This window comes from Lentzea sp. (assembly GCF_036380075.1).
GTDB lineage: Bacteria > Actinomycetota > Actinomycetes > Mycobacteriales > Pseudonocardiaceae > Lentzea.
Genome location: NZ_DASVFL010000034.1, coordinates 1 through 56,460, shown reverse-complemented (window position 1 = coordinate 56,460; position 56,460 = coordinate 1). Strand labels below are relative to the sequence as shown.

The 56,460-nt window shown below is 70.2% G+C and carries 60 protein-coding genes and 1 pseudogene (1 of these 61 only partly in view); 51 read left to right on the top strand and 10 right to left on the bottom strand.

Annotation, left to right across the window (positions count from 1 at the left end; all coding sequences use genetic code 11):
* The 10 genes in view from hemB to VF330_RS04400 are tightly spaced (at most 11 nt apart) and all read left to right on the top strand, a layout consistent with a single transcriptional unit that may run on beyond the window.
* Positions 1-742, top strand: the 3' portion of a protein-coding gene (hemB, locus tag VF330_RS04445; RefSeq protein WP_330850183.1) for a porphobilinogen synthase. It extends 233 nt beyond the left edge of the window; only the last 742 of its 975 coding nucleotides appear in the window; its start codon lies off the left edge, out of view; the stop codon is at positions 740-742.
* Entirely contained in the window at positions 727-1,227 is a 501-nt protein-coding gene (locus VF330_RS04440; RefSeq protein WP_330850182.1) for a hypothetical protein, read from the top strand. Before hemB ends, VF330_RS04440 begins: the two co-directional genes overlap by 16 nt.
* A 9-nt stretch (positions 1,228-1,236) precedes the next feature.
* The gene (locus VF330_RS04435) at positions 1,237-1,680 is read left to right on the top strand and encodes a hypothetical protein (protein WP_330850181.1); all 444 of its coding nucleotides are present in this window, start codon (positions 1,237-1,239) and stop codon (positions 1,678-1,680) included.
* Positions 1,677-2,075, top strand: coding sequence for a hypothetical protein (locus VF330_RS04430; RefSeq protein WP_330850180.1), 399 nt, complete (start codon positions 1,677-1,679; stop codon positions 2,073-2,075). The genes VF330_RS04435 and VF330_RS04430 overlap by 4 nt, the downstream gene beginning before the upstream one ends.
* Entirely contained in the window at positions 2,072-2,674 is a 603-nt protein-coding gene (locus tag VF330_RS04425; RefSeq protein ID WP_330850179.1) for a hypothetical protein, read from the top strand. The genes VF330_RS04430 and VF330_RS04425 overlap by 4 nt, the downstream gene beginning before the upstream one ends.
* Positions 2,674-3,093: a hypothetical protein gene (locus VF330_RS04420; protein WP_330850178.1), complete on the top strand. Its 420-nt coding sequence runs from the start codon at positions 2,674-2,676 to the stop codon at positions 3,091-3,093. The genes VF330_RS04425 and VF330_RS04420 overlap by 1 nt, the downstream gene beginning before the upstream one ends.
* 5 nt (positions 3,094-3,098) lie before the next feature.
* Positions 3,099-3,446 carry a hypothetical protein gene (locus VF330_RS04415; RefSeq protein WP_330850177.1) on the top strand — a complete coding sequence of 116 codons (348 nt, stop codon included), beginning with the start codon at positions 3,099-3,101 and terminating at the stop codon, positions 3,444-3,446.
* An 11-nt stretch (positions 3,447-3,457) separates the two neighbouring features.
* On the top strand, positions 3,458-4,753 hold the full coding sequence (gene hemL, locus VF330_RS04410) for a glutamate-1-semialdehyde 2,1-aminomutase (protein WP_330850176.1): 1,296 nt from the start codon (positions 3,458-3,460) through the stop codon (positions 4,751-4,753).
* Positions 4,750-5,379: a histidine phosphatase family protein gene (locus VF330_RS04405; protein WP_330850175.1), complete on the top strand. Its 630-nt coding sequence runs from the start codon at positions 4,750-4,752 to the stop codon at positions 5,377-5,379. Before hemL ends, VF330_RS04405 begins: the two co-directional genes overlap by 4 nt.
* Entirely contained in the window at positions 5,376-5,933 is a 558-nt protein-coding gene (locus VF330_RS04400; RefSeq protein WP_330850174.1) for a TlpA disulfide reductase family protein, read from the top strand. Before VF330_RS04405 ends, VF330_RS04400 begins: the two co-directional genes overlap by 4 nt.
* A 24-nt stretch (positions 5,934-5,957) precedes the next feature.
* Here the strand turns inward: VF330_RS04400 and VF330_RS04395 are convergent, their stop codons facing one another.
* A complete protein-coding gene (locus VF330_RS04395; RefSeq protein WP_330850173.1) occupies positions 5,958-6,962 on the bottom strand; it encodes a M64 family metallopeptidase in 1,005 nt (334 codons plus the stop codon).
* A 132-nt stretch (positions 6,963-7,094) separates the two neighbouring features.
* Here VF330_RS04395 and VF330_RS04390 point away from each other — a divergent pair, with 132 nt between their 5' ends.
* The 4 genes from VF330_RS04390 (at position 7,095) to VF330_RS04375 (ending at position 11,802) form a co-directional block, all read left to right on the top strand.
* Complete coding sequence (locus VF330_RS04390) at positions 7,095-7,871, top strand: cytochrome c biogenesis CcdA family protein (RefSeq protein ID WP_330850172.1); 777 nt, start codon at positions 7,095-7,097, stop codon at positions 7,869-7,871.
* 41 nt (positions 7,872-7,912) lie between these two features.
* The gene (resB, locus tag VF330_RS04385; protein WP_330850198.1) at positions 7,913-9,400 is read left to right on the top strand and encodes a cytochrome c biogenesis protein ResB; all 1,488 of its coding nucleotides are present in this window, start codon (positions 7,913-7,915) and stop codon (positions 9,398-9,400) included.
* Positions 9,400-10,314, top strand: a complete 915-nt coding sequence (gene ccsB, locus VF330_RS04380; protein WP_330850171.1) for a c-type cytochrome biogenesis protein CcsB — start codon at positions 9,400-9,402, stop codon at positions 10,312-10,314. Before resB ends, ccsB begins: the two co-directional genes overlap by 1 nt.
* A gap of 102 nt (positions 10,315-10,416) precedes the next feature.
* Positions 10,417-11,802: an AAA family ATPase gene (locus VF330_RS04375; protein ID WP_330850170.1), complete on the top strand. Its 1,386-nt coding sequence runs from the start codon at positions 10,417-10,419 to the stop codon at positions 11,800-11,802.
* 49 nt (positions 11,803-11,851) lie between these two features.
* Here VF330_RS04375 and VF330_RS04370 read toward each other — a convergent pair whose 3' ends face one another.
* Together VF330_RS04370 and VF330_RS04365 are read right to left on the bottom strand one after the other, a co-directional pair.
* Complete coding sequence (locus VF330_RS04370; protein ID WP_086667950.1) at positions 11,852-12,019, bottom strand: hypothetical protein; 168 nt, start codon at positions 12,017-12,019, stop codon at positions 11,852-11,854.
* 57 nt (positions 12,020-12,076) lie between these two features.
* Complete coding sequence (locus VF330_RS04365; protein ID WP_030473853.1) at positions 12,077-12,283, bottom strand: BldC family transcriptional regulator; 207 nt, start codon at positions 12,281-12,283, stop codon at positions 12,077-12,079.
* 180 nt (positions 12,284-12,463) lie between these two features.
* Here VF330_RS04365 and VF330_RS04360 point away from each other — a divergent pair, with 180 nt between their 5' ends.
* The 9 genes from VF330_RS04360 to VF330_RS04320 are packed head-to-tail and all read left to right on the top strand — an operon-like array spanning position 12,464 to position 20,081.
* Entirely contained in the window at positions 12,464-12,928 is a 465-nt protein-coding gene (locus VF330_RS04360) for an Lrp/AsnC family transcriptional regulator (protein WP_330850169.1), read from the top strand.
* A 4-nt stretch (positions 12,929-12,932) separates the two neighbouring features.
* Complete coding sequence (locus VF330_RS04355) at positions 12,933-13,202, top strand: DUF4229 domain-containing protein (protein ID WP_330850168.1); 270 nt, start codon at positions 12,933-12,935, stop codon at positions 13,200-13,202.
* A gap of 26 nt (positions 13,203-13,228) precedes the next feature.
* Entirely contained in the window at positions 13,229-14,317 is a 1,089-nt protein-coding gene (locus VF330_RS04350; RefSeq protein WP_330850167.1) for a PLP-dependent cysteine synthase family protein, read from the top strand.
* A gap of 54 nt (positions 14,318-14,371) precedes the next feature.
* Positions 14,372-14,677 (top strand): hypothetical protein, encoded by a 306-nt coding sequence (locus VF330_RS04345; protein ID WP_330850166.1) that lies wholly within the window; start codon positions 14,372-14,374, stop codon positions 14,675-14,677.
* Positions 14,674-17,835, top strand: a complete 3,162-nt coding sequence (locus tag VF330_RS04340) for a hypothetical protein (RefSeq protein WP_330850165.1) — start codon at positions 14,674-14,676, stop codon at positions 17,833-17,835. Before VF330_RS04345 ends, VF330_RS04340 begins: the two co-directional genes overlap by 4 nt.
* A complete protein-coding gene (locus VF330_RS04335) occupies positions 17,835-18,254 on the top strand; it encodes a hypothetical protein (protein WP_330850164.1) in 420 nt (139 codons plus the stop codon). The genes VF330_RS04340 and VF330_RS04335 overlap by 1 nt, the downstream gene beginning before the upstream one ends.
* Positions 18,251-19,234, top strand: a complete 984-nt coding sequence (locus VF330_RS04330; protein ID WP_330850163.1) for a hypothetical protein — start codon at positions 18,251-18,253, stop codon at positions 19,232-19,234. Before VF330_RS04335 ends, VF330_RS04330 begins: the two co-directional genes overlap by 4 nt.
* Positions 19,234-19,680 (top strand): hypothetical protein, encoded by a 447-nt coding sequence (locus VF330_RS04325; protein WP_330850162.1) that lies wholly within the window; start codon positions 19,234-19,236, stop codon positions 19,678-19,680. Before VF330_RS04330 ends, VF330_RS04325 begins: the two co-directional genes overlap by 1 nt.
* Complete coding sequence (locus tag VF330_RS04320) at positions 19,680-20,081, top strand: hypothetical protein (protein ID WP_330850161.1); 402 nt, start codon at positions 19,680-19,682, stop codon at positions 20,079-20,081. Before VF330_RS04325 ends, VF330_RS04320 begins: the two co-directional genes overlap by 1 nt.
* A gap of 12 nt (positions 20,082-20,093) precedes the next feature.
* Here the strand turns inward: VF330_RS04320 and VF330_RS04315 are convergent, their stop codons facing one another.
* The 4 genes from VF330_RS04315 to VF330_RS04300 form a co-directional block, all read right to left on the bottom strand.
* The gene (locus VF330_RS04315) at positions 20,094-20,966 is read right to left on the bottom strand and encodes a 1,4-dihydroxy-2-naphthoate polyprenyltransferase (RefSeq protein WP_330850160.1); all 873 of its coding nucleotides are present in this window, start codon (positions 20,964-20,966) and stop codon (positions 20,094-20,096) included.
* 47 nt (positions 20,967-21,013) lie between these two features.
* On the bottom strand, positions 21,014-22,120 hold the full coding sequence (locus tag VF330_RS04310; protein WP_330850159.1) for a hypothetical protein: 1,107 nt from the start codon (positions 22,118-22,120) through the stop codon (positions 21,014-21,016).
* Between the two features lie 76 nt (positions 22,121-22,196).
* Entirely contained in the window at positions 22,197-23,228 is a 1,032-nt protein-coding gene (menE, locus tag VF330_RS04305) for an o-succinylbenzoate--CoA ligase (RefSeq protein ID WP_330850158.1), read from the bottom strand.
* Positions 23,229-23,238: 10 nt separating this feature from the next.
* Complete coding sequence (locus tag VF330_RS04300; protein ID WP_330850157.1) at positions 23,239-24,162, bottom strand: 1,4-dihydroxy-2-naphthoyl-CoA synthase; 924 nt, start codon at positions 24,160-24,162, stop codon at positions 23,239-23,241.
* On the opposite strand from VF330_RS04300, the gene menD reads away from it, so the two are divergent.
* Positions 24,161-25,732, top strand: coding sequence for a 2-succinyl-5-enolpyruvyl-6-hydroxy-3-cyclohexene-1-carboxylic-acid synthase (menD, locus tag VF330_RS04295; RefSeq protein WP_330850156.1), 1,572 nt, complete (start codon positions 24,161-24,163; stop codon positions 25,730-25,732). The genes VF330_RS04300 and menD overlap by 2 nt on opposite strands.
* Before the next feature lie 54 nt (positions 25,733-25,786).
* The gene (locus VF330_RS04290; protein ID WP_330850155.1) at positions 25,787-27,289 is read left to right on the top strand and encodes a M1 family metallopeptidase; all 1,503 of its coding nucleotides are present in this window, start codon (positions 25,787-25,789) and stop codon (positions 27,287-27,289) included.
* Between the two features lie 62 nt (positions 27,290-27,351).
* On the opposite strand, the gene VF330_RS04285 is transcribed toward VF330_RS04290, so the two are convergent.
* The gene (locus VF330_RS04285) at positions 27,352-28,584 is read right to left on the bottom strand and encodes an isochorismate synthase (protein ID WP_330850154.1); all 1,233 of its coding nucleotides are present in this window, start codon (positions 28,582-28,584) and stop codon (positions 27,352-27,354) included.
* 165 nt (positions 28,585-28,749) lie between these two features.
* Between VF330_RS04285 and VF330_RS04280 the strand changes: the two genes are divergently transcribed.
* The 7 genes from VF330_RS04280 (at position 28,750) to VF330_RS04250 (ending at position 33,765) form a co-directional block, all read left to right on the top strand.
* On the top strand, positions 28,750-29,094 hold the full coding sequence (locus VF330_RS04280; protein ID WP_422655568.1) for a hypothetical protein: 345 nt from the start codon (positions 28,750-28,752) through the stop codon (positions 29,092-29,094).
* Positions 29,095-29,104: 10 nt separating this feature from the next.
* Positions 29,105-30,046, top strand: a complete 942-nt coding sequence (gene paaA, locus VF330_RS04275; protein WP_330850153.1) for a 1,2-phenylacetyl-CoA epoxidase subunit PaaA — start codon at positions 29,105-29,107, stop codon at positions 30,044-30,046.
* Positions 30,043-30,327 carry a 1,2-phenylacetyl-CoA epoxidase subunit PaaB gene (gene paaB / locus VF330_RS04270; RefSeq protein WP_090065945.1) on the top strand — a complete coding sequence of 95 codons (285 nt, stop codon included), beginning with the start codon at positions 30,043-30,045 and terminating at the stop codon, positions 30,325-30,327. Before paaA ends, paaB begins: the two co-directional genes overlap by 4 nt.
* The gene (gene paaC / locus VF330_RS04265) at positions 30,324-31,208 is read left to right on the top strand and encodes a 1,2-phenylacetyl-CoA epoxidase subunit PaaC (protein WP_330850152.1); all 885 of its coding nucleotides are present in this window, start codon (positions 30,324-30,326) and stop codon (positions 31,206-31,208) included. The genes paaB and paaC overlap by 4 nt, the downstream gene beginning before the upstream one ends.
* On the top strand, positions 31,205-31,696 hold the full coding sequence (gene paaD, locus VF330_RS04260; protein ID WP_330850151.1) for a 1,2-phenylacetyl-CoA epoxidase subunit PaaD: 492 nt from the start codon (positions 31,205-31,207) through the stop codon (positions 31,694-31,696). Before paaC ends, paaD begins: the two co-directional genes overlap by 4 nt.
* Positions 31,697-32,737, top strand: coding sequence for a 1,2-phenylacetyl-CoA epoxidase subunit PaaE (paaE, locus tag VF330_RS04255; RefSeq protein ID WP_330850150.1), 1,041 nt, complete (start codon positions 31,697-31,699; stop codon positions 32,735-32,737).
* 407 nt (positions 32,738-33,144) lie between these two features.
* Positions 33,145-33,765 carry a hypothetical protein gene (locus VF330_RS04250; RefSeq protein ID WP_330850149.1) on the top strand — a complete coding sequence of 207 codons (621 nt, stop codon included), beginning with the start codon at positions 33,145-33,147 and terminating at the stop codon, positions 33,763-33,765.
* Here the strand turns inward: VF330_RS04250 and VF330_RS04245 are convergent.
* On the bottom strand, positions 33,750-34,583 hold the full coding sequence (locus tag VF330_RS04245; RefSeq protein WP_330850148.1) for an inositol monophosphatase: 834 nt from the start codon (positions 34,581-34,583) through the stop codon (positions 33,750-33,752). The two genes, VF330_RS04250 and VF330_RS04245, sit on opposite strands and share 16 nt — an antisense overlap.
* A 145-nt stretch (positions 34,584-34,728) precedes the next feature.
* Between VF330_RS04245 and VF330_RS04240 the strand changes: the two genes are divergently transcribed.
* The 19 genes from VF330_RS04240 to VF330_RS04150 all read left to right on the top strand — a co-directional run bounded on the left by VF330_RS04240 (position 34,729) and on the right by VF330_RS04150 (position 56,284).
* Positions 34,729-35,802: a glycosyltransferase family 1 protein gene (locus tag VF330_RS04240; protein WP_330850147.1), complete on the top strand. Its 1,074-nt coding sequence runs from the start codon at positions 34,729-34,731 to the stop codon at positions 35,800-35,802.
* The gene (locus VF330_RS04235) at positions 35,799-36,896 is read left to right on the top strand and encodes a glycosyltransferase (RefSeq protein WP_330850146.1); all 1,098 of its coding nucleotides are present in this window, start codon (positions 35,799-35,801) and stop codon (positions 36,894-36,896) included. The genes VF330_RS04240 and VF330_RS04235 overlap by 4 nt, the downstream gene beginning before the upstream one ends.
* A gap of 35 nt (positions 36,897-36,931) precedes the next feature.
* A complete protein-coding gene (locus VF330_RS04230; RefSeq protein ID WP_330850145.1) occupies positions 36,932-37,663 on the top strand; it encodes a demethylmenaquinone methyltransferase in 732 nt (243 codons plus the stop codon).
* A gap of 444 nt (positions 37,664-38,107) precedes the next feature.
* The gene (locus VF330_RS04225) at positions 38,108-39,373 is read left to right on the top strand and encodes a geranylgeranyl reductase family protein (RefSeq protein ID WP_330850144.1); all 1,266 of its coding nucleotides are present in this window, start codon (positions 38,108-38,110) and stop codon (positions 39,371-39,373) included.
* A gap of 265 nt (positions 39,374-39,638) precedes the next feature.
* Positions 39,639-40,004: an NADH-quinone oxidoreductase subunit A gene (locus tag VF330_RS04220; RefSeq protein ID WP_030478224.1), complete on the top strand. Its 366-nt coding sequence runs from the start codon at positions 39,639-39,641 to the stop codon at positions 40,002-40,004.
* Positions 40,005-40,011: 7 nt separating this feature from the next.
* On the top strand, positions 40,012-40,563 hold the full coding sequence (locus VF330_RS04215; RefSeq protein ID WP_330850143.1) for a NuoB/complex I 20 kDa subunit family protein: 552 nt from the start codon (positions 40,012-40,014) through the stop codon (positions 40,561-40,563).
* A complete protein-coding gene (locus tag VF330_RS04210) occupies positions 40,560-41,309 on the top strand; it encodes an NADH-quinone oxidoreductase subunit C (RefSeq protein WP_330850142.1) in 750 nt (249 codons plus the stop codon). The genes VF330_RS04215 and VF330_RS04210 overlap by 4 nt, the downstream gene beginning before the upstream one ends.
* A complete protein-coding gene (locus VF330_RS04205; protein WP_330850141.1) occupies positions 41,306-42,709 on the top strand; it encodes an NADH-quinone oxidoreductase subunit D in 1,404 nt (467 codons plus the stop codon). The genes VF330_RS04210 and VF330_RS04205 overlap by 4 nt, the downstream gene beginning before the upstream one ends.
* Positions 42,706-43,425, top strand: coding sequence for an NADH-quinone oxidoreductase subunit NuoE (nuoE, locus tag VF330_RS04200; protein ID WP_330850140.1), 720 nt, complete (start codon positions 42,706-42,708; stop codon positions 43,423-43,425). Before VF330_RS04205 ends, nuoE begins: the two co-directional genes overlap by 4 nt.
* A 10-nt stretch (positions 43,426-43,435) precedes the next feature.
* Positions 43,436-44,716 carry an NADH-quinone oxidoreductase subunit NuoF gene (gene nuoF / locus VF330_RS04195; RefSeq protein WP_330850139.1) on the top strand — a complete coding sequence of 427 codons (1,281 nt, stop codon included), beginning with the start codon at positions 43,436-43,438 and terminating at the stop codon, positions 44,714-44,716.
* On the top strand, positions 44,713-47,178 hold the full coding sequence (locus tag VF330_RS04190) for an NADH-quinone oxidoreductase subunit G (protein WP_330850138.1): 2,466 nt from the start codon (positions 44,713-44,715) through the stop codon (positions 47,176-47,178). The genes nuoF and VF330_RS04190 overlap by 4 nt, the downstream gene beginning before the upstream one ends.
* Positions 47,175-48,497, top strand: a complete 1,323-nt coding sequence (gene nuoH, locus VF330_RS04185) for an NADH-quinone oxidoreductase subunit NuoH (protein WP_330850137.1) — start codon at positions 47,175-47,177, stop codon at positions 48,495-48,497. Before VF330_RS04190 ends, nuoH begins: the two co-directional genes overlap by 4 nt.
* Before the next feature lie 2 nt (positions 48,498-48,499).
* Complete coding sequence (gene nuoI, locus VF330_RS04180) at positions 48,500-49,033, top strand: NADH-quinone oxidoreductase subunit NuoI (protein ID WP_330850136.1); 534 nt, start codon at positions 48,500-48,502, stop codon at positions 49,031-49,033.
* 17 nt (positions 49,034-49,050) lie between these two features.
* The gene (locus VF330_RS04175) at positions 49,051-49,878 is read left to right on the top strand and encodes an NADH-quinone oxidoreductase subunit J (RefSeq protein ID WP_330850196.1); all 828 of its coding nucleotides are present in this window, start codon (positions 49,051-49,053) and stop codon (positions 49,876-49,878) included.
* A complete protein-coding gene (gene nuoK, locus VF330_RS04170) occupies positions 49,875-50,174 on the top strand; it encodes an NADH-quinone oxidoreductase subunit NuoK (protein WP_030473209.1) in 300 nt (99 codons plus the stop codon). Before VF330_RS04175 ends, nuoK begins: the two co-directional genes overlap by 4 nt.
* Before the next feature lie 10 nt (positions 50,175-50,184).
* On the top strand, positions 50,185-52,122 hold the full coding sequence (gene nuoL, locus VF330_RS04165; RefSeq protein WP_330850135.1) for an NADH-quinone oxidoreductase subunit L: 1,938 nt from the start codon (positions 50,185-50,187) through the stop codon (positions 52,120-52,122).
* Positions 52,119-53,687: an NADH-quinone oxidoreductase subunit M gene (locus VF330_RS04160; RefSeq protein ID WP_330850134.1), complete on the top strand. Its 1,569-nt coding sequence runs from the start codon at positions 52,119-52,121 to the stop codon at positions 53,685-53,687. Before nuoL ends, VF330_RS04160 begins: the two co-directional genes overlap by 4 nt.
* Position 53,688: 1 nt before the next feature.
* Positions 53,689-55,263: an NADH-quinone oxidoreductase subunit NuoN gene (nuoN, locus tag VF330_RS04155; RefSeq protein ID WP_330850133.1), complete on the top strand. Its 1,575-nt coding sequence runs from the start codon at positions 53,689-53,691 to the stop codon at positions 55,261-55,263.
* Positions 55,264-55,300: 37 nt separating this feature from the next.
* A complete protein-coding gene (locus tag VF330_RS04150) occupies positions 55,301-56,284 on the top strand; it encodes a polyprenyl synthetase family protein (RefSeq protein ID WP_330850195.1) in 984 nt (327 codons plus the stop codon).
* Here VF330_RS04150 and VF330_RS04145 read toward each other — a convergent pair.
* Positions 56,281-56,460 (bottom strand): annotated as a pseudogene (locus VF330_RS04145) (EamA family transporter RarD); the annotation flags it as partial. The gene VF330_RS04150 and the pseudogene VF330_RS04145 overlap by 4 nt on opposite strands.

The following is a 56,460-nucleotide window of genomic DNA, read 5'->3' as shown; positions in this document are numbered from 1 at the left end:
CGGCGTCCCGGCCGAGCGCGACGCCGTCGGCTCCGGCGGCACCGACCCGGACGGCATCCTCAACGCCGCCCTGGGCGACCTGCGTGCCGAGCTCGGCGACAGCACCGTCCTGATGTCGGACTGCTGTCTCGACGAGTTCACCGACCACGGCCACTGCGGCGTGCTCGCCGCCGACGGCACCGTGGACAACGACGCGACGCTGGAGGTCTACGGCGAGATGGCCGTGGCCCAGGCGCGCGCCGGTGCCCACGTCGTCGGCCCGAGCGGCATGATGGACGGCCAGATCGCGTTCATCCGCAACGCCCTCGACGCCGCGGGCTTCCAGGACACCGGCGTGCTGGCCTACTCGGCCAAGTACGCGTCGGCGTTCTACGGCCCGTTCCGCGACGCCGTCGAGTCGCAGCTCGCGGGCGACCGCAAGACCTACCAGCAGGACCCGGCGAACGCCCGCGAGGCGATCCGCGAGGTGCAGCTGGACCTCGCCGAGGGCGCGGACATGGTCATGGTCAAGCCGGCCCTGCTGTACCTGGATGTGCTGCGCTCGGTCGCCGAGATCTCGGACGTCCCCGTCGCGGCGTACCAGATCTCCGGCGAGTACGCGATGATCGAGGCCGCCGCCCGCAACGGCTGGATCGACCGCGAGCGCTCGATCCTGGAGTCGCTCACGTCCATCCGCCGCGCCGGCGCGGACATCGTGCTGACCTACTGGGCAGTGGAAGCCGCCCGGTGGCTGGACCGGTAGTTCCCCGTCCCGTCGACGTCGCGCGCTGGTTGTGGATCGCCAGCGCGTGCGTCGGCATGGCGCGGTTCCTGTCCCAGCTCTTCGACCGCGAGCTGCTCGTGTCGGAGGCGCGCCGCCAGAACCCGGCGCTGGGCCAGGACCAGGTCGACGCGGGCGTGAACGGCGGAATCCTCTTCGGACTGCTGATCGCGCTCGCGATCCTGCTCGCCTACACCCGCCTGGCCAATGCGATGGCGCGCGGCCGCAACTGGGCGCGGATCGCGCTGACGGTGCTGGGTGCCGCGTCCGTCTCGTTCGGACTGTTCCGGCTGGTGGCCTGGGGCAGTGGCGTGGCCGCGTCGGCCGGGGTGCAGCTGCGGCCGGTCGACCTCGGGGTCACGCTCGTCACGACGGTGCTGGAGGCGTCGGCGATCGTGCTGATGTACCGGTCGTCGTCGCATTTCGCGAAGCACGTCACGGTGGACAGCGCTTCCCCGCGGACCTAGGTTTCGAGCGTGACGTCTCCGAAGGAATCGGGCACTCCCGGCACCATCACGATCGGCTACTGGCTGGTGGTCGCGGGCACCGCGCTCAGCGTGCTGGCCGCCCTGTACGTGCTGCTCAACAAGCAGGCGCTGGTCGACGCCGCCGTGCAGGGCAACAAGGACCCGAAGATCACCCGGGACATGATCGCCTCGACGGTCAGCGGGCTGCTGATCGTGTCGCTGGTCGTGACGGTCGTGCTCGCCGCGCTCGCCGTGTGGTTCGCCGGCAAGGTTCGCAACGGGCTGCGCAAGAGCAGGACCGGGTTGACGATCACGTTGCTGATCGGGCTGTTCTTCCAGATGATCACGAACACGCTCGGGGTCGTGGCGGCGCTGGTCGCCGTGGCCGGGCTGGTGCTGTTCTTCTTCCGGCAGTCCGGCGAGTACCTCGCCGCGCGCGAGCAGACGCCGTGAACCACGCTCCCCGGCCCGTTCGCGTCGCGGTCGGGCTCTGGCTCGCCATCGCCGTCTTCATCCTGTTCACCACGGCGGGGCTGTGGTTCCAGCGCGGTGACATCGAGCAGCTCAGCGGCAGGACGGCCGGTGACGTGACGAACTTCCTCATCGCGCTCACCGTCGTCGGCGTGGTCTTCGCGGCGCTCTACGGCTGGCTCACTCGGGGTTTCCTCCAGCGCCGGAACTGGGCTCGCGCGGCGCTGTCGATCGTGGCGATCGTGCACATGATGTGGTTGCTGCTCGTGGGGGTCAGCGCTGCGAACCTGGTCACGCTTCTGCTCATCTGCGTCGCAATCGTCTTCACGTGGCAGCGCGCTGCGGCACAGTGGGTGGCGGAGGTGCGTGAGCAGTGACCCAACCGCAGGACCCCTGGTCCAACCCGGACAACGCCCAGTGGCAGAACCCGGCGGCGTCCTACCCGCCGCAGCCGGGCCAGTACCAGGTGAGCCAGGTGGGGCAGGCGAGCTTCTCGATGGCGCCGCTCGCGCCCGTGCTGCCGCAGGAGCTGGGGCCGGCGCGCCCGCCGACGGTGACCGCCGCCATGTGGATCTGGATCGCGGCCGCGGTGCTGTCCGTGGCCGTGCTGCCGGTGATGCTGCTCACCAACACCGACTTCTTCCTCAGCGGCGACAGCATCACCAGCGAACGCGACCGCCAGGCCGGTGAGATCGGGCTGCGGGTCATGGCGACGCTGGCCGGGTTCGGCATGCTGATCGCCGCCGCGCCCTACGTCGCCTTCGCGATCGTCATGCGCGGCGGCAAGAGCTGGGCGCGGATCCTGCTCACGATCCTCGGCGCGCTCGGGCTCGCGACGATGGTCGCCATCACGTTCATCGCCATCGGCGGCCAGGTGTGGCAGCCGGCGGTGACCATGACCGTCGTCATCATTGGGCTCACGGTCGCCGCGCTGGTCCTGCAGTTCCTGCCGCCGTCCAACAGGTACATCCGGTAGTGCTGTACCGGGAGTCCGGCAGCAGCTGGTGGCCGCTGCTGTGGGGACCGGCGTTCGCGGTGGGCGGGTACCTGGTCGAGCTCGTCACCGGGCCCGCGTCGGTGGCCCTGTGGACGATCGTGGGGCTGGGACTGACGCTCGGCGCGGTGCTGTGGGTGTACGGCCGGGTGAAGACCGGCAGCGTCGCCCTCACGGCCGAGGAGGCCCAGTTCGGGCGCGAGAAGGTGCCGCTGGCCATGATCGACGGGTTCCGCGACGTCGGCGCGCCGACGGGTGCGCGCGTGCTCGGCGGCGGCTGGTCGGTGCCCAAGGGGACGTCGGCGGTGCCGTTGCGGCTCCTCGACGGCACGGTGGTGCTGGGCTGGGCGCGTGATCCGGAAGCCTTGGTCGCGGCGTTGCGGCGGGTCGTGAGAGGGTGAGCGACGTGACAGAGGCCGTGACCGAGCCGGAGACGTTCGTGGACGAGCCGGAACAGGCGCCCGCCGGTCCGGACCTGCACCAGCCCAAGCGGTGGTTCGTCGCCGCCGGCGAGGCCGTCGCGGTCGTCCTGCTCGTGGTCGCCGCGGTGTGGTGCTGGAACCGCGGTGTCGTGCGGCTCGAGTACCCGGTCGACGGCCGCGAGCCGTTGATCTCCACGCGCCTGCACGGCAACTGGCTGGGCACGGCGGCCGCCGCGCTGACGCTGGCCGTGGTCCTCGCCCTCGACGCGGTGCGGCAGGTCCTGCTGGCCGTGCGCACCCGGCCGCAGAAAGCCGCCGACCCCGACATGTGAGACTGGGGTACGTGACTGCGAGTCGATCCCAGGCCCTGTTCGAGCGCGCGTCGACGCTGACCCCCGGCGGGGTCAACTCTCCGGTGCGGGCGTTCCACTCCGTCGGCGGCACCCCGCGCTTCATGGTGCGCGGCGAGGGCCCGCACCTGTGGGACGCGGACGGCAACCGGTACGTCGACCTGGTGTCGTCGTGGGGCCCGATGATCCTCGGGCACGCCCACCCCGCCGTCGTCGAGGCCGTCCGGAAGGCGGCCGTGCACGGTCTGTCGTTCGGCACGCCGACCGAGGGCGAGATCGACCTCGCGGCCGAGATCGTCGACCGCGTCGAGCCCGTCCGCCAGGTCCGCCTGGTCAACTCGGGCACCGAGGCCACGATGAGCGCGATCCGCCTCGCGCGCGGCTTCACCGAGCGCCGCAAGATCATCAAGTTCGCCGGCTGCTACCACGGCCACGTCGACGCGCTGCTGGCCCAGGCGGGCTCCGGCGTCGCGACGCTGGGCCTGCCGACCTCGCCCGGCGTCACGGGCGCGCAGGCAGCGGACACGCTCGTCCTGCCGTACAACGACATCGACGCGGTGCGCGCGGCGTTCGCCGAGAACCCCGGCGAGATCGCCTGCGTCATCACCGAGGCCGCGGCGGGCAACATGGGCGCCGTCGCGCCGCTGCCCGACTTCAACCAGGGCCTGCGCGACCTCTGCGACGCCGAGGGCGCGTTGCTGGTCATGGACGAGGTCATGACCGGCTTCCGCGTCTCGCGCGCCGGCTGGTTCGGCCTGGAGCGCGTGAAGGGCGACCTCTACACGTTCGGCAAGGTCATGTCCGGTGGCCTGCCCGCGGCGGCGTTCGGCGGCCGCGCGGACGTGATGGCCAAGCTCGCGCCGTCCGGTCCCGTCTACCAGGCGGGCACGCTGTCCGGTAACCCCGTCGCCGTGGCCGCCGGTCTCGCGACGCTGCGCGCGGCCGACGAGGACGTCTACCAGGCGCTCGACCGCAACGCGACGCGCCTGGGCGCGCTGTTCACCGCGACGCTGACCGAGGCCGGTGTCGAGCACCGCGTGCAGTTCGCCGGGAACCTGGTGAGCGTCTTCTTCGGTTCTACCGAGGTGAAGGACTACGCGGGAGCGCAGGCGTGCGAGACGTGGCGCTTCCCGCCGTTCTTCCACGCTCTGCTCGAACGGGGTGTCTACGCACCGCCGTCGGCGTTCGAAGCGTGGTTCGTGAACGCCGCCATGGGTGACGAGGAGTTCGACGTGATCGCCGACGCACTGCCGCACGCGGCCCGTGCCGCCAAGGAGGCCAGCAAGTGAGCCGCACCACCGTCCACCTGCTCCGCCACGGCGAGGTGCACAACCCGACCGGCATCCTGTACGGCCGCATCCCCGGCTTCAAGCTGTCCGAACGCGGGCAGAAGCAGGCGCTGACCGTCGCCGAGCACCTCGCGGACCACGACATCGTGCACGTCGTCGCGTCGCCGCTGGAGCGGGCGCAGCAGACCGCCGCGCCGATCGCCGACTCCCACCGCCTGGAGCTCGCGACCGACGAGCGGCTGATCGAGGCCGACAACCAGTTCGAGGGCCTGAAGGTCGCGGTCGGCGACGGCGCCCTGCGCTCCCCGCAGCACTGGGCGAAGCTGACCAACCCGTTCAAGCCGTCGTGGGGCGAGCCGTACATCGAGATCGCCCACCGGATGCTCGGCGCCGTGCAGAAGGCCCGCTCGGAGGCCGAGGGCCACGAGGCCGTCTGCGTCTCGCACCAGCTGCCCATCTGGACGGTCCGCCGGTTCCTCGAGGGCAAGCGGATGTGGCACGACCCGCGCCGCCGCGAGTGCTCGCTGGCCTCGCTCACCTCGCTGATCTTCGAGGGCGAGCAGCTGGTCCGGATCTCCTACAGCGAGCCCGTGGGCGTGACGAACCCGAGAGTGACCGGCGCATGAGGCGGTTGCTCGTCCTGCTCCTGCTCGTCGCGGGGTGCTCCACCGGCAAGGACGCGGCCCAGATCGGGGCCGGCGACTTCTACCTCGTCGCGCCCGGCGGCCAGGTGAAGATCCGCTACGCCCCCGGCGAGCGCAAGGCGCTGACGGGGCTCGAGGGCGAGTCCCTGATGGAGGACGGCAAGACCGTCAAGCTCTCCGACTTCGCGGGCAAGCCGGTCGTCATCAACATCTGGGGCGCGTGGTGCGGCCCGTGCCGCACCGAGGCGCCGGAGATGCAGAAGGTCTTCGACGCCGGCACGCAGGTGCTCGGCGTCGACGTCAAGGAGACCTCGAAGGACCACCCGCGGGACTTCATGAAGGACCGGTCGCTGACGTACCCGTCGATCTACGACGCCTCGTCGCGCAGCTTCGTCAACGTCTTCCGGGGCGTCCCGGCCAACACCGTGCCGTCCACGTTCATCGTCGACAAGGACCACAAGGTCGCGGCGGCGTTCCTCGTGCCGGTGCTGGCGTCGGACCTGCAGCCGGTGCTGGACGACCTCGCGAAGGAGTGAGCCCGGCCCGGCCGCGTTGTCGCACTACCTGGCGCGCGGCCGGACCACCGGTCCCGGAGCGGGCTCGAAGGTGAGCGACGGGACCTTCGCCTTGATGGCGTTGGACATCGCGTCGCGCCCGATCGAGTTGAACTCCATGCCGAGCGTCCGCATGATCGAGTTCGCGGTCGGCCGGTACAGGCCGTACTTGTAGTACCGGGCACCCTCGACGGGCGCGACCACGCCGCCGTCCGGCGACGGCTGGCCCAGGTAGGCGCCCCACTTCGCGCCGGTCGGGTCCTTCGTCACGTTGATCTCGCGCGGCTCGGTGCCGGTGTAGGTCTCGTACGGGTAGTCGTACTCGTCGGCCAGGCCACCGATGGAGTGGCCGAGCTCGTGGATCGCGATCTGGCCGGACTGGGCGTTGGACCCGGCCGCGGTGGCCACCGACCCGCCGGCGCCGCCGTACTTCGTGGTGTTGCCGAGCGCGATCACCTGGTCGGCCTGGGGCGCGGCGGCCGCGTACTCCTTGGCCTTGGTCTCGTTCACACAGAGCAGCCGCTCGGTCTGGGCGTCGCGGCCCTGGCACCAGAAGCCCATGTCCAGCGCGGTGTCCTTGAGCAGGCCCTTGGCCGGGTCGTGGTCCACGCCGGACTCGTTCGAGACGACGTTGACCTGCCACACGTTGAAGTACTGCTTGTAGGAGGCGAACGGCTCGACGGCCGACAGCTCCTCCCACTTGCTCTGCACGTTGGTGCTGTAGGTGGCGAGGTCGGCGCCGGTGTAGCCGTCGCCGACGAACACGAGGTCGAACGCGTCGGCCGGGTCGCGGTCGCCGAAGACCCTGGTCACCTCGGCCGCCGCGGCGAGCCGGAAGTCCGTCGACTCCTCCTGCGGCGCCTTCGGGGTGAGGGTCTGGGTGATCGTGCCGTCCTCGTTGAAGACCTCGCGCCACTCCATCGCCGGGTCAGCACTGCCGGCGGGCACCTGGGTGAAGAGGGACAACGCGGTGAGGGTCAGCGCCGGGAAGATCACCCGCGAACGATGCATGTGTTGACGCTAAGCAACACCGTTGTCACCCACAAGCGGCAATTCGTTGGCACTTATGGCCCAGGTCTTGTACCGGGCCCGTAAGGGATGCCGGTGGTCGCGTGATCTGGGCAACTACCTACCCTGAGGTGTGTGAACCCCACCGATCTGGCGATCTCCGGGCCGCTGCTGCTGGCCACCGGGGTCGCCCTGCTGGCCGGGTTCATCTCGTTCGCGTCGCCGTGCGTCGTGCCGCTCGTGCCCGGCTACCTGGCCTACCTCGCCGGACTGGTCGGGGCCGAGGCGCCGCGGGTGGAGGCCGACGAGCCCGCGAAGGCCGGCCGGTTGCGGGTCGCCGGGGCGTCGCTGCTGTTCGTGGCCGGGTTCACGGTCGTGTTCGTGCTGGCGTCGATGACGATCCTCGGCGCCACGGACGCGTTGCTGCTCAACGCCGACCTGTTCCAGCGCATCGGCGGCGTCGTCACGATCCTGATGGGCCTGGTGTTCCTCGGGCTCGTCCCCGCGCTGCAGCGGGACGTCCGGTTCCACTCGAAGCCCAAGGCGGGACTGGTCGGGGCGCCACTGCTCGGGGCCGTGTTCGCGCTCGGGTGGACGCCGTGCCTCGGCCCGACGCTCGCCGGGGTGCTGGCCGTGGCCCGCAGCACCGAGATCGGGTCGTCGACGGTCCGCGGTGCCGTGCTGGTGCTCGCCTACTGCCTGGGGCTCGGGCTGCCGTTCGTGGTGCTCGCGCTCGGGGCGCGGTGGGCGCTGGGCGTCACCAAGTGGCTGCGCACGCACGCGCGGCAGGTGCAGGTCTTCGGCGGCGTGCTGCTGATCGTGGTCGGGATCGCGCTCGTCACCGGGCTGTGGGCCGAGTTCGTCGGGTGGCTGCGCTACTCGTTCGTCGACGTCGTGGAGTTGCCGCTCTAGTGATCGCCTTCCTGCGCAACACGTGGCGCGGCCTCACCTCGATGAGGACCGCGCTGACCCTGCTGTTCCTGCTCGCGCTCGCGGCCATGCCCGGCGCGTTGCTGCCGCAGCTGTCGTTGAACGCGGCGAAGGTCGACCAGTACGTCGCCGACCACGGCTGGTGGGGCGACCTGCTGCTCAAGCTCGGGTTCTTCGAGGTGTACGCCACGCCGTGGTTCGCCGCGATCTACCTGCTGCTGTTCGTCTCCCTCGTCGGGTGCCTGCTGCCCCGCACGTTCGAGTACTTCAAGCAGATGCGCGCGAAGCCCGTGCTGACGCCGCGCAACCTCTCGCGCATGCCGCACCACGCCCGGGCCGAGCTCGACGTGACGCCGGACGAGGCCGTCGAGCGCGCCAGGAAGGTGCTGCGCGGCTGGCGGGCGGACGCCGGCGAGGGCACGCTCAGCGCCGAGCGCGGGTTCCTGCGCGAGACCGGCAACCTGGTCTTCCACTTCGCGCTGCTGGGCCTGCTCGTGTCGTTCGCGCTGGGCAAGATGTTCAGCTACGAGGGCCAGGTCATCGTCCAGGCCAACGGCGGCCAGTTCTGCAACGGCGGCATCTTCAACTACGACTCGTTCCGCCCCGGCCTGCGCGTCGACGGCACGGACCTCACGCCGTTCTGCGTCGAGATCGGCGAGTTCTCCGCCGAGTACCTGGAGAACGGCCAGCCCGTCGGCTACCAGGCCGACATCCGCTACCAGTCGGGCGACGACATCGCCGCGAACAGCTGGAAGCCGTACACGCTGCAGGTCAACCACCCGCTGCGCACCGGCGGCGACCGCCTCTACCTGCTCGGCCACGGCTACACGCCCACGTTCACCGTGACGTTCCCCAACGGGGAGAAGCGCACGCAGGGCATCCAGTGGCTGCCGGCCGACCAGCTCACGCTGGCCTCCGAGGGCGCGACCAAGTTCGACCCGCCGGGCATCACCGACTCGGAGACGAGGCGCAAGAACCAGATCGCGGTGACCGGCCTGCTGGCGCCGACGCCGCTGCTGCACGGCGGCATCCTGAGCTCGAAGTACCCGGCCCTGAACAATCCGATGGTGGCCGTCGACGTCTACCGCGGCGACCTCGGTGTGGACGACGGACGCGGTCAGTCGATCTTCTCGATCGACCAGCGGATGGTCGACCAGGGCCGGTTGCAGAAGGTCGCGCGCAAGAACCTCGCCCTCGGCGAGGAGATCGCGCTCGACGACGGCACCAAGGTGCGCTTCGACTCCGTGAGCGACTGGGTGTCCTTGCAGGTCTCGCACGACCCGACGCAGGGGTACGTGCTGGTGTTCGCCATCCTGATCATCCTCGGCCTCGGGGTCTCGCTGACCGTGAAGCGCCGCAGGGTGTGGGTGCGCGCGACGCGACTCGACGACGGGCGTACGTTGGTCGAGGTCGGCGGTCTTGCCCGCACTGACCAGGCAGGATACGGCGAGGAGTTCACGCGGCTCGCCCGCGCGGTCCTGAGCAGTGGCGCTAGTGGGGAGAAGTCCTGATGCCGGTCAACGAGACCCTCGCGACCTACAGCGACTGGCTGTACCGCAGCGCGCTGGGCGTCTACCTCTTCGCGATCATGCTGTACGCGGTGGAGCAGGCGTTCACCCGCGCGCCGAGCAAGAAGGCGCTGGTCGGAGCCGGTGCGCCGAACGTGCTGGTCGACGAGCCGAAGCAGGAGCTGTCGCGGGCCGAGCGGCTCGGCCGCATGGGTGCCGCGCTGACCGTCCTCGGCGCGTTGCTGCACCTCGGGTCGTTGGTGATGCGCGGTCTGTCCGCCGGCCGTGCGCCCTGGGGCAACATGTACGAGTACATGTCGCTGCTGTGCCTCGCGGCCGTGGTGACGTGGATCGTGCTGATGTACAAGTTCCCGATCCGCCGCCTCGGCGCGTTCGTGCTCACGCCGATCCTGGTGCTGCTGTTCCTCGGCGGCACCGTCCTCTACGCCGAGTCCGCGCCCGTCCAGCCCGCGCTGCGGTCGTACTGGCTCGTCATCCACGTCTCGGTGATCTCGATCTCGTCCGGCGTGCTGCTGATCCCCGGCGTGACGTCGATCCTCTACCTGCTCAAGGACTCGAAGGCCGACCGCTTCCCGAAGCTGCCGTCGGCCGACGTGCTCGACCGCATGTCGTACCGGACCACCGTGCTGGCGTTCCCGCTGTTCACCGCGGGCATCATCTGCGGCGCGATCTGGGCGGAGGCGGCCTGGGGCCGGTTCTGGGGCTGGGACCCGAAGGAGACGGTCGCGTTCGTCTCGTGGGTGGTCTACGCGGCGTACCTGCACGCGCGGGCGACGGCCGGGTGGCGGGGCCGCGGAGCCGCGTGGATCAACGTCGTCGGCTTCGCGCTCAACGTCTTCAACCTGTTCTTCATCAACTTGGTCACCAGCGGGTTGCATTCCTACGCAGGTCTCTAACGACTTGGCCCCCGTGTCGATGGAACCGCAGGTAGTTGCGTACCGTCGCAACGTGGGGGTCGGGGAAGTCCTGGTCCGTCGTGCTCAGGGAGGGCCACAGCGGTGAACTGGCAGCAACCACCGGGTGAGGAACAGGGCTCCGGCCCGCAGTACGTCGACCCGCAGGCGGCGGCCCACCCAGACCCGCAGCAGTCCGGCCCGCAGCAGGTCGGCGGCGGCCAGTCCGGCGCCTACCCCGTGAGCGGCACGCAGTCGGGCTCGTACCAGGTGCCCGGCAACGCCTCAGGCCCGTACCAGGTTCCCGGCAACGCGTCCGGTCCCTACCAGGTGCCGGGCGGCGCCTCCGGCCCGTACGCCGTGCCCGGCAACGCCTCCGGTCCCTACCAGGTCCCCGGCAACGCCTCCGGCCCGTACGCGGTTCCGGGGTCGCAGTCCGGCGCGTACCCCGTGGACGGCTCCGGCAACTACCAGGTGGGCGGCGGCCAGTCCGGTCCGCACAACACCGGGCAGTACGGCCAGTTCGCCGGCGGCCAGTTCCCGAACAACTTCCCGCAGCAGCAGTACCGCTCGCAGGCGGAGCAGGTCTCGTCGCAGCAGCTGATCAAGAAGGAGAAGCGGCCGCCGACGTCCGGCTGGCGCAAGACCCTCCACTCGGTCACCGGTGGCGTGATCAACCTCGGCGAGAGCCCGGCCGACATCCGCCGCCGCGAGCTGATCGCGCGGATCAACCAGCCGCTGCGCGGGTGCTACAAGATCGCGATGCTGTCCCTCAAGGGCGGCGTCGGCAAGACCACGACGACCACCACGCTCGGTTCGACGTTCTCGTCGCTGCGCGGTGACCGGGTGATCGCCGTCGACGCGAACCCCGACCGCGGCACGCTGGCGCTGAAGATCCCGCGGGAGACCACGGCGACCGTGCGGCACCTGCTGCGCGACGCCCCGCGGATCAAGAAGTACAGCGACGTCCGCGCGTACACCTCGCAGTCGCCGGCGCGCCTCGAGGTGCTGGCGTCCGAGCAGGACCCGTCGGTGTCGGAGGCGTTCAGCGAGGACGACTACCGCCGCACGGTGGAGCTGCTGGAGCACTTCTACAACATCGTGCTCACCGACTGCGGCACCGGACTCATGCACTCGGCGATGAAGGGCGTGCTCGACGAGGCCGACTCGCTGGTGCTCGTGTCGTCCGGCTCGGTCGACGGCGCGCAGACGTCAGCGGCCACGCTCGACTGGCTGGAGGCGCACGGCTACCGCGACCTGGTCGCGAAATCCGTGTGCGTCATCAACTCGGTGCGCCCGAAGTCGGGCAAGGTCGACCTCGACAAGCTGTCCGACCACTTCCAGCAGCGCTGCCGCGCCGTGGTCCGCCTGCCGTTCGACGCGCACCTCGAAGAAGGCGCCGAGATAGCGCTGGACCAGCTCGCGCCGGAGACGCGTCTGGCGCTGCTCGAGCTCGCGGCCGTCGTCGCGGACGACTTCCCGCACTCCTGAGCAGCGGTTCTTACGGAAAGGGGTCCTGGGAACAGGGCCCCTTTCCCGTTCACTCGTCGCGCTTGCGCTGCTCGTCGAGCTTGCGCAGGAACTCCGGGTCGTCGTCGGGTGCGATCACCTTGCGGCCTGGGGTGTACTCCGAGTGCTGCGGGGCGAACGCTCGCCACACGAGCACAGCCACGGTGAGCGCACCGATCACCGCCAGCAGGTAGATCATCGTGTCGCCACCTCCCTTTGCCACGAGATTACCCGCGGCACAGGGTTTACTACGGCTTCAGTGCCGGACGGGTTCAGTGGCCTCGGTCGTGAGCTCCGAGAGCAGCGCCTTCACCTCGGTCTCACGGAACCTGCGATGTCCTCCAGGCGTGCGAATCGAACCGATCCGACCGGCGGTGGCCCAGCGGGTCACGGTCTTCGGGTCGACCCGGAACAGATTGGCGACTTCTCCAGGCGTCAACAGGCGCTCGGTGGCTGCAGTCACGCGTCCTCCTCAGATCAGACGTTCCGGTCCGATCGTGGCATCTGACCCATCGGGTACTCGAACGCTTGTTTTTTGGTAAAGAGGTAGTAAGGGACGACAGGGGCGAACCGGACATGCTGTGAGCCGGTCTCGTGTGACCTGTGCGACGTGGGCGCACGCGTGGGGCATAGGGTTACGCGGGTGGATGCCCTTGATCGACAGATCATCGCCGCACTGCGCGCCAACGGGCGTGCCACCTACGCCGACCTCGGCAGGCAGGTCGGGCTGTCCGCCTCCGCCGTGCACGAGCGGGTCGGCAAGCTCGAGTCCAGCGGCGTGATCGTCGGCTACCACGCCGTCGTCGACCCCAGCGCCGTCGGCCTGGGCGTCACCGCGCTGATCGGCATCCACCCCACCGACATCGCGGACGACAACGAGGTCGCGGTCGCACTGGGCGAGCTGCACGAGGTCGAGTCCTGCTACCGGGTGGCGGGCGACGAGTCGTTCATCGTCAAGGTCAGGGTCGCGACCGTGGACGACCTGGAGCGGTCGCTCGGCCGGTTGCGGCGCATCCCCGGTGTCGCCCGCACGCGCACGACCGTGGTCCTCTCCACGCGGTTCGAAGGACGCCCGAACACCGTGGACGAGGACGGCGACGTAACCTGAACGGGTGCTCGCTCGTGATGTGACGCTGTACGTCCTCGCCCGCCTCGGTCTCGTCGCGGTGGTGACGGGCGCGCTCATCTTGTTCAAGGTTCCTTTGCTGCCCGCGCTGGCCGTCGGGATCGTCGTGGCGCTGCCGGCCTCGCTGTTCGTGTTCAAGGGGCTGCGCGAACGCGTCGCGGCCGGGCTGAACGAGCGCCAGGCCGAGCGCCGTGCGCAGCGCGACAAGCTGCGCTCCGAGCTGCGTGGTGACGAAGGTCCCGTCGCCCAGTCGTAGGACGTCAGCGCGGTTATCGTGCGCGCGTGAGTACATCCGTTGACCGGTGTTGCAGCAGGACCAGGCACTGGGTGCGCGAGGCCGTCGGGATCATCGAGGCGGACGCGAACCGCAGCGCCGACACCCACCTGCTGCGCTACCCGCTCCCTCCCGACTGGGGGATCGACCTCTACCTGAAGGACGAGTCGACCCACCCCACGGGTTCGTTGAAGCACCGGCTGGCGCGCTCGTTGTTCCTCTACGCGATCTGCAACGGCTGGGTCACCGGCGGCACGCCCGTGATCGAGGCCTCCTCCGGCTCCACGGCGGTGTCCGAGGCGTACTTCGCCCGGCTGCTGGGGCTGCCGTTCATCGCCGTGATGCCCCGCTCGACCTCGGCCGAGAAGGTCGCGCTGATCGAACGCCAGGGCGGCCGGTGCCACTTCATCGACGAGCCGTCGGCGCTCTACGACGAGTCGCGGCGGCTGGCGTCGGAGCTCGGCGGCCACTTCATGGACCAGTTCACGCACGCCGAGCGCGCGACGGACTGGCGCGGCAACAACAACATCGCCGAGTCGATCTTCGAGCAGATGCGGCTGGAGCCCTCGCCCGAGCCGGAGTGGGTGGTCGTGGGCGCCGGCACGGGCGGCACGTCGGCCACGATCGGGCGGTACATCCACTACCAGAAGCGCGACACGCGCCTGGCCGTCGTGGACCCGGAGCACTCGGTGTTCTTCGACGCGTGGCGCGACCACGACCGCGAGCTGGTGGCCACGCGCGGCTCCGGGATCGAGGGGATCGGGCGGCCGCGGGTGGAGCCGTCGTTCATCGGCGAGGTGATCGACCGGATGATCAAGGTGCCGGACGCGGCGTCCATCGCGACGATCCGGTACGTGGAGGACCTGCTCGGGCGGCGCGTGGGCGGTTCGACCGGCACGAACCTCTGGGGCGCGTTCCAGATCATCGCCGAGATGAGGCAGTCGCGGACGCGGGGGAGCGTGGTCACGCTGCTCTGCGACGGCGGCGAGCGTTACGCGAACACCTACTACGACGACTCATGGGTATCGGCCCAGGGCATGGACCTGCAACCGTGCCTCGACCGGCTGAACAACTTCCACCGCACGGGGAACTGGTGACGCGGATGCTGCGTCACAGCGTGACCTGAGCACCTGAGTCCGCAGGGGGGACCTGTGTCGTCGCTGTTCACCGATGCGGCCGAGCTGCGCGCGTACGCCGAGTACCTGCGCACCGAGGCCCAAGAGTTCGAGACGATCCGCAAGTACGTCCACGCGACGGCGTGCGACAAGGCGGGCTTCACCGGCCTGCTGGCGTTGCTGCAGCCCGGCGTGGACGTCGTGCGAGCGCTGTTCGACGAGACGCTCGACTTCGGCAAGTCGAAGCTCGAGGGCACCGCGTCCGCGGTCGACGCGACGGCGAAGGTCTACGAGGACGTCGACAGGGCTCAGATGGCGATCTTCGACGGGATCCTCAAGTGACGGCCGCGGCGTACCGGGACCCGCGCCCGGTGGCGGCCTCGCTCAAGCAGCCCGACGTCGACACCGCGTCGCTGAACGACGTCCTGCGCGACCAGGGCTGGGGGGTCCAGGCCGTCAACTGGGTGTTCGAGGCGGTGACGGGCGAGAGCCTGGTCTCCACGATCATCACGCCGATCACCGGCGACTGGTCGAAGATCCGCGCCGACGGCGACGCGTGGCGCATGGTCGGCAACGCCATGAACGACGTCTCGTACAACCTCACCGACGCCGTCGGCCAGGTGCGCGGCCACTGGGACGGCGAGGCGGCCAAGGCGCACGAGCGCTACATCGCCCTCGGCTGGAAGGCCGGTCTCCTCGCGGAGATGGGCGTGGCCCAGATGATCGCCAAGGGCTTCGACACGGTCGCGTCCGGCGCCGAGGCGCTGGGCAAGCAGGCCGCGCGACTGCTCGACTACCTGGTCAACAAGCTGCTGGAGGCCGCCGCCACCGTCTGGATCCCGGTGGCCGGCTGGATCAAGGCCGCCGAGATGGTCTGGAACGCCTACCAGATCTACCGCCGTGTCATGGACATCATCGACACGGTCCAGAAGCTCATCGCCGACGTGAAGTCGCTCTTCGACGCCGTCGGCCGCGTCTTCTCGGCCATCGGCAAGCTGAAGGACGCCGACTCGCTCGCCGAGGCCATGAACGCCACCCAGGAGGTGGCCGAGGCCGGTCGCGACGTCCGCAACGCGGTGAACGACATCCGCGACGACATGACGTCCATCAAGGAGTCGGCCACCGAGATCGCCGACCGCGGCCACGACGTCGGCTCGAAGGTCCGCGAGGTCTACAGCCCACCGGGCGGGGCCGACGGCACCAAACCGGCGGCCGCCTCCGCCGTGGCGCCCGGCGGTGCCCCGGTCTCCGCGCCTCCGACCGTGCACGGCTCCGCCGACCCCGCCACGCACGCGGCGGCCGCGGCGGGCCCGTCCGTCTCCGCTCCGCCCTCGCTCGCGGGTTCGGGTTCCGGTGGTGGCGGCGGAGTCCCGACCGGTGGTTCCCCGGCCGGTGGCGGCCACGTCCCGGCCGCCGCGGGTCACGTGCCGACCAGTTCGGGCAGCGTTCCCTCGGGCAGCCACGGCCCGGCCGGTGCCCCTCCCCGCCTGGACACGACGCACGCCGCGGGCACGGGCACGGCGGTCGCTCCGCCGCCGTCGCACCAGACGGCTCCCATGGGCGGCGCCATGCCGATGGGCGCCCCGATGGCCGGCGGTGGCGGCGGCGACCAGACGCGGAGCTCGGGCTCCCGTCCGGGCGCGGGCGGCGTGCCGGCGTTCCCCTCGGCGGGCTCCCAGTCCGGTGGCGCGCAGTCCGGTGGCGCGCAGTCCGGCCGGCCTTCCGGCCTGCCGACGCCTCCGTCGCAGGGTTCCGGCCTCCCGACCCCGCCGAGCGGCGGGAACACCGGTCAGGGCTCCGGCGGCGGGCGTCCCGGTGGTTCGGGCCTGCCGACGCCTCCCGGCACGCACCCGACCCCTGGCTCGGCCGGCACGCACCCGACCTCGGGCTCGACGCCAGGCTCGCACTCCACGCCCGGCGCGCCGGGTTCGCACTCCGCACCGGGCACGCCCGGCTCGCACACCACTCCGGGCTCGGCGGGCACCCACCCGGCGCCCGGTTCGGGCAACGGCCTGCCCACGCCTCCCGGCCACACGTCCGGCACGGGCGAGCACGCCACGCCGGGTTCCGCCGGCACGCACCCGACGCAGGGCTCTGGCCTGCCCACGCCTCCCGGACACCCGACCGCGAGCACCGGCACGCCGACGGCCCCGGCTCCCACCCACACCGGTGGCGGCCTGCCCTCCCCGCCTGGACACACCGACCACACGCCGAGCTCGGGCGGCGGCCTCCCGTCGCCTCCCGGACACCCGTCCCCGAGCGCCGGTGGCGGCCTGCCCTCGCCTCCCGGACACCCGAGCCCGACCACGGACCACTCGACCCCGAGCGGTTCGGGCACGGCTCCGCACGACCCGTCGACCCCGCGTCCGCACGACACGACGCCGTCCGGCCAGCACGACACGAAGCCGCACGACACGACGGGCCAGCACGACACCAAGCCCCACGACACGACCGGCCAGCACGACACGGACACGAAGCCCCACGGCGACGACTCCAAGCCGGACGACCACAAGCCGCACGACACCGACACCAGCGGCGCCGACGACGGCAAGCCCCACGACACCCAGCCCCACGACCCTCAGCCCGGCCACGACGCGCCCGCGGCCGACCACACGCCGGACGCCAGGCACGACGACGGCCCCGCCCACCCCGACAGCGGCGGAGACGGCGACGGCACGACCCCGCCACCGCACTCCGGCCCCGACCTCAAGGGCCACTTCGACGCGGCGGCGATGGCGGCGCAGGGCCAGGGCTACCAGCACCAGCTCGAGCAGCTCCTGCCCCACCAGGCCGACCGCGACCGCTACGTCGAGCTGAGCCAGAAGCTGTCCACCGACCTGTCGGCGGACGAGGCCCAGCACGTCGCCGACGTCCGCAACCAGATCCAGGTCGGCACCGGCGACATCGTCACCAAGGCGCTCAGCCCGAGCGCGGTCAGCACCTACCTGCCCGACCAGCCGCACGCCCCCGGCAGCAAGGGGGAGACGTGGCAGAACCAGATGGCCGGCTCCGTCGCCCGCGGCCAGGACGTCGTCGGCGTCAACACCCCGCAGGGCCTGCGGGACGGCCTCGCGCTCGACGACAAGGGCAAGGGCTGGACGCCGATCCCCGAGGGCGCGCCGTCCGCGATGCAGCTGCGCTACGAGATGACCGACCAGAACGCGGCCGCGCACAACGTGCCGTTCGGCGGTCCGAAGATGGACGTGCCGGACTACACGAAGCCCGGCCCGTACCCGGAGGGCAGCTACCAGTCGCCGCAGGAGCAGGCGCACTACGAGCAGTCGCAGAAGCAGATGGCGGCGGCCGGCGGCAGCGCGAAGGTCTACGACGGCTACGACCCGTTCACCGGCACCGGCTACACGATGGGCGGCATGCCGGAGTGGCGCGTCGACGGCGGCACGCCGTTGCCGGATCGTGCCGAGATCTGGCAGGTGAACTCGGACGGCTCTGAGAAACTGCACGCCGTGTACGACCGCAAGTTCGGCTGGACGAAGCTCTGATGACCCACTACTCGCAGGAGATGGCCGAGTACCGGGGTGAGGTGTACTTCGCGGGCAGCGAGGACGCCCACCACGTCTGGATCCGCAAGATCCCCGGCGTGACCTACGCCAACGACGAGCGGTTCGAGACCTACAACGGCCGTGAGCTCAAGACGGTCCCCGTGACGAGCCTCGACGCCTGGTACGAGGAGCGGATGACGGCGCTCTGGCGCGGCCAGCCGTTCAACGTCGTCGCCACGCGCGACGGCAAGGCGGAGGCGGGGTACGCGGGCGGCGAGTACAGCTGGGCGCAGCAAAACGGGCTTGAAGGCGACCAGTACAACGGCTACACGGCCACGCTCGACGTCGACGAGCTCCACGACGTGCAGGTCGACCGCACCGACTTCCTGGCGCGGTGGAAGGAGAAGAACCCGGGATGAGCACCCCTCAGGCCGTGCGGAAAGCCGCCGGCATCGGGCCGGAGACGATCCTGCAGAAGATCGTGCACCCCGCGGTCGCGCAGCTCTACCTGGGCAACGTCGTCGTGCCGGGCAAGTTCGAGCCGCACCGCGCGGCCGGGTTCGTCACGCGCGGCCAGGACTTCCCGCAGGGCACCTCCGAGGAGTTCGCCGAGGCGTTCGGCGTGGACAAGGTCGCGGACTGGCCGCGCGGCACGCAGTACCTGCTGCGGTTCCTCGCCCACACCACCGAGCTCTTCGACACCAGCTTCGGCGGTCCCACGCTCGACGGCGCGCTGAAGATGGGCACCACGCGCGTCTACCCGCTGCCGTTCACCGGCACCGGCTACACGCCCGGCGAGAACCCGATCCCCGAGTACGTCATGGAGCTCGCCGAGCTCCCGGCGGGCACGGAGCTGTGGCGGTTCGAGCCGGACGGCCGGGGCCGCAGCATCGGCAAGTACCTGAACCGCCAGGTCGGCTGGGTCCCCACGGGTGACGTCGGCTTCGGGCCCGGCCGGTTCTGGCAGGCACCGGTCGCGCTGCGGCCGACCGTCCGCCGCGGACTGATCGGGCGCTACCGCGGCCAGGACTTCGACGTCGACTTCGGGCCGACCGCCGGCAGCGTGCTGCTGCACCCGGTCGCCGGGCAGGCCGCGCCGCCGGACTTCACCGAGGAGTACGGCGCGCAGTTCCTGGAGGTGCCGGACGCGGTCGTCGAGGACCTCCAGCTGGTCCGCACGCTGTGCACGTTCCGCGGCGCGGAGTTCGAGATCGTCGGCGTCCTGGGCGACCAGGCCGTGCTGCACTTCGTCGGCGAGAACTACGAGACCGCCCGCGAGCTGGGCTTGTCCGAAGTGGACTTCCGGCAGTGGCGCACGGTCGCCCAGCGTGCTGAGGTGAACGACATCCGCGGGGACGCCAGGCCGGTCCAGCGCGGCATCTTCGGCAGGGAGAACTGATGACCGCCCCGAACGACAGCTGGAAGACGCCGGAGCTGCGGGCAGCGGAGGCGCAGGTCGACGCGCGCTTCAAGGAGGCGCGCGACCTCGCGAACCGCCTCAAGGAGACGCCGCTGCCGCCCGTGCCGCCGGTCGACTTCAAGGCCATCGCCCAGCAGGTCGAACGGGCCGCGCAGGAACGGGACGCGCCCGAGCAGCTCAAGGCGCTCAAGCGCAAGGTCGACGCGGGCGAGTTCACGTGGGAGGACGTCGTCTCCGGCAAGGCGGCGCAGGACCCCGACGTGCAGGCCGCGCAGCAGGAGAACGTCAAGAAGATGAAGCAGGCGTTCCAGATGCTGCAGGAGGGCATGACCGCCGACGAGATCATGGAGGCCCAGCGGCCGCGCAGGGGTCCGGACGACGGCGACGCGCTCGACCCGGACATCTTCACGGAGGACAAGTGGTGATGACGGCCTGGCGGACACCGGACATCTCCGCGGCGGAGGACTTCCTCACGGGCGCGGTCGCCGACGTCGACCGCGCCATGCGGTCCGCCCGGCAGAACCTGCGGGGCAGGGAACCGTCCACCGAGGACATCCGCAGGGTGATGCAGTTCGCCAAGTCGAGCGAGGCCTCGTCCGCGATGCGCCAGCTCGCGGACCGCATCGCGCGCGGTGCCGGGCTGAGCTGGCGCCAGGTCCTCACGGGCGAGGCGAGCCACGACCCGCTGGTGCGCCAGGCCCTCGAAGCGGACCGGGCCAGGCTCGACGAGCTGATCAAGGGCGAGACGGCCCCGCCGCCACCGCCGCGCAGGCCCGCGCGCACGGACGACGACGAGCCGGTGCAGTTCACCGAGGACGCCTGGTAGTCCGGCCGGGGATCAGTCCAGGACCAGGGCGACGCTGACCAGCACGGCCCACGCGAGCATCGCGATCCCGGTGAACTGGAGTACCGGGATCAGGTCCCTGCCGCCACGACCGGCGGCCACCCGGCGCACGGCCGGCAGCAGGACCGGCGCGGCGAGGAAGCCCAGCAGCGCGTAGGGCACCCGCACGGTCATGCCCAGCGCGATCAGGAACGGCACGGCCACCAGCGCCAGGTAGAGCCGGCGGGTGTCCTTGTCGCCCAGCACCACGGCCAGGGTCCGCTTGCCCGAGACGGAGTCCGTGGGGATGTCGCGCAGGTTGTTCGCCACCAGCACCGCGGCCGAGATCGCGCCCATCGCGATCGACGCGCCGATGCCGATGCCGGTGATCTCGCCGGTCTGCACGTAGACCGTGCCCAGCACCGCGGCCGGTCCGAAGAAGAGGAACACCGCGATCTCGCCGAGGCCCGCGTAGCCGTACGGGCGCTTGCCACCCGTGTAGAACCACGCGCCCGCGATGCACACGGCACCGAACGCGAGCAGCCACCAGAACCCGGACAGCGCCACCAGCACGAGCCCGGCCACCGCGCCGACCCCGAGCGAGATGAACGCCGCCAGCCGCACGTTCTTCGGCTCGGCCGCGCCGGACCCGGTGAGGCGGAACGGCCCGACCCGGTTGTCGTCGGTGCCGCGGATGCCGTCGGAGTAGTCGTTGGCGTAGTTCACGCCGATCTGGAACGCCACCGAGACGACCAGCGCGAGCGCCGTGTAGAGCGCGTTGAACTCGTCGATGTGGTGTGCCGCCGCCGCGCCCACGACCACCGGAGCGATCGAGTTCGGCAGGGTGCGCGGGCGGGTCCCCTGGATCCACTGGACGACTGAGGCCATGCCCCACATCCTCCGTCATGGCGCCTGAGGACCCGCCGACGGGTGGATCAGCAGGTGGTGGCCCCTGAGACGCCCGTCACGTAGGCCTTCGCGATGTGCTTGCCGGAGGCGATGCGGTACCAGATGTTCGAGGTGCCCTGCGTGCCGGAGACCGACTCGCCGGTGAGCTGGCAGGTCACCCGCACCTGCGCGTAGTTCGCGGCCAGGCCGACCTGCGACGCCGTGGACGTCGCACCGCTGCGGACGTTCACCGTGCCGGCGGCATCCGCCGTGCGCACCGTCCCGACAGGACCGGAGCCGGTCCACAGGTACGTCACCGTCACCCAGGAGTTCGTGGTCAGCTTGAGGCCGTCCCAGAACGTGCCGTCACCGAGGTCGATGCCCGCGGGGTTCGCGACCTTGCGGCCGGACGCGTCCTTGCCGCCGTTGTAGCCGTCCTCGTAGGCCGCCTGCGCCTCGGGCTTGCCCTGCGGCAGGTCCTTGAACGACTCGCGCGTCGCGGCCGGGTTCCAGTAGTCGTCCTTGGTGTTCCACGGGCCGACGTCCCACACGGGCGCCCACTCGCACCGGCCGTTCGACGCGCAGATCTGCACGCTGTAGTTGCCGGAGTTCTTGTTCGCCAGGCCACGCCGTGACGGCAGCGCCACGAAGTGGTCGCGCGACCGGATCACGTGCCCGTTCGCCGTGGTGCCGCCGACGAGCCCCTCCCGCGTCGCGTAGACGCGGTAGGCGCGGCCCGCGGCGGCGGCTTCGAAGTCGCCGGACTTCGTCGCCGCGGTGGTGGCCGACACCTTCACGCTCGACGCCTTGCCGCTGCGCAGGACCACGCGCGACTCGATCGTCGACGTCGTCACCGGCAGCGTCACCGGCGCCGTCGCGGACGCCTCGTACCACTCGGTCCACTGGCCGTCGGGGCGCAGGCCGCGCACGTCGACGACGCCGTCGCCGGTCACCGCCGCCGTGACCGCGTTGGCCGGGCGGGCGAGTCTGTGCGTGCCGAGCGGGATCAGCCCGATCCTCGGCGACCCGCCCCACGTGGCGGACTGCCCGCTGACGTCGGCGGTCCACTCGTTCGAGGCCGGTTCCGCCTGAGCGGGCGATGCCAGACCGGCCACCAGTGCGGCACCGGCGACCAGTGGTATCAGATGGCGCATGAGAACCCCCATCGCTGACGCGCACGGTCAGGATTCCGCGCGCTTCGCCGGGAGGGTGGTGCTCAGCGGTAAAGGTTCACCTAAAAGAGTCGGCGACGGCCGTCCGGTCGACCTTGCCCGGCCCCCGCAGCGGCAGCTCGGAGACGAACCGCACCCGCTTCGGCGTCGCCGCCCTGCCCACCGCGTCCGCCACGACGGCCTTCAGCTCGTCGAGCGACGGCTCCGCGCCGCGCGCGACGACGGCCGCCGCCACGACCTGGCCCCACTCGTCGTCCGGCACGCCGACGACGCAGGCCTCCAGCACGCCCTCGACGGTCGCGAGAGCCCGTTCCACCAGCACCGGGGGCACCTTCTCGCCGCCCGTGACGATGACGTCGTCCGCGCGGCCCAGCACCTCCAGCCGCCCGTCGCGCAGGCGTCCGAGGTCACCCGTGCGGAACCACTCGCCGAACGGCTCGGCCTCGCTGCGGTAGCCGAGGGCCAGCACCGGACCGCTGATCTCGATCACGTCGTCCGTGCGCACCCGCACGTCCGCGAGCGGTTCGCCGTCGTAGACGCACCCTCCGGCGGTCTCGCTCATGCCGTACGTCGTGACGACCTGCACGCCGAGCGCGCGGGCCTGCTCCAGCAGCTTCGGCGGGGTGGCCGCCCCGCCGATCAGCACGCCGTCGAACTGCCGCAGCGCCTCCAGCCCCGGACCCTCGCCGACGACGAGCCGCGAGAGCTGCGTCGGCACGAGGGCGGTGTAGTGGCGGCCCGGCTCGGCCAGCACCGGCCGCGCGGCCTGCGCGAACCCCATGGCGCGGAACCCCTCCGTGAGGTCGAGCTCGCCGGGCGTGGTGCCCGCGATGATCGACCGCACGAGCACCTGCACGCCCGCGATGTGGTTCGTGGGCAGCGCGAGCAGCCACGTGCCGGGCCCGCCCAGCCGCGCGTGCGTGGCGTGCGCCGACGAGGTCAGCGCGTCGGCGTCGAGCAGCACGGTCTTGGGCTCGCCGGTGGACCCCGAGGTGGGCACGCCGAGCACGGCCCGCCTCTCCCAGCCGTCGAGGGGACCGTCGACCAGGGGTTCGCCGCCGCTGAGCGCCGCGCGCAGTTCGTCGAGCATGCAGACCTGCTTAGAAGTAGTACGGGTAGTTCGACCAGTCGGGGTCGCGCTTCTCCAGGAACGCGTCGCGGCCCTCGACGGCCTCGTCGGTCATGTACGCGAGACGGGTCGTCTCACCGGCGAACAGCTGCTGACCGACCAGTCCGTCGTCGATCATGTTGAACGCGTACTTGAGCATCCGCTGGGAGGTCGGCGACTTGCCGTTGATCTCGCGCGCCCACTGCAGCGCCGTGGTCTCCAGCTCGGCGTGCGGCACGACGGCGTTGACCGCGCCCATCTCGTGCATCTCCCGCGCCGAGTAGGTGCGGCCGAGGAAGAAGATCTCGCGGGCGAACTTCTGCCCGACCTGCCGGGCGAGGTAGGCGGACCCGTAGCCGCCGTCGAACGAGCCGACGTCCGCGTCGGTCTGCTTGAACTTCGCGTGCTCCTCGCTGGCGAGCGTGAGGTCGCACACGACGTGCAGGCTGTGCCCGCCACCCGCGGCCCAGCCGGGCACGACCGCGATGACGACCTTGGGCATGAACCGGATCAGCCGCTGGCACTCCAGGATGTGCAACCGGCCCGCGCGGGCCGGGTCCACGCTCTCCGCCGTCTCACCGGACGCGTACTGGTACCCGCTGCGCCCGCGGATCCGCTGGTCACCGCCGCTGCAGAACGCCCAGCCGCCGTCCTTGGCACTCGGCCCGTTGCCCGTGAGCAGCACGCACCCGACGTCCGACGACATCCGCGCGTGGTCGAGCGCCCGGTACAGCTCGTCCACCGTGTGCGGCCGGAACGCGTTGCGCACCTCGGGCCGGTTGAACGCGATGCGGACCGTGCCCTGGTCGAGCGCGCGGTGGTAGGTGATGTCGGTGAAGTCGAAGCCCTCAATCGGCTTCCACAGCGACGGGTCGAAGAGCTCCTGGTCTGCCACGGTCTGAGACTCTAGGCGCATGAACGGGGCAACCGCGCAGGCGAGGCTGATCGTCGACGAACTGGTCCGCAACGGCGTCCGCCACGCCGTGCTGTGCCCCGGCTCCCGCAACGCCCCGCTGTCGTTCGCACTGCACCAGGCCGAGCAGAAGGGCCTGCTCACGGTGCACGTGCGCATCGACGAGCGCAGTGCGGGATTCCTCGCGCTCGGCCTCGCGAAGACGGGCACGCCCGCCGTCGTCACCTGCACCAGCGGCACCGCCGTGGTGAACCTGCACCCCGCCGTGGTCGAGGCGCAGCTCACGGGTGTGCCGTTGGTCGCGCTGACCGCCGACCGGCCGGTCGACCTCTACCGCACCGGCGCGAGCCAGACGATCGACCAGTACGACGTGCTCGGCATCCCCACGCTGCACATGCCCGAGGGGGCCGACGAGCCGACCACGCGTTCGCTGGTGTGCCGGGCGATCGCCACCCACGGCCCGTCGCACGTCAACGTGCCGTTCCGGCCGCCGCTGACGCCCTCCGACGACGCGTGGCCCTCGTCGGACCGCGACGTGTGGACCGCCACGGACCGCACGTTCGCCGTCGAGACCCGGCCGTCGGACCTGCCCGCGCGCACGCTGGTGCTGCTCGGCGACGACCGCCCGGAGCGGCTGGCCGGGGCGGCGGAGCTGGGCTGGCCGGTGATCGCCGAACCGACCGCGCCCGGTGGTCTGCGGCACGGGTCGTTGCTGCTCAACGCGGGTCTGCCGGAGCACCTGCGGCCCGACGCCGTGCTGGTCGTGGGGCGCGTGACGCTGTCCAGGGGCCAGCAGTCGCTGGTCAGGGACACCCCGGTCGTGCACGCCGTGGGGGAGCAGGCGCTCTGGCCGGACGTGCCGTTCAGCGCGTCGCGCGCGTCGACCTGGCTGCCCGAGCCGGCGGAGGTGGACGGCGAGTGGTCGCAGGCGTGGCAGAGCGCGGTGAAGAACGTCAGCGAGGCCGTCGACGACCTGCTCGACGCCGAGCCGTGGCCGACCGGCCTGCACGTCGCCCGCACCCTCACCAGGGCGGTGCCGGCGGGCTCGCTGCTGTTCGTCGGCTCGTCCAACCCGATCCGCGACGTCGACTTCGCGGGCGAACGCCGTGCCGACGTCACCGTGCACGCCAACCGGGGTGCCGCGGGCATCGACGGGAGCGTGTCCACGGCCATCGGGCTGGCGGTCGAGCACGGCGGACCGGCCTACGCGCTGATGGGCGACCTGACGTTCCTGCACGACAGCAACGGCCTGCTCGCCGACCACCGGCCGGACCTCACGATCGTCGTGCTCAACGACGACGGCGGTGGGATCTTCTCATTGCTGGAACAGGGCGCTCCGAAGTACGAACGCGGTTTCGAACGCATTTTCGGCACTCCGCACGGGACTGATCTGACCGCTTTGTGCGCGGGCTACCGAATTCCGCACTCCACTGTGGACGGCGAGGAGGAGCTGCGTAGCGCACTTGCGGCACCCGGCGGCCTCCAGGTGGTGGAAGTGCAGGCAAAACGTGACGAACTGCGCGCCTTGCACGAACGTCTCAAGTCGACGGTGTCAACCGTTTTCAGCAGATAGGAAACATACGGAAGTCGGTGGCTCGCCCATGATCGTCTGGATAGCGTCCGCCGCATGTCGATCAGATCCAAGGCGACGGCCGCGGTGGCGTCCGCGGCCGCGATGACGCTCTTCGCGGGGACGGCGCTGGCGGCGTCCCCCGGCGCTCCCGGCGTCGGCGACCCGTACTACCCGACCTACGGCAACGGCGGGTACGACGTCTCCCACTACGACATCAGGCTCAACTACAACCCGGACGGCGACCAGCTGTCGGGCACCACGACGATCCTCGCGAAGGCGACCGAGGACCTCACCCAGTTCAACCTGGACTTCCTGCTCAAGGTGAAGTCGGTGCGCGTCAACAACGTGCCGGCCTCCTTCGTCTCGGACGGCGGCGAGCTGACCCTCACGCCCCGCGGCGGCGTCCGCAAGGGCCAGGACCTCACGATCGTCGTCACCTACGCCGACTCGCCCTCGACCGTGAAGGACCGCAACGGCTTCACGGCGTGGACCAAGACCGCCGACGGCGCCCTCGCCATCGGCGAGCCGGAGATCGCCTCCTGGTGGTTCCCGTCGAACGACCACCCGACCGACAAGGCCACCTTCGACGTCAACGTCGCCGTCCCGAACGGCGTCGAGGCGATCTCGAACGGCACGTTCCTCGGCCAGACCCGTCAGATCAACGGCTACACCCGCTGGAACTGGCGCAGCACCAAGCCGCAGGCCACCTACCTGACGTTCCTGACCATCGGCCAGTTCGAGCTCCGCCAGGGCACGACCCCGTCGGGCCAGCCGTACGTCAACGCCTACTCCGAGCGCCTCGGCGAGAACGCCGACGCCGCGAAGGCCAGCGTCGAGCGCACGCCCGAGGTCATCGAGTTCCTCTCGGACAACTTCGGCCCGTACCCGTTCGAGGCGCAGGGCGGCGTCGTCACCCCGAACCTGGGCTACGCGCTCGAGAACCAGACCCGCCCGAACTACGACACGGCCTTCTTCCGCCGCGGCGCCAACACCTACGTCGTCGCGCACGAGCTGGGCCACCAGTGGTTCGGCGACGCCGTGTCCGTGCACCACTGGCGCGACATCTGGCTGAACGAGGGCTTCGCCTCCTACGCGGAGTTCCTCTGGTCCGAGCACGTCGGTGAGGGCACGGCCCAGGAGAACGCGGACTTCACCTACGACTCGTACCCGGCCGACAGCGAGTTCTGGAACGTCCTGCCCGGCGACCCCGGCGCCGCCAACGTCTTCGACGGCGCCGTCTACGACCGCGGCGCCCTCGCCGTCCACGCGCTGCGAGTGGCCGTGGGCGACGAGAAGTTCTTCGAGATCCTGCGCACCTGGGTCGCCGAGAAGAAGTACTCCGACGGCACGATCGAGCAGTTCATCGCGCTGGCGGAGCGGGTGTCGGGGCAGCAGCTCGACCAGCTGTTCCAGACGTGGCTGTTCACGAAGGGCAAGCCGGCGCAGGCTCCCGGACGTTCCGCGGACGTGGCGGCGAAGTCGGTGTCGGTGAAGGCGGAGCCGAAGTCGCGCGCCAAGATCGCGCTGACGCACCAGTTGCTGGACGCGCACAAGTGATCCGCTGACACGATCGCGTTCTGATTCGGAGGGACCTTCCACGGGAGGTCCCTCCGGTTTTTCTAAAGCCCTTCGAGGGCCTCGCGCATAGGCCGCATCTTCGCGTGCGCCTCCTGCACCTCGATGTCCGGATCGGAATCCGCCACCAATCCGCACCCGGCGAACAACCGCGCGGTGGACCCGGAGATCTGCGCACACCGCAAAGCGATTCCCAGCTCGCCGTCACCGTTCCCGTCGATCCACCCGACGGGCCCGGCATAACGCCCGCGGTCCATTCCCTCCAGCTGCGAGATCAGCCGCGTCGCGTCCAGCCGGGGCGTTCCTCCCACGGCGGCGGTCGGGTGCACGGCAGAGCCGAGGTGCAGCAACGACACCGACGACTCCAGCGTCCCGATTACGTCGCTCGACAGGTGCGACACGTTGGGCAGCCGCAGGACGGACGGTCCCTCGACCGACATCGTCGAGCAGAAGGGGCGCAACGTGTCCGCCAGCGACCGGATCGCGTAGTCGTGCTCCTCCAGGTTCTTCTCGGAGGACATCAACGCCGCCGCGAGCTCCTCGTCGGAGACCCCGTCGTGCGGCCAGGTGGTCCCGGCCAGCACCCGCGAGTCCACGACCGACCCCGTGCGGCGCAGCAGCAGCTCAGGCGTGGCGCCGACCAGTCCGTCGACGGCGTAGGCCCAGCACTCCGGATAACGCCGGGCCAGACCCTGCAGCACGAACCGCTGGTCCAGCCGCTTGTCCGTCACGGCCACCAGGTCGTGCGCCAGGACGACCTTGTCCAGCTCGCCGGAGCGCATCCTGGCGACGGCCGAGCGCACGGCCTCGCGGTACTGCGTGACCGGCAGCTGGCCGTTGGCGTAGCGGACGGTGGACGGCCGCGAGAGAGGTGCGACGGAGGGTGACGGGTCCGCGGCGCCGATCGTGGTGATCCACTGCTCGCCGTTGCGGCGGCCGACGACCACCTCCGGCACGATCAGCACCGAGTGGCCCGGCGAGTCGGCGAAGGCCATCGACACGAACGCCACGGGACCGCTGCCCGGCACGCCCAGCTCGTCGTCCACGTCGAGGTGCGAGACGAACTCCTGCCACCACTTGTCGGCCTGCGCGAAGCGGTCGGGGCCGCTGACCTCCAGGCGGGCGGCCTCGCCCCAGCCGACCAGGCCCGACCCGTCGCGCACCCAGGCGAGCGCGTGCTCCGGGGACGGCAGCAGTCCGAGCAGGTCACCGGCGGTGTCCCGCTTCGACCGGACGCGGATTCGCTGCCGTGCTCGCGATGTCGGTGCAGAGGTCACGCTCCGACTGTATGGACCTCGACCTGAAAGCGCGGCACCCGCCCGGCTCTAGACTTCTCAGTTGTGGTGGAGGACGCAGTTGTCAAACCGCGGCCCGGCGTTCGCGTCCGTCGTGCGGTCTGTCGTGCATTGCTGGTCGTCGGGGGCGTGGTCACGCTCGTGTGCGTGCTGCTGCCCATCGCCTGCTGGCGCGACGACGTGGCCATCGAGAAGCACCTGGGGAACGCGGTCGCGCAGGTCGACTCCGTCGCCTTCAACAGGACGGTTGTGCGCTACGCCACACCGGACGGTCGCGTGATCATCCCGTCTCAAGGCGTGCTCTACCCGTCCGGACTTTCGGAGGGGGACAACGTGAGGGTCGAGTACGACCAGACGAACCCCGAACTGGTGCGCGTCGCTGGCCGGACGGCGACGCTGAGCCTGTTGCCCGTCGGAACCTTCCTCGTGTCCGTCTGGATCGTCATCGCCGCCGTTGTGACAGTTCTACGCAGATTCGGCACTCAGGTGTAACATCGAGGTCATGGCGGATGACCTGGAGCTTCGCTTCGAGCGCACCGTGCAGGCGGAAGCGCGCATCGAGCCGCGCGACTGGATGCCCGACGGCTACCGCAAGACACTGATCCGGCAGATCGCCCAGCACGCGCACTCCGAGATCATCGGCATGCAGCCGGAGGGCAACTGGATCAGCCGCGCGCCCTCGCTGCGCCGCAAGGCGATCCTGCTGGCGAAGGTGCAGGACGAGGCCGGCCACGGGCTGTACCTGTACTCGGCGACCGAGACGCTCGGTGCCGACCGCGAGGACCTGACGACCAAGCTCATCGAGGGCCGCCAGAAGTACTCCTCGATCTTCAACTACCCGACGCTCACGTTCGCCGACGTCGGTGTCATCGGCTGGCTCGTCGACGGCGCCGCGATCTGCAACCAGGTGCCGCTGTGCCGCACGTCCTACGGGCCGTACGCGCGCGCCATGATCCGCATCTGCAAGGAGGAGTCCTTCCACCAGCGGCAGGGCTACGAGCTGCTCATGACGATGATGCGCGGCACGCAGCAGCAACGCGACATGGTGCAGGACTCGGTCAACCGCTGGTGGTGGCCGGCGCTGATGATGTTCGGCCCGCCGGACGCGGAGTCCACGAACACCGAGCAGTCCATGGCGTGGCGGATCAAGCGCGACACCAACGACGAGCTGCGGCAGAAGTTCGTGAACATGAGCGTGCCGCAGGCCGAGGCGCTCGGTGTGACGTTCCCCGACCCGGAGCTCAGGTTCAACTCCGAGCGCGGGCAGTACGACTTCGGTGCGCCGGACTGGGACGAGTTCTGGCAGGTCGTGAAGGGCGGCGGCGTCTGCAACGAGCAGCGCATCGCCCACCGCCGCAAGGCGCACGAGGACGGCTCGTGGGTCCGTGAGGCGGCCGCGGCGCACGCCGCCAAGAACGCTGTTGCGAAGGAAGGTGCCGCGTGAGCACGTCTTGGCCGCTGTGGGAGGTGTTCGTCCGTGGCAAGCGCGGGCTGAACCACGTGCACGTCGGGTCGCTGCACGCGCCGGACGCCGAGATGGCGCTGCGCAACGCCCGTGACGTCTACACGCGCCGCAACGAGGGCGTGTCGATCTGGGTCGTGCCCGCCACGGAGATCACGGCCTCCTCCCCGGACGAGAAGGACCCGTTCTTCGCGCCGGCCGGCGACAAGGTCTACCGGCACCCGACGTTCTACGCGATCCCCGAGGACGTGCCGCACCTATGAGTTTCGACAACGCTTACGAGTCGCTGCTGGGCGGCGAGGACGCGCACTGGGCGTTCGGGACGGGCTTCTCGGAGGCCCTGTCCGGGGTGGACCGCGAGTTCCCCGCGGGCGTCGACCGCGAGGCGCTGGCCGCGTACTGCCTGATGCTCGGCGACGACGCGCTGATCTTCTCGCAGCGGCTGTCGGAGTGGTGCTCGCGCGCTCCGGAGCTGGAGGAGGACATCGCGCTGGCCAACATCGCGCTCGACCTGCTCGGCCAGGCGCGGATGCTGCTCACCCGCGCCGGTGAGGTGCTGGGACGCGACGAGGACTCGCTGGCGTACCTGCGCGACGAGCGCGAGTTCCGCAACGTGCACCTGGCCGAGATCGACTGCGGCCCCGGTCCCGGCGGCGACTTCGGCACGACCATCGCGCGCCTGCTCGTCTTCTCGTCGTGGCGCCTGGCCCTGTTCTCGCGCCTGCGCGGCTCCGCGGACCCGGTGCTGGCCGCCATCGCGGAGAAGGGCCTGAAGGAGCTGGCCTACCACCGCGACCACGCCGCCCAGTGGACCGTGCGCCTCGGTGACGGCACCGACGAGTCGCACCGTCGCATGCAGGCGGGCCTGGACCGCGTGTGGCCGTTCGTGGACGAGCTGTTCGCGACGCACCCCGTCGAGACCGCTCTGGCCGGTGTGGCCGTGGACCCCGCCTCGCTGCGGTCCGAAGTGGACGGTGTGCTGGAAGCGGTTCTCTCCGCCGCCGGTCTCACGCGTCCGGCGGACACGAAGGCCGCGCGCGTCGCGGGCATGGCGGGTCGCGACGGCGTGCACACCGAGGCCATGGGCTACCTGCTCGCCGAGATGCAGCACCTGCACCGCTCGCTGCCAGGGGCGGTCTGGTGACGACGGCGCTGGAGGTCGCGTCGGCCGTGCGGGACCCGGAGCTCCCGGTCCTCACGCTGGCCGACCTCGGCGTGCTGCGCGAGGTGTCCGAAGAGGACGGTCGCGTGGTCGTCACCATCACCCCGACCTACTCCGGCTGCCCCGCGATCGACGAGATGGGCGCCGACCTGCGCCGTTCATTGCTGGGGGCGGGGTTCGCGTCCGTCGAGGTGCGCCTGTCGCTCTCCCCGGCCTGGACCACGGACTGGATCAGCTCCGAGGGCCGTTCGAAGCTGGCGGCCGCGGGCATCGCACCGCCGGCGCGCATCGGCCCGACGGTCGCCGGTCCGGTCCCGCTGAACCTCGTCCCGCCGTCGCGCCAGGTCGCCTGCCCGCAGTGCGGCTCGCCGAACACGACCGAGATTTCCCGGTTCGGCTCGACGGCCTGCAAGGCGCTGCGCCGCTGCAACGCCTGCTCCGAACCGTTCGAGCACGTCAAGGAGATCTGAGTGGCTCGCCGCGCTGCCTTCCACAAGCTGACGGTCGCGAACGTCGACCGCCTCTGCGACGACGCCGTGGCCGTCACGTTCGACGTGCCGCCGGACCTGGCGGACGAGTTCGCCTTCACCGCCGGTCAGTACCTGACCCTGCGCCAGGGCGACGAACGCCGCTCGTACTCGATCTGCGCCCCCACCGGCGCCGCCCCGCGCATCGGCGTGCGCCGCGTCGACGGCGGCCAGTTCTCGACGTGGCTGGTCGACCGGCTGTCGGTGGGCGACGTGGTGGAGGTCCTGCCGCCGCTGGGCAAGTTCACGCCGTCCGGCACGGGCACCCACCACGGCCTGGTCGTCGCCGGCTCCGGCATCACCCCGGCCCTGTCCATCGCCGCCACCGTGCTGGCGTCGGGCGCCCGCGTGACCCTGCTCTACGGCAACCGCAGCACGAACACGGTGATGTTCGCCGACGAGCTCGCCGACCTGAAGGACCGCTACCCGGCGACGTTCCAGCTGATCCACGTCCTGTCCCGCGAACCGCGCGACGTGGAGCTGTTCACCGGCCGCCTGACCGCCGCGAAGCTCACGGCCCTATTCGGCTCCGTCGTGCCGTTCGACGCCATCGACGAGTGGTGGCTCTGCGGCCCGTACGACATGGTCCAGGACGCCACGGCCGTGCTCCGCGACCGAGGCGTTGCTCCAGACCGCGTGCACCACGAGCTCTTCTACGTCGACGCCCCGCCGCCCCCACCGCGCCGTGCGGAGGCCGTGGTGGACGCCGCAGCTTTCGTGACCGTGGTGCTGGACGGCAAGTCGACCACCCTGCCCCTCCCGGCCGACGAACCGATCCTGGACGCGGCCCAGCGGGTGCGCGCCGACCTGCCGTTCGCGTGCAAGGGCGGGGTGTGCGGCACGTGCCGGGCGCTGGTGACCGACGGCAGCGTCGAGATGCGGCGCAACTACGCGCTCGACGAGTCGGAGGTGGCGGCGGGGTTCGTGCTCACCTGCCAGGCGCTGCCGACCAGCGACCGCGTGACGGTCGACTTCGACGCCTGACCCGCGCCAGGGCCCCGGAAAGCGCGAAACCCGGCAACCGACCGTCCGGACGGTGAACCGGGTCCACTTCCGGCTCCTATTGGAGCCGGCTACGAGAACATAGCAATTCGTGATACGAGGGCTCGTGAAGCAGGGGCAGCGGCGAGTCCGCCTCAACATCGAGAGCGATCGCAGGTGGGGTCGAACTCGGGATCTCGCGCCGCCGAGCCGCGGAGCTCCTCGTCGAAGTGACGTCGGTGGGAAACCCCTGGACAGCGCTGAGCACCGGCAACCCGTCGGCCGGCGGGCGAAACGGGTCCACTTCCGGTCCCTGCTGGAAACAGCAGACGGGAGGTAGCAGGGCTGACCTGAAACCGAGATCTCAGATGGACAGACGAACCCGCCTCGAACGTGGCACGATCGATTCCGTGGGGATCGTCGTCCGTTCAGCGCTCTGGGGTGCCGCAGCCGGCACCCTGCTGATGGGCACCCTCATCACGATCATCGACGCGAGCACCCCGAGCGACAAGCCGGTGTCGGTGCTCGCCACGATCGTCGCCATCATGCTGTTCGCCCTGGCGTTCGGCGGCGTCCCCGGAGCCGTGGTCGGCACGGGCGTCGGCTTCATCCGCCGCTCCGTGCAGCGCCCGAGGCAGCAACCCCCGGTCTTCGTGCCGCCGCACCCGCAGCAGCCCTACGACATGTGGTCCGACCTGGTCGAACGGTGCGCCGCGTCCACCAGGAGGGTCGCCGCCGCCGTCCAGACGGTGCCGAACTCGCCCGCCAAGGAGTGGCTGGAGCGGATCAGCGGGCAGCTCGCCGGGGAGCTCGACGACGTGCGCGGCATCGCGCAGCTGGGCAGGGCGCTCGGTGCCGTCGACCGGCAGCACCCCGTCTACCAGCGGCTGCTCAAGGCCACGCACGACTTCCACCAGTTCGAGAACGAGGTCGGGCGGGTCGCGTTGCAGATGTTCGACCACCCCGAGCTCGACGAGGCGCGCACGCACCTCGAGGTGCTGGAGAAGCAGCTGCCTCAGCTGTCCACCTGAAGCGCGGACTGCCACCAGCTCAGCACCTCGTCGGCCGCGTCCGGAGCGGCGACCAGGAGACCGTCCACGGGTAGTTGGGCCCCCTCGCCGCGTCTGTCGAGCACGACCGCACCCGACTCCACGGCCAGCGACACGGCACCGGCCACGTCCCACTCGTGGTAGCCGTGCAGCACGGCGGCGGCCACGTGGCCCAACGCCACTTGTGCGACGGCCAGGCATTTCGAGCCGAGGACGCGCACGCCCGTGCCTGCTATCGCTGCCGTGGAGATGAACTCACCCATGCCCGGCCACGGGCCCGTGCGGGTCATCTCGGTGCACACGACCAGAGAGTCGCCTTGGCGTTCGGTCAGACGTACGGGCGTGCCGTTCGCGCGCATGCCACGGCCTCGGGCGGCGGCGTAGATCTGCGAGCGGTACGGGTCGGCCACGACGCCCACGACCGGGCCCCAGCGGTCCACCAGGGCGAGGCTGTAGGCGCACCACGGCATGCCCGCGGTGTAGTTCGCCGTGCCGTCCACCGGGTCGACGACCCAGCGGAACTCGGAGCCGGACGTCTCGGGGACGTCGGAGTTCTCGCAGAACACGGGGATGGCCGGGAACTCGGCGGTGAGCACGCGGCGGGTGTGGCGCTCGAGGGTGCGGTCGGTGTCGGTGACCCAGTCGAACGGCGACTCGTCGGAGTCGGGACGTACGCCGCGGCCGGCGGTGGCCATGATGACGTCCGAGGCGTCGTTCGCGAGGCGACCGGCCACTTCCAGCGCTATCGAGACCAGTCCGGGGTCGACTGGGTGCGCGGGACGGGACGACAAGACGGTCATGCTGGCCTAGTTTCACCGCGTTGTGTGTCCGGAAACCGAAGCGAAGATGACGAACCGACGATCACCTGGCCACGACGTGAGGTGTTCTGACCACGTCAAATTGCGTGTCATTCGGACTTCACACGCGCACTACAAGGTGTGGTCTGTGCGCGTAGCGATCGTGACCGAGAGCTTCCTGCCCCAGGTGAACGGGGTGACCAACTCCGTTCTCCGCGTGCTGGAACACCTGCGGCGCAACGGCCACCAGGCTCTGGTGGTCGCGCCCGGTGCCGGCGCGGAAGAACACCACGGCACGCCCGTCGTCAGGGTCTCCGCCGTCGACGTGCCCATGGTGACCAGCCTGCCGATCGGCGTGCCGAGCCCGAGAGTGCACCACGCGCTGGCCGAGTTCCAGCCCGACGTCGTGCACCTCGCGTCGCCGTTCGTGCTCGGCGCGTACGGGCTCAGAGCCGCGCGCCGGCTCGACGTGCCGACCGTCGCCGTCTACCAGACCGACGTCGCCGGGTTCGCCGGCAACTACGGCCTGGGCCTGACCAAACGGGCCGCGTGGCGCTGGACGAAACGCCTGCACACGCTCGCCGACCGCACGCTGGCGCCGTCCAGCTCGGCCGTCGAGGCGCTGGAGCGGCACGGGGTGCCACGCGTGCACCGGTGGGGCCGCGGCGTCGACATCGACCTGTTCCGGCCGCGGGCCAAGCAGAACGACCAGCTCACCATCGGCTACGTCGGCCGCCTCGCGCCGGAGAAGCAGGTCCACCGCCTCAAGGAGGTCCACGACCTGCCCGGCGTGCGGCTGCGGGTCGTCGGCGACGGCCCCGACCGCGAGCAGCTGGAACGCGACCTGCCGAACGCCGAGTTCCTCGGCTTCCGCACCGGCCAGGCGCTCGCGGAGGCCTACGCGTCGCTCGACGTCTTCCTCCACACCGGCCCGCACGAGACGTTCTGCCAGGCCGTCCAGGAGGCGCTCGCGACCGGCCTGCCGGTGCTCGCGCCGAACGCCGGCGGCCCGCGCGACCTGGTCGCGCACGGCAGGACCGGGTACCTGTTCGAGGAGGACGTCGCGCAGTACGTCGACCTGCTCCGCGACCCGCTGCGCCGCAGGCGGTTCGGGCTCGCCGCCCGCAGGTCGGTGCTCTCCCGCACCTGGCCGGCGGTCTGCGACGAGCTGATGGGGCACTACGCCGCCGTGACCGGACTCACCCACCGGGCGGCAGCTTGAGGATCGTCCAGCTGGCCAACTTCTACGGACCGAAGTCGGGCGGCCTCCGCACGGCCCTGCACCACCTCGGCACCGGCTACGTCCAGACCGGTCACGAGGTCGTCCTGGTGGTCCCCGGCGACCGCCACGCGGACGAGGTGCTGCCCGGCGGCGTCCGCCGCGTCACGCTGCCCGCGGTGAAGGTCCCGTACACCGGCGGCTACCGCGTCGTGGACCCGTGGCGGGTCAAGTCGCTGATGGAGACCCTCAGGCCGGACCGGCTGGAGGTCTCCGACCGGCTCACGCTGCGCGGCATGGGCGCGTGGGCGAGCGAGCGCGGCATCCCCAACGTCGTCATCTCGCACGAACGCCTCGACCGCCTGCTCCGGTTCGTGCTGCCCGAACGCCCCGCCGAACGCGGTGCCGACTGGGCGAACCGCCGCATGGCCGCCTCCTACGACACGGTCGTGTGCACGACGGCGTTCGCCCGCGAGGAGTTCGACCGCATCGGCGCCCGGAACGTCACGCAGGTGCCGCTCGGCGTCGACCTCGCCACGTTCACCCCGGCCCGCCACTCGGTGGACCTGCGCAGGGACCTGTTGGGCGGCAGGGAGAACCTGCTGATCCACTGTGGACGGCTCTCGCCGGAGAAGCACGTGGAACGCTCCGTCGACACCCTGGCCGCCTTGCACGAGCAGGGCCACTCCGCACGCCTGGTGATCGCGGGCGACGGCCCCCGCCGCGCCGCGCTGGAGAAGCGCGCGGCGGGCCTGCCGGTGACGTTCCTGGGCTTCGTGAGGTCCCGTTCGGACGTCGCCTCCCTACTCGCCTCGGCCGACCTCTCCCTGGCACCGGGCCCGCACGAGACGTTCGGGCTGGCCGCCCTGGAGGCACTGGCGAGCGGCACGCCCGTGGTCGTCAGCAGGAGCAGCGCGCTGAAGGAGATCGTCCAGCCGTCCTGCGGCGCGGCCGTCTCCGACGACGCCCCGGCCTTCGCCTCCGCGGCTCGGCACCTCCTCGCGTCGGGTTCGCGGGAGGCGGCGAGGGCACGCGCGGAGGAGTACCCGTGGCACGCGGCCGTCGACGGCATGCTCACCGCCCTGAAGGTGCCCTGACGATGATCGCGGCGGACCTGACTTAGTCTCTAGGCATGTCGCGAGCCGGCTTGGACAAGAACCCCCGCGAGGTCGCCGAGATGTTCGACGGCGTGGCCAAGGGCTACGACCGCACGAACTCGGTCATGACGCTGGGCTTCGACCGCCGCTGGCGGGAGTGGAGCAGGCGCGTGCTCGACGCGCGCCCCGGCGAGAAGGTCCTCGACCTCGCCGCCGGCACCGCCGTCTCGACCGTGGAGTACGCCGAGTCGGGCGCCTGGTGCGTGGCAGCGGACTTCTCCGTGGGCATGCTCGCCTCGGGAGCCCACCGCCCGGTCCCGAAGGTGGCCGCGGACGCCCTCCGCCTCCCCTTCCGGGACGACTCCTTCGACGCCGTCACGGTGTCCTTCGGCATCCGCAACTTCAACGACACCGTCGTGGCCCTCCGCGAGATGGCGCGCGTCGTCAAACCGGGCGGCCGCATGGTGATCTGCGAGGTCTCCACGCCGGTCTTCAAGCCGTTCCGCTTCGTCTACATGCGCTACCTGCTCAAACTCCTCCCGTTCATCGCCCGCTTCGTCTCCTCGAACCCGGTGGCCTACTCCTACCTGGCCGAGTCGATGGCCTCCTGGCCGGACCAGCGCTCCCTCGCCGAGCTGATCTCGAAGGCGGGCTGGGAGGACGTGGCGTGGTTCAACCTGACCGGCGGGATGGTGGCGCTGCACCGCGCGACCAAGCCGAAGCCCAAGGCAGCCGACACGCGCGGAGGCACCGAACCAAGCGCCTGACCAGGCAGGCCGGCACCGATCGAGCGATGCCGAAGGCGAGCCGTCTTTTCCTTACGCCGATTAGAGCCGGTGAACCCACCCGTGGTTTGGCGATTGGGGCTTGACTTCGGGTGCGAGGTGCTACCACTCGTGGCTCGGGCGGGTGCGAAGCATCCGCCCTTTTCCGCCCGACTCAGCGCCTCGCAAGGGCCCCGAAATCAAGCCCCAATCGCGGATCGTCGCGCAGCGGCGATGAACCCCGCTCTTTCGTCCGGGGGTGCACGCCCACGCTGGAACAGGCACGGCCCAACGCAACGCAACCACGCCGGAACCCCACCCGGCCCGTAACCGCGACCGGACCCGACCTGCCCTGGTCCCCGAACCGTCCCCGGAACCCTCAGCGAACGCCGGTTAGAGTCGCGAACAGAGCTGTGAGCTGTGACCGGTACACGTTAGGGAGTCTGGATGAGCAGGCGCGGGATCAACGAGGACGCCGACGTCATCGTCGTGGGTGCGGGACCGGCGGGCTCGACCGCGGCGACCTACCTGGCCAGGGCTGGCCTCGACGTCCTGCTGCTGGAGAAGAGCACCTTCCCCAGGGAGAAGGTCTGCGGCGACGGACTCACCCCGCGGGGCGTCAAGCAGCTGATCGACCTGGGCATCGACACCCGCGAGTCCAACGGCTGGCTGCACAACAAGGGCCTCAGGGTCGTCGGCGGCGGCGTCACGATGGAGCTCGACTGGCCTGACCTGGCCACGTTCCCGAACTACGGCGTCGTGCGTCCGCGCATGGACTTCGACGAGATGCTCGCCAACGCCGCGAAGGCGGCCGGTGCGCGCATGCACGAGCACACGACGGTCACCAAGGCCATCATCGAGAACGGCCGCGTGGTCGGCGTCGAGGCCAAGCAGGGACCGGAGCGCAACCCGGTCACCTACCGGGCACCGATCGTCGTCGGCTGCGACGGCGTGTCCGCTCGCCTGGCGCTGAGCGTCGGCCTGCAGAAGGACGACGCCAAGCCCATGGGCGTGGCGGTGCGCCGCTACTACAACAGTCCGCGCACCAAGGACGACTACCTCGAGTCGCACCTCGAGCTGTGGGCGCCGGACGGGCAGCTGCTGCCCGGTTACGGCTGGATCTTCGGCATGGGCGACGGCAGCGTGAACGTGGGCCTGGGCATCCTCAGCACGTCGAAGGCCTACGGCACCACGGACTACCGCCAGCTCCTGCGATCGTGGCTCGACGGCACCCCGGAGGAGTGGGGCTTCCGCGAGGAGAACGCGACCAGTCGCATCGGCGGCGCCGCGCTGCCCATGGGCCTCAACCGCAAGCCGCACTACCGGGCTGGCCTCGTGCTCGTCGGCGACGCCGGCGGCATGGTCAACCCCTTCAACGGCGAGGGCATCGGCTACGCCATGGAGTCGGCCAAGATCGCGTCCGAGTCGATCGTCCAGGCCCTCGCGCGGACCGGCGTCAACCGTGAACGGGCGCTGCACGGCTACCCCGTGCGGATCGAGGAGGCGCTCGGCAGTTACTACCGGTTGGGCAACGTCTTCTCGAAGCTCATCGGCAACCCGGCGATCATGCGGACCGCAACGAAGTACGGAATGCCGCGAAAGCGCCTGATGAAACTCGTGCTCAAGCTGCTGGCGGGCCTCTACGACCCCAAGGACGGCGACTCAATGGACCGCCTGATCGTGGCCGCCACGAAGCTCGCTCCGACCGCCTGAATTACTCCGAATAGGTGACGGCACCGGCTCAATACGAGCCGGTGCCGTTTCGTTTGTGTCCGCCATGTTAAAGCCCCAGGTCAGACCCTGTGATCCAGGTCATTTACAGGCGTTCTACACTGGCGGGCGACCTTGTGAATCACTTCACAACAGTGTGATCAAGCTTGTGAACTGTTTCACAAGCGTTTGTTAGGTCCGCCTAACAAACGAGTCGCAGAACAACACCCTTAGGGTGCGGTCGACCGCGAGGAAAGGACGACGGAGCGTGCTTGACCCTTACCTCCCCCTCGTATTGATGTTCGCGCTAGCCGGGGCGTTCGCACTGTTCTCGGTGACCGCAGCGCCCTACATCGGACCCCGCCGCTACAACAAGGCGAAGCTCGACGCCTACGAGTGCGGCATCGAGCCGAGCCCGCAGCCGGTCGTGGGTGGTGGGCGCATGCCCGTCGCCTACTACCTGACGGCGATGCTCTTCATCTTGTTCGACATCGAAATGGTGTTCCTCTACCCGTTCGCCGTGGCTGCCGACAAGCTCGGCCTGTTCGGGCTGGTGGAGATCGTCCTGTTCGTCGCCACGGTCGGCTTCGCGTACGTCTACGTGTGGCGTCGCGGCGGCCTCGACTGGAACTGAGGAAGTCATGGGTCTCGAGGAGAAGCTCCCGAACGGCGTCCTGCTGGTCAGTGTCGAGAAGCTGGTCAACTGGACCCGCAAGTCCTCGCTGTGGCCTGCCACCTTCGGCCTGGCCTGCTGCGCCATCGAGATGATGACGACAGGTGCGCCGCGGTACGACCTGGCCCGCTTCGGCATGGAGGTCTTCCGGGCCTCACCGCGCCAGGCGGACCTGATGATCGTGGCCGGCCGCGTCACCAACAAGATGGCGCCGGTGCTGCGGCAGATCTACGACCAGATGCCCGAGCCGCGCTGGGTGCTGGCCATGGGCGTGTGCGCCAGCAGTGGCGGCATGTTCAACAACTACGCGGTGGTGCAGGGCGTCGACCACGTCGTCCCCGTCGACATGTACCTGCCGGGCTGCCCGCCGCGGCCGGAGATGCTGATGGACGCGATCCTCAAGATCCACGCCAAGATCATGGACGAGCCGCTCGGCGCCGTGCGCGCCAAGGCGCTCGCCGACTCGGGCTACCGCACCGACCTGATCCCGTCGTCCGAGCGCTTTGCGAGGAAGAAGTGACCGAGCCAGGGGGAGAGCACTCCAGCGTCAACCGCGCGGGAGAGGACCTCGACAAGACCAACGGGGACGAGGCGAAGGCCAAGGCCCCGATCCTCGCGGGCAAGGAACGCCAGGGCCTCTTCGGCGTCACCGGCTCCGGTGACACGTCCGGCTTCGGCGGCCTGCGCCTGCCCGCCCACGTGGCCGCTCCGTCCGAGCGCCCGTTCGGCGGCTGGTTCGACGAGGTGGCGGACGAGCTGTTCGCCGCGATCGGCGAGAAGGGCCTGCCCGCCGACACCGTGCAGCAGGTGACGGTCGACCGCGGCGAGATCACCTTCTACCTCAGGCCGGAGACGCTGACGGAGGTCGCGCGGATCTTCCGCGACACCCCGTCGCTGCGCTTCGAGCTCTGCAGCTCGGTGTCCGGTGTGGACTACGGCGCCGACGTGCCGCAGCGCCTGCACTCGGTCACCCACCTCACGTCGATGACGTACCGCCGCCGCGTGCGGCTGGAGGTCGCCGTCGACGTCGAGCACCCGCACGTGCCGAGCCTCGTCGAGGTCTACCCGACGGCGGACTGGCAGGAGCGCGAGACCTGGGACATGTTCGGGATCATCTACGACGGTCACCCCGGACTGACCCGCATCCTCATGCCGGACGACTGGGACGGCCACCCGCAGCGCAAGGACTACCCGCTGGGCGGCATTCCGGTCGAGTACAAGGGCGCGGAGATTCCTCCGCCGGACCAGAGGCGGTCGTACTCATGACCGAGCGGCTTTCCGACGTCACCACCGGGACGAACACCAGCTCGACCGGCAGTGACAGCACGGACGACGTCGACACCCGCACCAGCACCGGCAGCGCGGAGGTCGCGGACTCCCGCAGGACCACCGAGGGCACCGTCTACACGGTGACCGGCGGCGACTGGGACGAGGTGCTCGCGGACGCGGTCCAGGACGAGCGCATCGTCATGAACCTCGGCCCGCAGCACCCCTCGACCCACGGCGTGCTCCGCCTGGTCCTGGAGCTCGAGGGCGAGACGGTCACCCACGCGCGCAGCGTCATCGGGTACCTGCACACGGGCATCGAGAAGAACCTCGAGTACCGCAACTGGGTCCAGGGCGTCACCTTCATCACGCGCACGGACTACCTGGCGCCGCTGCACCACGAAGCGGCGTACTGCATGAGCGTCGAGAAGCTGCTCGGGATCACGGTCCCGGACAAGGCGCAGGCCGTCCGCGTGCTGCTGATGGAGCTCAACCGGATCAGCTCGCACCTCGTCGCGCTGGCCACCGGCGGCATGGAGCTCGGCGCCCTCACCGGCATGACCGCGGGCTTCCGCGAGCGCGAAGAGGTCCTGCACCTGCTGGAGCACCTCACCGGCCTGCGGATGAACCACGCGTTCATCCGTCCCGGCGGCCTCGCGCAGGACCTGCCGGACGACGCGGTCGAGAAGATCACGTCGTTCGTCAAGATCATGGAGAAGCGGCTCCCGGACTACGACAAGCTGCTCACCGGTCAGCCGATCTGGCGCAACCGCCTCGCGGGTGTGGGCTACCTGCCCGTCGACGCGTGTCTCGCGCTCGGCGTCACCGGTCCGATCCTGCGCTCCGCCGGCCTCGCCTGGGACCTGCGCAAGATCGAGCCGTACAGCGGCTACGAGAACTACGCCTTCGACGTGCCGACCTCGAACGCGGCGGACTGCTTCGCGCGGTACCTGCTGCGGCTCGAGGAGATCCACCAGTCGCTCAAGATCATCAAGCAGGTCGTGAAGAGCCTGCCGACCGGTCCGGTGATGGTCGAGGACGCGAAGGTCGCGTGGCCCGCGCAGCTCACGATCGGCAGCGACGGCATGGGCAACTCGCTCGAGCACGTCCGCAAGATCATGGGCCAGTCCATGGAGTCCCTCATCCACCACTTCAAGCTGGTGACCGAGGGCTTCAAGGTCCCGCCGGGCCAGGTGTACGTGCCCGTCGAGTCGCCGCGCGGCGAGCTGGGCTACCACGTCGTCTCCGACGGCGGCACCCGGCCGATGCGCGTGCACCTGCGCGAACCGAGCTTCGTGAACCTCCAGTCGATGCCCGCGATGTGCGAGGGCGGCATGGTCGCCGACGTCATCGCGTCCGTCGCCTCGATCGACCCGGTGATGGGTGGTTGTGACCGATGACCCAGGCTCCAGAGAACGTCGTCTTCGACCAGGCGACCGCGGACCGCGCGCAGGCGATCATCGCCCGCTACCCGCAGGCCCGCAGCGCCCTGCTGCCGATGCTGCACCTCGTGCAGTCGGTGGAGGGGTACGTCTCGCAGGAGGGCATCCGGTTCTGCGCCGGGCAGCTCGACCTGACCGAGGCCGAGGTCAGCGCGGTCGCGACGTTCTACACGATGTACAAGCGCCGCCCGTGCGGTGAGCACCTCGTGAGCGTCTGCACCAACACGCTGTGCGCGGCTCTCGGCGGCGACGACATCTACAAGAAGCTCAAGGACCACCTGGGCGTGGGCCACGAGGAGACCGCGGGCGAGCCGGGCACGCCGGGCTCGATCACCCTGGAGCACGCCGAGTGCCTCGCCGCGTGCGACCTCGGCCCGGTGCTGCAGGTCAACTACGAGTTCTACGACAACCAGACGCCCGAGAAGGCGCTGGGACTCGTGCAGGCGCTGCAGGCGGGGGAGAAGCCCGACCCCACCCGCGGCGCCCCGCTCACCGACTTCAAGCAGGCCGAGCTCCAGCTCGCCGGGTTCTTCGAGGGTCGCGACGCCGACATCGACGGCCCGTCGGCGGCGCCGGAGTCGTTGCGCGGCGCCAAGATCGCCCAGGAACGCGGCTGGGACGCGCCGGCCGTGCCGGACAACGCCGAGTTCCCCGCCCTGCCGGAAAAGAAGTAGGGGGCACAAGATGGTTGACCCGCTGACTCCCGTTCTCACCAAGCGCTGGACCGAGCCCAGGTCCTGGACCCTGGAGACCTACGAGCGCACCGGTGGCTACACCGCGCTGCCGAAGGCGCTCGGGGCCCACCCGGACCAGCTCATCCAGCAGTGCAAGGACTCCGGACTGCGCGGCCGCGGCGGCGCGGGGTTCCCCACCGGCATGAAGTGGGGCTTCATCCCGCAGGGCGACGGCAAGCCGCACTACCTCGTCATCAACGCCGACGAGGGCGAGCCGGGCACCTGCAAGGACATCCCGACGATGATGGCGGACCCGCACTCGCTGATCGAGGGCGTGATCATCACGTCGTACGCGATCCGCGCGAACTTCGCGGCGATCTACGTCCGCGGCGAGGTCCTGCACTGCATCCGCCGCCTCAACGCGGCGGTGCGCGAGGCGTACGCCAAGGGCTACCTGGGCAAGGACATCCTCGGCAGCGGGTTCGACCTCGACCTCGTCGTGCACGCCGGCGCCGGCGCGTACATCTGCGGCGAGGAGACCGCGCTGCTCGACTCGCTGGAGGGCCGTCGCGGCCAGCCGCGGCTCAAGCCGCCGTTCCCCGCGACCTCGGGCCTCTACGCGTCGCCCACCGTGGTGAACAACGTCGAGACGATCGCGTCGGTTCCCTTCATCGTCAACGGTGGCGCCGACTGGTTCCGCACGATGGGCCGCGACCGGTCGCCCGGTCCGAAGATCTACTCGCTGTCCGGTCACGTCACGAACCCCGGCCAGTACGAGGCGCCCATGGGCACCACGCTGCGCGAGCTGCTCGACATGGCCGGCGGCATGAAGGACGGCATCCCGCTGAAGTTCTGGACGCCGGGTGGCTCGTCCACCCCGCTGTTCACCGCCGAGCACCTCGACGTGCCGCTGGACTTCGAGGGCGCCGCCGAGGCCGGCTCGATGCTGGGCACCACCGCCCTGCAGATCTTCAACGAGACCGTGTCCGTGCCGTGGGCCGTCATGAAGTGGACGGAGTTCTACAAGCACGAGTCATGCGGCAAGTGCACGCCGTGCCGCGAGGGCACGTACTGGCTCGTGCAGATCCTGCAGCGGATGGTGGCGGGCAACGGCACGGCGAGCGACATCGACACGTTGCTCGACGTCTGCGACAACATCCTCGGCCGCTCGTTCTGCGCGCTCGGTGACGGCGCCGTCAGCCCGATCACCAGCGGCATCAAGTACTTCAAGGACGAGTTCCTCGCCCTGTGCGACCAGAACTCCAAGGTCCTGGCTGGAGCGAACGCATGACCATCGCCCCTGACAAGAGCACGACCTCCGAGGTCGTCGTGCCGGAGGGTCACGTCAAGCTCGTCATCGACGGCGTCGAAGTGGTGGCGCCCAAGGGTGAGCTGCTGATCCGCACGGCTGAGCGCCTCGGCACGGTCATCCCGCGCTTCTGCGACCACCCGCTGCTGGAGCCCGCTGGCGCCTGCCGCCAGTGCCTCGTCGAGGTCGAGATGGGCGGCCGGCCGATGCCGAAGCCGCAGGCCTCCTGCACGATGACGGTCGCGGACGGCATGGTCGTGAAGACCCAGCTGACCTCGCCGGTCGCGGACAAGGCCCAGCAGGGTGTGATGGAGCTGCTGCTCATCAACCACCCGCTGGACTGCCCGATCTGCGACAAGGGCGGTGAGTGCCCGCTGCAGAACCAGGCGCTCGCCCACGGCCGCAGCGACTCCCGCTTCCACGAGCACAAGCGGACGTTCCCGAAGCCGATCAACATCTCCACGCAGGTGCTGCTCGACCGCGAACGCTGCGTGCTCTGCCAGCGCTGCACCCGGTTCTCCGCGCAGATCGCCGGCGACCCGTTCATCGAGCTCCTCGAGCGCGGCGCGCAGCAGCAGATCGGTGTGGCGGCGGAGAAGCCGTTCCAGAGCTACTTCTCCGGCAACACCATCCAGATCTGCCCGGTCGGCGCCCTCACCAGCGCCGCCTACCGGTTCCGCGCCCGCCCGTTCGACCTCGTGTCGACGCCGAGCGTCTGCGAGCACTGCTCCTCCGGTTGTGCCGAGCGCACCGACTGGCGGCGCGGCAAGGTGCAGCGCAAGCTCGCCGGCGACGACCCGCAGGTCAACGAGGAGTGGATCTGCGACAAGGGCCGGTTCGCCTTCCGCTACGCCACCACCGGCGACCGCTTCAGGCGGCCCCTGGTGCGGGACGCGGAGAGCGGTGAGCTGCGCGAGTCGTCGTGGACCGAGGCCCTGCAGGTCGCGGCGGCCGGTCTGACGGCGGCGCGCGAGGCGAACGGCGTCGGCGTGCTGCCCGGTGGCCGGCTGACCGTCGAGGACGCCTACGCGTACTCGAAGTTCGCCCGGATCGCGTTGCGCACCAACGACATCGACTTCCGCGCCCGGCCGCACTCGGCCGAGGAGCTGGAGTTCCTGTCCGGCACCACGGTGTTCACCAACCCGGACAACGGCGTCACGTTCCAGGGCATCGAGTCCGCACCGGCCGCGCTGCTGGTCGCGTTCGAGCCCGAGGAGGAGGCGCCGATCGTCTTCCTGCGGCTGCGCAAGGCCGCCCGCAAGGGCACCACGAAGGTCTTCCACCTCGGCCAGTTCACGACCCCGGCCGTCGAGAAGACCTTCGGCACGCTGCTCGCCTGCGTGCCCGGTGCCGAGGCGAACGCCATCAACGCGCTGCCGGAGCACGCCTCCGACGTCGTCGAGCTGCTGTCCAAGCCCGGCGCGGTGATCCTGGTCGGCGAACGCGCCGCCGTGATCCCCGGAGCGTTCACCGCGGTCGCGAGGCTCGCGGAGCGCACCGGCGCCAAGGTCGCGTGGATTCCCCGCCGTGCCGGTGAGCGCGGTGCGCTCGCCGTCGGTGCCGTCCCGAACCTGCTGCCCGGTGGCCGTCACGTCGCGAACGCCGCGGCGCGCACCGAGGTCGAGCGCACCTGGGGCGTCGAGGAGGGCTCGCTGCCCGCGACGCCCGGCCGCGACACCACGGGCATCCTCGAAGCCGCCGCCGCCGGTCAGCTGTCCGGCCTGGTGGTCGGCGGCGTCGACCCGTTCGACCTGCCCGACCCGCGGCTCGCGGAGAAGGCGCTGGCCGGGGCCGGTTTCATCGTGAGCCTGGAGCTGCGGCCGAGCGCGGTCACCGCGTACGCCGACGTCGTGCTCCCGATCGCCCCCGCGGTCGAGAAGGCCGGCAGCTTCCTCAACTGGGAGGGCCGCCGCCGCGAGTTCGGTCTGACGCTCGAAGGCACCGGCGCGCTGCCGGACTGCCGCGTGCTCGACACCCTCGCGGTGGAGATGGACGCGGACCTGTTCACGCAGACGCCCGCCGCCTCGGCCGCCGACCTGGCCCGCCTCGGCGAGGGCGCCGTCACCGGTTCCTCGCTCAACGTCGCCGCGCCGCTGCAGTCCCCGGCCGGACCGGGCAAGGCCGTGCTCGCCACCTGGCACCGCCTGATCGGCAACGGCTCGCTGCAGGTCGACGAGCCGCACCTGGCCGGCACCGCGCGCCCGGTCGTCGCGAAGATCGCGGAGACCACGGCGGCGCAGTTCGGCCTGGAGACCGGCGGCTGGGTGACGGTCTCCACGGAGCGCGGCGCGATCACGCTCCCGGTCGAGACCGACGACCTGCCCGAGGGCGTCATCTGGCTGCCCACCAACTCGGGTGACGTGACCGTCCGGGCCACGCTCGGCGCGGGCCACGGCTCGATCGTCTCCGTCAGCGGCGGATCGTCCTCTGAGGTGAAGCAATGATCCAGCACGTCTTCGCGGCGGAGAACGGCGAGACCGCCAAGCTCCTCGCCGACGACCCGGTCTGGCTGGTCCTGGTCAAGGTCGTCGGGATCTTCGCCTTCCTCGTGGTCATGACCCTGTTCATGATCAACTGGGAGCGCAAGGTCGTCGCGCGCATGCAGCAGCGTCCCGGCCCCAACCGCGTGGGCCCGAACGGCTGGCTGCAGTCGCTCGCGGACGGTCTGAAGCTCGCGTTCAAGGAGGACATCCGCCCGGTCCTCGCGGACAAGTGGGTCTTCTTCCTGGCCCCGGTGATCTCCTGCATCCCCGCGTTCCTCGCGTTCTCGGTGATCCCGCTCGCGGGTGAGGTCAACCTGTTCGGGCAGCAGACCGCGCTGCAGCTCGTCGACCTCCCGGTCGGCGTCCTGGTGGTGCTGGCCTGCTCCTCGATCGGCGTCTACGGCATCGTGCTGGCGGGCTGGTCCTCCGGTTCGCCGTACCCGCTGCTCGCCGCGCTGCGGTCGGCCGCGCAGGTGATCTCCTACGAGATCGCGATGGGCCTGTCGATCGTCGCGGTGATCATGTTCACCGGCTCGATGTCGACGGGTGACATCGTGAACGCGCAGGCCTCGACCGTGCTCGGGGTGTTCCCCGGCTGGTTCGGCCTCCTGCTGTTCCCCAGCTTCGTCATCTACGTCGTGTCGATGGTCGGCGAGACCAACCGCGCGCCGTTCGACCTCCCCGAGGCCGAGTCGGAGCTCGTCGGTGGTTTCCACACGGAGTACAGCTCGCTGAAGTTCGCGCTGTTCTTCCTCGCCGAGTACGTGAACATGGTGACCGTCTCGGCGCTCGCGACCACGCTCTTCCTCGGCGGCTACCACGCACCGTGGAGCGGCGAGTTCATGAACACCGGCTGGTGGGGCCTGCTCTGGTTCATCGTCAAGACGCTGGGCTTCCTGTTCATCTTCATCTGGCTGCGCGGCACGCTTCCCCGCACGCGCTACGACCAGTTCATGAAGCTGGGCTGGAAGGTGCTGGTCCCGACCAGCCTCGTCTGGATCATGGCCGTCGCGGTCATCCGCACCGGCGCCATCCAGCAGCTCTCCACGGCGCAGCGGCTCATCGCGCTCGGCGTGGTCGTCGGTCTCGTGCTGCTGGTCTCGTTCCTGCTGCCGGACAAGAAGGTCCAGGACACCAAGGGCGTTCCGCTCGCGGGTTCCGGCTTCCCCGTGCCGCCGCTCGACCTCGTCGTCCCCAAGTCAGCGCCCAAGCGCAAGGTCAAGGTCGCCACCCTCCCCAAGGAGACGGCAGCCGTCACCACCGGTAAGGAGGCTGAGTAGGGATGTTCGAGTCCCTGAAAGGCTTCGGCGTCACCTTCGGCACCATGTTCAAGAAGGTGGTGACGGAGGAGTACCCCGAGGTCAAGAAGGTGACCGCGCCGCGGTTCCACGGCCGTCACCAGCTGAACCGGCACCCGGACGGGCTGGAGAAGTGCGTCGGCTGCGAGCTGTGCGCGTGGGCCTGCCCCGCGGACGCGATCTTCGTCGAGGGTGGCGACAACACCGAGGAAGCGCGTTTCTCCCCCGGTGAGCGCTACGGCGCCGACTACCAGATCAACTACCTGCGCTGCATCGGCTGCGGCCTGTGCATCGAGGCGTGCCCGACCCGGTCGCTCACGATGACGAACGAGTACGAGCTCGCCGACGACAACCGCCAGGACCTGATCTTCACGAAGGAGGACCTGCTCGCCCCGCTGCTGCCCGGCATGGAGCAGCCGCCGCACCCGATGCGGCTCGGCGACAACGAGCAGGACTACTACGTCAACGGCCCGCGGCTCGCCGTCGCGGCGGCGGAGGACCAGGGGGCTCAGAAGTGAGCGTCCTGACCTTCCTGATGCAGCAGCCGGAACCCGTGACGAAGGTGGTCGACACCGTCACCACCGGCGAGGCAGTCGCGTTCTGGGTCCTCGGCCCGCTCGCGCTGGCCGGCGCGCTCGGCATGCTGTTCGCGCGCAACGCCGTGCACTCCGCGCTGTGGCTCGTCGTCACGATGCTCAGCCTCGGCGTGCTGTACATGATCCAGCAGGCGCCGTTCCTCGGCTTCGTGCAGATCATCGTCTACACCGGCGCGATCATGATGCTGTTCCTGTTCGTGCTGATGATGGTCGGCAGGGACAGCTCGGACTCGGTCGTCGAGGTGATCCGCGGGCAACGGCTCGCGGCCGCGCTGCTCGGCATCGGCTTCGCCGTGCTGATGGTCGGCTCCGTCGCCCGCGCGCTCACCTCGGTGGAGCCCGCCGGCCTCGCGGAGGCGAACACCACCAACGGCGGCAACGTCGGCAACATCGGCCAGAAGCTCTTCACGGACTACCTGTTCGCGTTCGAGCTCACCTCGGCACTGCTGATCACCGCCGCGCTCGGCGCGATGATCCTGGCCTTCGTCGGCAGGGACGGCAAGCCCGCCAAGAAGACCCAGAAGGAGCTCGTCGAGGAGCGCTTCCAGGACGGCAAGCGGGTCGGGTCCATCCCCGGCCCCGGTGTCTTCGCCACCGCGAACTCGGTGGCCACCCCCGCGCTGCTGCCCGACGGCACCGTGGCGGAGGAGTCGCTGTTCGACGTCATCGAGGCGACCGACAGGTCCGTGCTGTCCGACGACGTCTCCGGCGTCGCGGGCACCGGGCACCAGCCTGACTCGCACGCGCTCAAGGGAAGTGAGTCGTGACTCCCACGTACTACCTGCTGCTGTCGGCACTGCTGTTCAGCATCGGCGCCGTCGGCGTGCTGGTGCGCCGCAACGCCATCGTGGTCTTCATGTGCGTCGAGCTCATGCTCAACGCGGTCAACCTGAGCCTCGTGACGTTCGCGCGGATCAACGGCTCGCTCGACGGTCAGGTGATGGCGTTCTTCGTGATGGTCGTCGCCGCGGCGGAGGTCGTCGTCGGCCTCGCGATCATCATGTCCATCTTCCGGACGCGTCGCTCGGCCTCGGTCGACGACTCGAACCTGCTGAAGTACTGAGGGGTCACCGGTGACGGAACCTGTTGTCGCCAGCGGGGTCGCGAGCTTCGCCTGGCTGTTGTTGGCGCTGCCCGCGTTCGGTGCGGCGGTGCTGTTGGTCAGCGGCAAGCGCGCTGACAAGTGGGGTCATCTGCTCGGCAGCGCGACGCTGGTCGCGTCGTTCGCGTACGCCCTCGCGCTCTTCTTCTCGACGGTCGGCATCTCGAACCCCGAGGAGCGGGTGCAGAACCTGCACCTGTGGGACTGGATCGACGTCAACGCGCTGACCGTCGAGTTCGGACTGCGGCTCGACCCGCTGTCGCTCACGTTCGTGCTGCTGATCACCGGTGTGGGCTCGCTGATCCACATCTACTCGATCGGCTACATGGCGCACGAGGAGGGCAGGCGCAAGTTCTTCGCCTACCTCAACCTCTTCGTCTCGGCGATGCTCCTGCTGGTGCTGGGCAACGGTTTCGTGACCCTGTACTTCGGCTGGGAGGGCGTCGGTCTCGCCTCCTACCTGCTGATCGGCTGGTACCAGTACAAGCCGGAAGCGGCGTCGGCGGCCAAGAAGGCCTTCCTGATGAACCGCGTCGGTGACCTGGGCCTCGCCATCGCGATCTTCCTGATGTTCAACAAGCTCGGGACCACGCAGTACACCGAGGTCTTCAGCCGCGTCGGCGAGTTCTCCTCCGCGGAGGTCCTCGCGATCACGCTGCTGCTGCTCCTCGGCGCCTGCGGCAAGTCGGGCCAGTTCCCGCTCCAGGCCTGGCTGCCCGACGCCATGGCCGGCCCGACCCCGGTGTCCGCCCTGATCCACGCGGCGACCATGGTCACCGCGGGCGTGTACCTCATCGCCCGCTCGAACCCGCTCTACAACCTGAGCGAGGACGGCCGCCTGGTCGTCATGATCATCGGTGGCGTCACGCTGCTGATCGGCTGCATCATCGGCTGCGCCTACGACGACTTCAAGAAGGTCCTGGCGTACTCGACGGTCTCGCAGATCGGCTACATGATCCTCGCGGTGGGCCTCGGCCCGATCGGCTACGCGCTCGGCATCATGCACCTGCTGACGCACGGCTTCTTCAAGGCCGGCCTCTTCCTCGGCGCCGGTTCGGTCATGCACGGCATGAACGACGAGGGCAACATCCGCCGGATGGGCGGGCTCTACAAGTACCTGCCGATCACGTTCGTCACCTGGACGCTCGGCTACCTCGCCCTCATCGGCATCCCGCCGTTCGCGGGCTACTTCTCGAAGGACGCCATCATCGCGGCGGCGTTCACCGGGGAGGGCTGGCGCCCGTACGTCTTCGGCGGCGTCGCACTGCTCGGTGCCGCGCTGACCGCGTTCTACATGACGCGCCTGCTGATCCTCGTCTTCCTCGGCCAGCCCCGCTGGAAGGACCTGAAGGCGGAGAACGGCAAGGACTACCACCCGCACGAGTCCCCGCTGACGATGACCGTTCCGATGATCGTCCTCGCGGTCGGCTCGATCGGTGGCGGCTGGTTCCTCTCCTCCGGCGGACGTCTCGCCGGCTGGCTCGAGCCCTCGCTGGGCGAGCTGAAGGAGGAGCACGGCGTCATCTCGCACGGCCTGGTCGGCATCCTGACCGTCGTGCTCGCCGTCCTCGGCGCCGGTCTCGCGTTCCTGCTCTTCGGCCGCCGCAAGCAGCCCGTCGAGCGGCCGGTCCGCGTGTCGTTCCCGGTGCGCGCGGCGCGTGCGGACCTCTACGGCAACGCACTCAACGAGGCCCTCTTCGCGCGGCCGGGCACCTGGCTCACCCGCGCGCTGGTGTACCTCGACCTGAAGGGCGTCGACGGTGTCGTGAACGGCACGGCGGCGCTGCTCGGCGGTAGCTCCGGCCGGTTGCGCAGGCTGCAGACCGGGTTCGTCCGCTCCTACGCACTGTCCATGCTGCTGGGCTCGATCTTCGTGCTCGGGGCGCTCCTGGTGGTGAGGTTCTCGTGACCTGGGTTCTGATCGCACTGCTGGTGGTGCCGCTGGCCGGCGCGCTGGTGGTGGCGTTCCTGCGCAAGAACGACCGCACGGCCAAGCTCGCCGCGCTGGCGTTCTCGCTCGTCGAGCTCGTGCTGGCGGTCCTGCTGTGGACGGCCTACGACCCGGACGGCGATCGCATCCAGCTCGCCACCGGCGTGGACTGGATCCCGGCGTTCGGCGTGCGGCTCTCGTTCGGCATCGACGGCATCGCGCTGGTGATGATCGCGGTCATCGCGCTGCTGATCCCGCTGGTGATCGGTGCCGGCTGGACGGAGAAGCTGCCCGCCGGCCGGTCGCAGGGCGGGTACCTCGCGCTGATCCTGGTGCAGGAGGCGGTGACGGTCGCGGTGTTCGCCGCCACCGACGTCTTCCTGTTCTACGTGCTGTTCGAGGTCATGCTCATCCCGATGTACTTCCTGATCGGCGGCTACGGCGGCGCGCGCAGGCAGTACGCGGCGGTCAAGTTCTTCCTGTACTCGTTCCTCGGCGGCCTGATCATGCTGGCCTCCGCGATCGGCGCCTACGCGATGGCGTCGGACGAGCTGGGCAAGGGCACGTTCGACTGGGCGACGCTCGTGAAGGTCGTCAGCGACGCCGACTCGACGACGCAGACCTGGCTGTTCCTCGGCTTCTTCCTGGCGTTCGCGATCAAGGCGCCGCTCGTGCCGTTCCACACGTGGCTGCCCGACGCCGCGGCCGAGGCGCCCATCGGCGTCACGGTGATCGTCGTCGGCATCCTCGACAAGGTCGGCACGTTCGGCATGCTGCGCTACCTGCTGCCGATGTTCCCGACGGCGTCGAAGAACCTGGCGCCGTTCGTGCTCGTGCTGGCGGTGGCGGGTGTCCTTTATGGATCGCTGCTCGCCACGGGCCAGCGGGACATGAAGCGGTTCCTCGCCTACGTCTCGATCGCGCACTTCGGCTTCATCGCGCTCGGCATCTTCTCGTTCACGTCGCAGGCCGGCGTGGGCTCGGTGTCGTACATGCTCAACCACTCGATCTCGACGGGCATGCTGATCCTGGTGGTCGGCATGATCATCGCGCGCGGTGGTTCGTCGCTGATCTCCGACTACGGCGGCATGTCGAAGGTGGCGCCGCTGCTCGCGGGCATGCTGCTGATCTCGGGTCTGACCACGCTGTCGCTGCCGGGCACGAACTCGTTCGTCTCCGAGTTCCTCGTGCTGATCGGCTCGTTCCCGACGCGGCCGGTGTTCACGATCATCGCGACCGTCGGCATGGTGCTCGCGGCCCTGTACGTGCTGTGGCTCTACCAGCGGGTCATGACCGGCCCGCTGCGCGGAGACGCCCTCCTGGGTGCCGCCGCCGGTCCGGGAGCCGTCGGCGACCCGGAGCGCAAGACGGCGATCGGCGACCTGAACAAGCGGGAGATCGCGGTTCTCGCACCGCTCGTTGTCATCGTGCTGGCACTCGGGTTCTACCCGCAGCCGGTGCTCGACGTCATCACCCCGACTGTCGGGGCGACGCTGACCGAGGTCGGCGTGACCGACCCGGTCTCCGTGCAGGAAGGCAAGTGACGTGAACCTTCTCGTCGCTCAGGCGCAACAGATCGAGGCGCCGGAGATCCACTACGGCGCCATCGCGCCGGTGCTGATCGTGCTCGGCGCGGCCTGCGTCAGCGTGTTGCTGGAAGCGTTGCTGCCCAAGCACCAGCGGTGGGCGGTGCAGCTCGTGCTGTCGCTCGTCTCCCTGGTCGCGGCCACCGGCACGCTCATCCTGTACGCGAACTCCGCCGACCGCCCCGAACAGGGCGTGGCGACGCTGGCGGGCGTGATCGCGGTCGACACGCCGTCGCTGTTCCTGTGGGGAACGCTGCTGGTGCTGGCGTTCGGGTCGATCCTGCTGATCGCCGACCGCTCGGTCGAGCCCGGTGGCGCGTTCGTGGCCCAGGCCGCGATCCGCCCCGGCACGGTCCAGGACCGCGCGCAGGCGACGAAGACCGGCATGCAGACCGAGGTCTTCCCGCTCACGCTGTTCGCGCTCGGCGGCATGATGACGTTCGTCGCGGCGAACGACCTGCTGACGATGTTCATCGCGCTGGAAGTCCTGTCGCTGCCGCTGTACCTGCTGTGCGGTCTGGCTCGCCGTCGTCGCCTGCTCTCGCAGGAGGCGGCCGTGAAGTACTTCCTGCTCGGCGCTTTCGCGTCCGCGTTCTTCCTCTACGGCGTGGCCCTGCTCTACGGCTACGCGGGTTCGGTGAAGCTCTCGGCGATCGCGTCGGCCGCGGGTGGCACCGACCGTTCCGACACGCTGCTGTTCGCGGGCTTCGGCCTGCTGGTGGTGGGCCTGCTGTTCAAGGCCGCCGTCGGTCCGTTCCACGCCTGGACCCCGGACGTGTACCAGGGCGCGCCGACGCCGGTGACGGCGTTCATGGCCGCGTGCACGAAGGTCGCCGCGTTCGGCGGCATCCTCCGCGTGCTCACGGTCGCGTTCGAGAACACGCAGTGGGAGTGGCGCGGCGTGCTCTACGGCGTCGCCGTCGTCTCGATGGTGATCGGTGCTGTGCTGGGTCTCACGCAGACCGACGTGAAGCGCATGATCGCCTACTCCTCGGTGGCGCACGCGGGCTTCCTGCTCATCGGTTCGATCGCACTGGTGCCGGACGGCGAAGGTGTGAGCGCGACCATGTTCTACCTGCTGGCGTACGGCTTCACCACGATCGCCGCGTTCGGCATCGTGTCGCTGGTCCGCAACTCGGACGGCGAGGCGACGCACCTGTCGCAGTGGGCGGGTCTCGCGAAGCGGTCGCCGATCGTGGCGGGCGTGTTCACGTTCCTGCTGCTGGCGCTCGCCGGCATCCCGCTGACGTCGGGCTTCATCGGCAAGTTCGTCGTGTTCAGCGCGGCGATCCAGGCCGGTCTGACGCCGCTCGTGGTGATCGCCCTGGTGGCCTCGGCCGTCGCGGCGTTCTTCTACCTGCGGGTGATCGTGCTCATGTACTTCAGCGAGCCGGCGGCGGACGGCCCGACCGTCACGGTGCCCGGCGCGTTCACCACGATCGCGATCACGTTGGGTGCCGTGGTCACCCTCGTGCTGGGTTTGTGGCCCACGTTGGTGCTCGAATGGGCGGGTACCGGCACCTTCCTCAGCTAGGTGTACGTAGTCTGCTGGTGTGACCAGTAGCGAGCATGTGGGACCGGGGTTCGCGTTGGTGGACCCCGTGCTCACCGAGGTAGTCCAGGACGGCCTGGCCGAGGTGGAGCGCACCCTGCACGACGTCGTGCAGAGCGAGTTCCACCCGGTCACGGAAACCTCCCTCCACCTTGTGGAGGCGGGCGGGAAGCGGATCCGCCCGCTCTTCACACTGCTCGCCTCGCAGTTCGGCGCCGAGTGGGACCGCGAGAAGGTCGTCAAGGCGGCCGCTGTGGTCGAGCTCACCCACCTCGCCACCCTCTACCACGACGACGTCATGGACGAGGCGACCATGCGGCGCGGCGCGGTGTCCGCGAACGCCAAGTGGGACAACAGCATCGCGATCCTGACGGGCGACTTCCTGTTCGCCCACGCGTCCCGGCTGACCGCCGACCTGGGGACCGACGCGGCGCGGATCATCGCGGAGACGTTCTCGGTCCTGGTGACCGGTCAGATGCGCGAGACGGTCGGCCCGAAGCCGGGCGAGGACCCGATCTCCCACTACCTCCAGGTGATCGAGGAGAAGACCGGCGTCCTCATCGCCACCGCGGCGCGGTTCGGCGGCATGTTCTCCGACGCGACCGAGGAGCAGATCGACGCCCTGCGCGCGTACGCCGAGGTGATCGGCGCCGCGTTCCAGATCTCCGACGACGTCATCGACATCGCCTCGCCGTCCGCCGACTCCGGCAAGACGCCGGGCACCGACCTGCGCGAGGGCGTGAAGACGCTGCCGATGCTCTACGCGCTGGCCGACCCGGCCGAGACGCGGCTCGCCGAGCTGCTGGCCGGCCCGATCAGCGACGACGCGCTGGTGGAGGAAGCCCTCGACCTGCTGCGCAAGTCCTCCGGGATGGACAGGGCGCGCGAGACGCTCGACGAGTACGCGGACCGGGCCCGCACGGAGCTGGGCAAGCTCCCGCCGTGCGCCGCGCGGGACGCCCTCGAAGAGCTCGCCACCTACTGCGTGGCCCGCGTTCGTTAGTTCGTCGCGACCGGCGCGAGTGCCTGCTTGCGCCGGTCCCGCAGCGCGTCGGCGATGAAGATCGCCAGGGCCAGCCACACCAGGGCGAACCCGGTCCACCGGCTGGCGGGCATCGGTTCGTGCACCACGAACACGCCCCACGCGAACTGCAGGATCGGCGCGAGGTACTGGAGCAT

Excerpts from the sequence above, each read along its gene's own strand:
- VF330_RS04330 (WP_330850163.1), top strand. The coding sequence starts at position 18,251 with ATGAGCACCCCTCAGGCCGTGCGGAAAGCCGCCGGCATCGGGCCGGAG.
- paaC (WP_330850152.1), top strand. The coding sequence starts at position 30,324 with ATGAGTTTCGACAACGCTTACGAGTCGCTGCTGGGCGGCGAGGACGCG.
- VF330_RS04230 (WP_330850145.1), top strand. The coding sequence starts at position 36,932 with ATGTCGCGAGCCGGCTTGGACAAGAACCCCCGCGAGGTCGCCGAGATG.
- menD (WP_330850156.1), top strand. The coding sequence starts at position 24,161 with ATGAACGGGGCAACCGCGCAGGCGAGGCTGATCGTCGACGAACTGGTC.
- paaA (WP_330850153.1), top strand. The coding sequence starts at position 29,105 with ATGGCGGATGACCTGGAGCTTCGCTTCGAGCGCACCGTGCAGGCGGAA.
- VF330_RS04205 (WP_330850141.1), top strand. The coding sequence starts at position 41,306 with ATGACCGAGCGGCTTTCCGACGTCACCACCGGGACGAACACCAGCTCG.
- VF330_RS04395 (WP_330850173.1), bottom strand. The coding sequence starts at position 6,962 with ATGCATCGTTCGCGGGTGATCTTCCCGGCGCTGACCCTCACCGCGTTG.
- VF330_RS04310 (WP_330850159.1), bottom strand. The coding sequence starts at position 22,120 with ATGCGCCATCTGATACCACTGGTCGCCGGTGCCGCACTGGTGGCCGGT.
- VF330_RS04325 (WP_330850162.1), top strand. The coding sequence starts at position 19,234 with ATGACCGCCCCGAACGACAGCTGGAAGACGCCGGAGCTGCGGGCAGCG.
- resB (WP_330850198.1), top strand. The coding sequence starts at position 7,913 with ATGAGGACCGCGCTGACCCTGCTGTTCCTGCTCGCGCTCGCGGCCATG.
- nuoH (WP_330850137.1), top strand. The coding sequence starts at position 47,175 with ATGATCCAGCACGTCTTCGCGGCGGAGAACGGCGAGACCGCCAAGCTC.
- nuoI (WP_330850136.1), top strand. The coding sequence starts at position 48,500 with ATGTTCGAGTCCCTGAAAGGCTTCGGCGTCACCTTCGGCACCATGTTC.
- nuoE (WP_330850140.1), top strand. The coding sequence starts at position 42,706 with ATGACCCAGGCTCCAGAGAACGTCGTCTTCGACCAGGCGACCGCGGAC.
- VF330_RS04335 (WP_330850164.1), top strand. The coding sequence starts at position 17,835 with ATGACCCACTACTCGCAGGAGATGGCCGAGTACCGGGGTGAGGTGTAC.
- VF330_RS04225 (WP_330850144.1), top strand. The coding sequence starts at position 38,108 with ATGAGCAGGCGCGGGATCAACGAGGACGCCGACGTCATCGTCGTGGGT.
- VF330_RS04370 (WP_086667950.1), bottom strand. The coding sequence starts at position 12,019 with ATGATCTACCTGCTGGCGGTGATCGGTGCGCTCACCGTGGCTGTGCTC.
- VF330_RS04315 (WP_330850160.1), bottom strand. The coding sequence starts at position 20,966 with ATGGCCTCAGTCGTCCAGTGGATCCAGGGGACCCGCCCGCGCACCCTG.
- nuoF (WP_330850139.1), top strand. The coding sequence starts at position 43,436 with ATGGTTGACCCGCTGACTCCCGTTCTCACCAAGCGCTGGACCGAGCCC.
- VF330_RS04300 (WP_330850157.1), bottom strand. The coding sequence starts at position 24,162 with ATGCGCCTAGAGTCTCAGACCGTGGCAGACCAGGAGCTCTTCGACCCG.
- menE (WP_330850158.1), bottom strand. The coding sequence starts at position 23,228 with ATGCTCGACGAACTGCGCGCGGCGCTCAGCGGCGGCGAACCCCTGGTC.
- VF330_RS04245 (WP_330850148.1), bottom strand. The coding sequence starts at position 34,583 with ATGACCGTCTTGTCGTCCCGTCCCGCGCACCCAGTCGACCCCGGACTG.
- VF330_RS04290 (WP_330850155.1), top strand. The coding sequence starts at position 25,787 with ATGTCGATCAGATCCAAGGCGACGGCCGCGGTGGCGTCCGCGGCCGCG.
- VF330_RS04400 (WP_330850174.1), top strand. The coding sequence starts at position 5,376 with ATGAGGCGGTTGCTCGTCCTGCTCCTGCTCGTCGCGGGGTGCTCCACC.
- ccsB (WP_330850171.1), top strand. The coding sequence starts at position 9,400 with ATGCCGGTCAACGAGACCCTCGCGACCTACAGCGACTGGCTGTACCGC.
- VF330_RS04320 (WP_330850161.1), top strand. The coding sequence starts at position 19,680 with ATGACGGCCTGGCGGACACCGGACATCTCCGCGGCGGAGGACTTCCTC.
- VF330_RS04190 (WP_330850138.1), top strand. The coding sequence starts at position 44,713 with ATGACCATCGCCCCTGACAAGAGCACGACCTCCGAGGTCGTCGTGCCG.
- VF330_RS04215 (WP_330850143.1), top strand. The coding sequence starts at position 40,012 with ATGGGTCTCGAGGAGAAGCTCCCGAACGGCGTCCTGCTGGTCAGTGTC.
- VF330_RS04175 (WP_330850196.1), top strand. The coding sequence starts at position 49,051 with ATGCAGCAGCCGGAACCCGTGACGAAGGTGGTCGACACCGTCACCACC.